56 protein-coding genes, 1 tRNA gene and 1 pseudogene (2 of these 58 only partly in view) are annotated in these 55,290 nt (G+C 71.3%); 29 read left to right on the forward strand and 29 right to left on the reverse strand.

Annotated features, from left to right (window positions below):
- Positions 1-734, forward strand: partial view of a hypothetical protein gene (locus G9272_RS19785; protein WP_171397827.1) — the 3' portion only. 112 nt of this gene lie to the left of the window's left edge; the window shows 734 of its 846 coding nt (coding positions 113-846); its start codon lies off the left edge, out of view; it ends in the stop codon at positions 732-734.
- Between the two features lie 593 nt (positions 735-1,327).
- Positions 1,328-1,403, forward strand: a tRNA-Arg gene (locus G9272_RS19790).
- A gap of 59 nt (positions 1,404-1,462) precedes the next feature.
- Here G9272_RS19790 and G9272_RS45325 read toward each other — a convergent pair.
- Positions 1,463-1,626, reverse strand: a pseudogene (locus G9272_RS45325) (site-specific integrase); the annotation flags it as partial.
- A 316-nt stretch (positions 1,627-1,942) separates the two neighbouring features.
- Entirely contained in the window at positions 1,943-2,848 is a 906-nt protein-coding gene (locus G9272_RS19795) for a LysR family transcriptional regulator (protein ID WP_171397828.1), read from the reverse strand.
- Between the two features lie 126 nt (positions 2,849-2,974).
- Here G9272_RS19795 and G9272_RS19800 point away from each other — a divergent pair, with 126 nt between their 5' ends.
- The 3 genes from G9272_RS19800 to G9272_RS45330 all read left to right on the forward strand — a co-directional run bounded on the left by G9272_RS19800 (position 2,975) and on the right by G9272_RS45330 (position 5,457).
- On the forward strand, positions 2,975-3,784 hold the full coding sequence (locus G9272_RS19800; protein WP_171397829.1) for an inositol monophosphatase family protein: 810 nt from the start codon (positions 2,975-2,977) through the stop codon (positions 3,782-3,784).
- 55 nt (positions 3,785-3,839) lie between these two features.
- The gene (locus tag G9272_RS19805; protein WP_171397830.1) at positions 3,840-4,484 is read left to right on the forward strand and encodes an NADPH-dependent F420 reductase; all 645 of its coding nucleotides are present in this window, start codon (positions 3,840-3,842) and stop codon (positions 4,482-4,484) included.
- 409 nt (positions 4,485-4,893) lie between these two features.
- The gene (locus G9272_RS45330) at positions 4,894-5,457 is read left to right on the forward strand and encodes a hypothetical protein (RefSeq protein ID WP_253267859.1); all 564 of its coding nucleotides are present in this window, start codon (positions 4,894-4,896) and stop codon (positions 5,455-5,457) included.
- A gap of 81 nt (positions 5,458-5,538) precedes the next feature.
- On the opposite strand, the gene G9272_RS19815 is transcribed toward G9272_RS45330, so the two are convergent.
- Complete coding sequence (locus G9272_RS19815) at positions 5,539-5,907, reverse strand: VOC family protein (RefSeq protein ID WP_171397831.1); 369 nt, start codon at positions 5,905-5,907, stop codon at positions 5,539-5,541.
- Positions 5,908-5,969: 62 nt separating this feature from the next.
- Between G9272_RS19815 and G9272_RS19820 the strand changes: the two genes are divergently transcribed.
- The 7 genes from G9272_RS19820 (at position 5,970) to G9272_RS19850 (ending at position 11,335) form a co-directional block, all read left to right on the forward strand.
- Positions 5,970-6,428, forward strand: coding sequence for a MarR family winged helix-turn-helix transcriptional regulator (locus G9272_RS19820; protein WP_171397832.1), 459 nt, complete (start codon positions 5,970-5,972; stop codon positions 6,426-6,428).
- 821 nt (positions 6,429-7,249) lie between these two features.
- Positions 7,250-7,597 (forward strand): hypothetical protein, encoded by a 348-nt coding sequence (locus G9272_RS19825; RefSeq protein WP_171397833.1) that lies wholly within the window; start codon positions 7,250-7,252, stop codon positions 7,595-7,597.
- 177 nt (positions 7,598-7,774) lie between these two features.
- Positions 7,775-8,293 carry a DUF5994 family protein gene (locus G9272_RS19830; protein ID WP_437184285.1) on the forward strand — a complete coding sequence of 173 codons (519 nt, stop codon included), beginning with the start codon at positions 7,775-7,777 and terminating at the stop codon, positions 8,291-8,293.
- Between the two features lie 10 nt (positions 8,294-8,303).
- Positions 8,304-8,600, forward strand: a complete 297-nt coding sequence (locus tag G9272_RS19835) for a hypothetical protein (RefSeq protein ID WP_171397834.1) — start codon at positions 8,304-8,306, stop codon at positions 8,598-8,600.
- A gap of 364 nt (positions 8,601-8,964) precedes the next feature.
- Positions 8,965-9,390 (forward strand): STAS domain-containing protein, encoded by a 426-nt coding sequence (locus tag G9272_RS19840; RefSeq protein ID WP_171397835.1) that lies wholly within the window; start codon positions 8,965-8,967, stop codon positions 9,388-9,390.
- A 381-nt stretch (positions 9,391-9,771) separates the two neighbouring features.
- A complete protein-coding gene (locus G9272_RS19845) occupies positions 9,772-10,539 on the forward strand; it encodes an ANTAR domain-containing protein (RefSeq protein ID WP_253267860.1) in 768 nt (255 codons plus the stop codon).
- A gap of 79 nt (positions 10,540-10,618) precedes the next feature.
- Positions 10,619-11,335, forward strand: a complete 717-nt coding sequence (locus G9272_RS19850; RefSeq protein ID WP_171397836.1) for a GAF and ANTAR domain-containing protein — start codon at positions 10,619-10,621, stop codon at positions 11,333-11,335.
- A 102-nt stretch (positions 11,336-11,437) separates the two neighbouring features.
- On the opposite strand, the gene G9272_RS19855 is transcribed toward G9272_RS19850, so the two are convergent.
- The 6 genes from G9272_RS19855 to G9272_RS19880 all read right to left on the reverse strand — a co-directional run bounded on the left by G9272_RS19855 (position 11,438) and on the right by G9272_RS19880 (position 14,236).
- Positions 11,438-11,608, reverse strand: a complete 171-nt coding sequence (locus G9272_RS19855; RefSeq protein ID WP_171397837.1) for a hypothetical protein — start codon at positions 11,606-11,608, stop codon at positions 11,438-11,440.
- A 191-nt stretch (positions 11,609-11,799) separates the two neighbouring features.
- Positions 11,800-12,393 carry an alkaline shock response membrane anchor protein AmaP gene (gene amaP / locus G9272_RS19860; RefSeq protein ID WP_171397838.1) on the reverse strand — a complete coding sequence of 198 codons (594 nt, stop codon included), beginning with the start codon at positions 12,391-12,393 and terminating at the stop codon, positions 11,800-11,802.
- A gap of 10 nt (positions 12,394-12,403) precedes the next feature.
- Complete coding sequence (locus G9272_RS19865; RefSeq protein WP_171397839.1) at positions 12,404-13,090, reverse strand: DUF6286 domain-containing protein; 687 nt, start codon at positions 13,088-13,090, stop codon at positions 12,404-12,406.
- A complete protein-coding gene (locus G9272_RS19870; protein ID WP_171397840.1) occupies positions 13,087-13,533 on the reverse strand; it encodes an Asp23/Gls24 family envelope stress response protein in 447 nt (148 codons plus the stop codon). Before G9272_RS19870 ends, G9272_RS19865 begins: the two co-directional genes overlap by 4 nt.
- Complete coding sequence (locus G9272_RS19875) at positions 13,530-13,757, reverse strand: hypothetical protein (RefSeq protein ID WP_171397841.1); 228 nt, start codon at positions 13,755-13,757, stop codon at positions 13,530-13,532. The genes G9272_RS19870 and G9272_RS19875 overlap by 4 nt, the downstream gene beginning before the upstream one ends.
- A 44-nt stretch (positions 13,758-13,801) precedes the next feature.
- Positions 13,802-14,236, reverse strand: coding sequence for an Asp23/Gls24 family envelope stress response protein (locus G9272_RS19880; protein ID WP_171397842.1), 435 nt, complete (start codon positions 14,234-14,236; stop codon positions 13,802-13,804).
- 202 nt (positions 14,237-14,438) lie between these two features.
- Here G9272_RS19880 and G9272_RS19885 point away from each other — a divergent pair, with 202 nt between their 5' ends.
- From G9272_RS19885 to G9272_RS19895, 3 genes are all read left to right on the forward strand, one after another.
- On the forward strand, positions 14,439-15,203 hold the full coding sequence (locus G9272_RS19885) for a hypothetical protein (protein ID WP_171397843.1): 765 nt from the start codon (positions 14,439-14,441) through the stop codon (positions 15,201-15,203).
- 330 nt (positions 15,204-15,533) lie between these two features.
- Entirely contained in the window at positions 15,534-15,860 is a 327-nt protein-coding gene (locus G9272_RS19890) for a GYD domain-containing protein (protein WP_171397844.1), read from the forward strand.
- 131 nt (positions 15,861-15,991) lie between these two features.
- The gene (locus G9272_RS19895) at positions 15,992-17,701 is read left to right on the forward strand and encodes a dolichyl-phosphate-mannose--protein mannosyltransferase (RefSeq protein ID WP_437184373.1); all 1,710 of its coding nucleotides are present in this window, start codon (positions 15,992-15,994) and stop codon (positions 17,699-17,701) included.
- A 131-nt stretch (positions 17,702-17,832) separates the two neighbouring features.
- On the opposite strand, the gene chvE is transcribed toward G9272_RS19895, so the two are convergent.
- From chvE to G9272_RS19920, 5 genes are all read right to left on the reverse strand, one after another.
- Positions 17,833-18,930, reverse strand: a complete 1,098-nt coding sequence (chvE, locus tag G9272_RS19900; RefSeq protein ID WP_171397846.1) for a multiple monosaccharide ABC transporter substrate-binding protein — start codon at positions 18,928-18,930, stop codon at positions 17,833-17,835.
- 934 nt (positions 18,931-19,864) lie between these two features.
- The gene (locus tag G9272_RS19905) at positions 19,865-20,761 is read right to left on the reverse strand and encodes an RNA polymerase sigma-70 factor (protein WP_171397847.1); all 897 of its coding nucleotides are present in this window, start codon (positions 20,759-20,761) and stop codon (positions 19,865-19,867) included.
- 106 nt (positions 20,762-20,867) lie between these two features.
- On the reverse strand, positions 20,868-22,067 hold the full coding sequence (locus G9272_RS19910; protein ID WP_171397848.1) for an NAD(P)/FAD-dependent oxidoreductase: 1,200 nt from the start codon (positions 22,065-22,067) through the stop codon (positions 20,868-20,870).
- A gap of 116 nt (positions 22,068-22,183) precedes the next feature.
- Positions 22,184-22,882, reverse strand: a complete 699-nt coding sequence (locus G9272_RS19915) for a response regulator (protein ID WP_171397849.1) — start codon at positions 22,880-22,882, stop codon at positions 22,184-22,186.
- Complete coding sequence (locus G9272_RS19920) at positions 22,879-24,258, reverse strand: sensor histidine kinase (RefSeq protein ID WP_171397850.1); 1,380 nt, start codon at positions 24,256-24,258, stop codon at positions 22,879-22,881. Before G9272_RS19920 ends, G9272_RS19915 begins: the two co-directional genes overlap by 4 nt.
- A 240-nt stretch (positions 24,259-24,498) precedes the next feature.
- Here G9272_RS19920 and G9272_RS19925 point away from each other — a divergent pair, with 240 nt between their 5' ends.
- Positions 24,499-25,185 carry an ABC transporter ATP-binding protein gene (locus G9272_RS19925; protein ID WP_253268220.1) on the forward strand — a complete coding sequence of 229 codons (687 nt, stop codon included), beginning with the start codon at positions 24,499-24,501 and terminating at the stop codon, positions 25,183-25,185.
- The gene (locus G9272_RS19930; protein WP_171397852.1) at positions 25,182-27,566 is read left to right on the forward strand and encodes an ABC transporter permease; all 2,385 of its coding nucleotides are present in this window, start codon (positions 25,182-25,184) and stop codon (positions 27,564-27,566) included. The genes G9272_RS19925 and G9272_RS19930 overlap by 4 nt, the downstream gene beginning before the upstream one ends.
- A gap of 6 nt (positions 27,567-27,572) precedes the next feature.
- Here the strand turns inward: G9272_RS19930 and G9272_RS19935 are convergent, their stop codons facing one another.
- Both G9272_RS19935 and G9272_RS19940 read right to left on the reverse strand, forming a co-directional pair.
- Entirely contained in the window at positions 27,573-28,748 is a 1,176-nt protein-coding gene (locus G9272_RS19935; protein WP_253267861.1) for an acyltransferase family protein, read from the reverse strand.
- Positions 28,749-28,957: 209 nt separating this feature from the next.
- Positions 28,958-29,461, reverse strand: coding sequence for a BlaI/MecI/CopY family transcriptional regulator (locus G9272_RS19940; protein ID WP_253267862.1), 504 nt, complete (start codon positions 29,459-29,461; stop codon positions 28,958-28,960).
- A gap of 127 nt (positions 29,462-29,588) precedes the next feature.
- On the opposite strand from G9272_RS19940, the gene G9272_RS19945 reads away from it, so the two are divergent.
- On the forward strand, positions 29,589-30,113 hold the full coding sequence (locus G9272_RS19945; RefSeq protein ID WP_171397853.1) for a DUF4396 domain-containing protein: 525 nt from the start codon (positions 29,589-29,591) through the stop codon (positions 30,111-30,113).
- 40 nt (positions 30,114-30,153) lie between these two features.
- Here the strand turns inward: G9272_RS19945 and G9272_RS19950 are convergent, their stop codons facing one another.
- On the reverse strand, positions 30,154-30,669 hold the full coding sequence (locus G9272_RS19950) for a hypothetical protein (protein WP_171397854.1): 516 nt from the start codon (positions 30,667-30,669) through the stop codon (positions 30,154-30,156).
- A 129-nt stretch (positions 30,670-30,798) separates the two neighbouring features.
- On the opposite strand from G9272_RS19950, the gene G9272_RS19955 reads away from it, so the two are divergent.
- Positions 30,799-31,233: a MarR family winged helix-turn-helix transcriptional regulator gene (locus G9272_RS19955; RefSeq protein WP_171397855.1), complete on the forward strand. Its 435-nt coding sequence runs from the start codon at positions 30,799-30,801 to the stop codon at positions 31,231-31,233.
- Between the two features lie 25 nt (positions 31,234-31,258).
- Here the strand turns inward: G9272_RS19955 and G9272_RS19960 are convergent, their stop codons facing one another.
- Entirely contained in the window at positions 31,259-32,461 is a 1,203-nt protein-coding gene (locus G9272_RS19960; protein WP_171397856.1) for an MFS transporter, read from the reverse strand.
- Positions 32,462-32,587: 126 nt separating this feature from the next.
- Here G9272_RS19960 and G9272_RS19965 point away from each other — a divergent pair, with 126 nt between their 5' ends.
- From G9272_RS19965 to G9272_RS19975, 3 genes are all read left to right on the forward strand, one after another.
- Positions 32,588-33,559 (forward strand): ArsR/SmtB family transcription factor, encoded by a 972-nt coding sequence (locus tag G9272_RS19965; RefSeq protein WP_171397857.1) that lies wholly within the window; start codon positions 32,588-32,590, stop codon positions 33,557-33,559.
- A gap of 83 nt (positions 33,560-33,642) precedes the next feature.
- Positions 33,643-34,146, forward strand: a complete 504-nt coding sequence (locus G9272_RS19970; RefSeq protein WP_253267863.1) for a glutathione peroxidase — start codon at positions 33,643-33,645, stop codon at positions 34,144-34,146.
- A 112-nt stretch (positions 34,147-34,258) separates the two neighbouring features.
- Positions 34,259-35,131: a MerR family transcriptional regulator gene (locus G9272_RS19975; RefSeq protein WP_171397858.1), complete on the forward strand. Its 873-nt coding sequence runs from the start codon at positions 34,259-34,261 to the stop codon at positions 35,129-35,131.
- A gap of 171 nt (positions 35,132-35,302) precedes the next feature.
- Here G9272_RS19975 and G9272_RS19980 read toward each other — a convergent pair whose 3' ends face one another.
- From G9272_RS19980 to G9272_RS19990, 3 genes are all read right to left on the reverse strand, one after another.
- The gene (locus G9272_RS19980) at positions 35,303-35,494 is read right to left on the reverse strand and encodes a DUF397 domain-containing protein (RefSeq protein WP_020131958.1); all 192 of its coding nucleotides are present in this window, start codon (positions 35,492-35,494) and stop codon (positions 35,303-35,305) included.
- A gap of 211 nt (positions 35,495-35,705) precedes the next feature.
- Positions 35,706-36,575 (reverse strand): helix-turn-helix domain-containing protein, encoded by an 870-nt coding sequence (locus tag G9272_RS19985; RefSeq protein WP_171397859.1) that lies wholly within the window; start codon positions 36,573-36,575, stop codon positions 35,706-35,708.
- A gap of 299 nt (positions 36,576-36,874) precedes the next feature.
- Entirely contained in the window at positions 36,875-37,630 is a 756-nt protein-coding gene (locus G9272_RS19990) for a GOLPH3/VPS74 family protein (protein WP_028807190.1), read from the reverse strand.
- Between the two features lie 410 nt (positions 37,631-38,040).
- Between G9272_RS19990 and G9272_RS19995 the strand changes: the two genes are divergently transcribed.
- Together G9272_RS19995 and G9272_RS20000 are read left to right on the forward strand one after the other, a co-directional pair.
- Positions 38,041-40,470 (forward strand): D-alanyl-D-alanine carboxypeptidase, encoded by a 2,430-nt coding sequence (locus tag G9272_RS19995; RefSeq protein ID WP_437184286.1) that lies wholly within the window; start codon positions 38,041-38,043, stop codon positions 40,468-40,470.
- Positions 40,471-40,640: 170 nt separating this feature from the next.
- Positions 40,641-42,608 (forward strand): DMT family transporter, encoded by a 1,968-nt coding sequence (locus G9272_RS20000; RefSeq protein ID WP_171397861.1) that lies wholly within the window; start codon positions 40,641-40,643, stop codon positions 42,606-42,608.
- Between the two features lie 74 nt (positions 42,609-42,682).
- On the opposite strand, the gene G9272_RS20005 is transcribed toward G9272_RS20000, so the two are convergent.
- Positions 42,683-43,555: a hypothetical protein gene (locus tag G9272_RS20005; protein WP_171397862.1), complete on the reverse strand. Its 873-nt coding sequence runs from the start codon at positions 43,553-43,555 to the stop codon at positions 42,683-42,685.
- Between the two features lie 76 nt (positions 43,556-43,631).
- Between G9272_RS20005 and G9272_RS20010 the strand changes: the two genes are divergently transcribed.
- Positions 43,632-44,417 (forward strand): SDR family oxidoreductase, encoded by a 786-nt coding sequence (locus G9272_RS20010; RefSeq protein WP_171397863.1) that lies wholly within the window; start codon positions 43,632-43,634, stop codon positions 44,415-44,417.
- Positions 44,418-44,555: 138 nt separating this feature from the next.
- The gene (locus G9272_RS20015; RefSeq protein WP_171397864.1) at positions 44,556-46,124 is read left to right on the forward strand and encodes a sodium:solute symporter family protein; all 1,569 of its coding nucleotides are present in this window, start codon (positions 44,556-44,558) and stop codon (positions 46,122-46,124) included.
- A 9-nt stretch (positions 46,125-46,133) separates the two neighbouring features.
- Here G9272_RS20015 and G9272_RS20020 read toward each other — a convergent pair whose 3' ends face one another.
- Positions 46,134-47,252 (reverse strand): ADP-ribosylglycohydrolase family protein, encoded by a 1,119-nt coding sequence (locus G9272_RS20020; RefSeq protein ID WP_171397865.1) that lies wholly within the window; start codon positions 47,250-47,252, stop codon positions 46,134-46,136.
- 127 nt (positions 47,253-47,379) lie between these two features.
- On the opposite strand from G9272_RS20020, the gene G9272_RS20025 reads away from it, so the two are divergent.
- Entirely contained in the window at positions 47,380-47,907 is a 528-nt protein-coding gene (locus G9272_RS20025) for a DUF2165 domain-containing protein (protein ID WP_171397866.1), read from the forward strand.
- Positions 47,908-47,924: 17 nt separating this feature from the next.
- On the opposite strand, the gene G9272_RS20030 is transcribed toward G9272_RS20025, so the two are convergent.
- Together G9272_RS20030 and G9272_RS20035 are read right to left on the reverse strand one after the other, a co-directional pair.
- Complete coding sequence (locus G9272_RS20030) at positions 47,925-48,512, reverse strand: hypothetical protein (protein WP_171397867.1); 588 nt, start codon at positions 48,510-48,512, stop codon at positions 47,925-47,927.
- Positions 48,513-48,630: 118 nt separating this feature from the next.
- Complete coding sequence (locus G9272_RS20035) at positions 48,631-51,234, reverse strand: bifunctional FO biosynthesis protein CofGH (protein WP_171397868.1); 2,604 nt, start codon at positions 51,232-51,234, stop codon at positions 48,631-48,633.
- Positions 51,235-51,412: 178 nt separating this feature from the next.
- Here G9272_RS20035 and G9272_RS20040 point away from each other — a divergent pair, with 178 nt between their 5' ends.
- A complete protein-coding gene (locus G9272_RS20040; RefSeq protein ID WP_171397869.1) occupies positions 51,413-52,120 on the forward strand; it encodes a hypothetical protein in 708 nt (235 codons plus the stop codon).
- A gap of 12 nt (positions 52,121-52,132) precedes the next feature.
- On the opposite strand, the gene G9272_RS20045 is transcribed toward G9272_RS20040, so the two are convergent.
- Entirely contained in the window at positions 52,133-52,978 is an 846-nt protein-coding gene (locus G9272_RS20045; protein WP_171397870.1) for an LLM class F420-dependent oxidoreductase, read from the reverse strand.
- 109 nt (positions 52,979-53,087) lie between these two features.
- The gene (locus G9272_RS20050; RefSeq protein ID WP_171397871.1) at positions 53,088-53,879 is read right to left on the reverse strand and encodes a hypothetical protein; all 792 of its coding nucleotides are present in this window, start codon (positions 53,877-53,879) and stop codon (positions 53,088-53,090) included.
- Between the two features lie 204 nt (positions 53,880-54,083).
- Here G9272_RS20050 and G9272_RS20055 point away from each other — a divergent pair, with 204 nt between their 5' ends.
- Positions 54,084-54,989 carry a DUF4344 domain-containing metallopeptidase gene (locus G9272_RS20055; RefSeq protein WP_171397872.1) on the forward strand — a complete coding sequence of 302 codons (906 nt, stop codon included), beginning with the start codon at positions 54,084-54,086 and terminating at the stop codon, positions 54,987-54,989.
- A 14-nt stretch (positions 54,990-55,003) separates the two neighbouring features.
- On the opposite strand, the gene G9272_RS20060 is transcribed toward G9272_RS20055, so the two are convergent.
- Positions 55,004-55,285, reverse strand: coding sequence for a hypothetical protein (locus G9272_RS20060; RefSeq protein ID WP_171397873.1), 282 nt, complete (start codon positions 55,283-55,285; stop codon positions 55,004-55,006).
- Positions 55,282-55,290, reverse strand: partial view of a hypothetical protein gene (locus G9272_RS20065; protein ID WP_171397874.1) — the 3' portion only. The gene runs 267 nt beyond the window's last position; only the last 9 of its 276 coding nucleotides appear in the window; its start codon lies off the right edge, out of view — the gene reads right to left on this strand; it ends in the stop codon at positions 55,282-55,284. Before G9272_RS20065 ends, G9272_RS20060 begins: the two co-directional genes overlap by 4 nt.

Here is a 55,290-nt window from a genome sequence, read left to right on the forward strand (position 1 = left end):
CGGATTTCGCGGAACTGCGCACCGGCGCACCCATACGCACGGTGGTGCGTATTCCGAGCGGAGCGCTTCTCTACCATTCCGTCGAGGCGGGATTCCATCTCTGCTGCGCCACGCCTCAAGACCAGGTCACCGAGCTGATCGCACGCATGACCGAAGGCATCGACGACCTCAGGCCGGCCGTCCGTTACAGCCTGCTCCCGCGCCGCTCGTATCTGAGCAGGTACGCCGCCGCGGCTGCCGCTTCGGTGCAGCCGCCCACCGTCGAGCATGGCTCCGAGGACGACGACATCACCGAGGGCAGCCCTTACACGATGAACTCCGCCACCGACGCGACCGCCGAACTCTCCGGCCTGATGCGCGCGGCCCTCGGCGTCGACGGCCTGCACTATGTGGCCTACTACGCCGCCGGCGTACCCACCTGCACGGTCGACATCTTCCGCCACCCCGCCCTGCGCACCCACTTCGGCGCCTTCACCACGCCGCAGCAGCGCCGGGACAAGTACAGCCTGCTGGGCCAGCTCCTGCCGGGCGTCACCCGCCGTATGAACACCTCGCTGCACGCCCTCCTGGAAGGACAGATCCACCAGATCGTCCTGAACATGGAACAGGGGGCCGTCTACTTCCAGCACCTCCAGGAACGCCACTATCTGCTCGGCATCTCCCTGGACCACTCCCGACCGGCGGAGGCGGACCGGCACATCGAGCGCCTGGGGAGCGAGTTGACGAGCGACTGACGTCTCGGGCGGGGGCAGAGAGAGCCCGCCCCGGGAAACACGGCGGGTGCCCCGCACCGCGTGCGCACGCGTACGCTCGGACAACTCGTGGGGGCCAGGGGGAGGCGGTCGCCGATCCGGCGATCTCGGCCGCGGCCGGCTCCGTGCTCGTGCCAGGTCCTCGCGGCCGGTCTTCCTGGGATGCGCTTCAGGTTCCCGCGCAGGCTTGGCTCGGACCCGCGCCGAAAGGACCCGGTCCGCGGCTGACCGCGGCCAGGCTGTGCGCCGTCCCCGGCACTCTCGAACCTGGCGACCCCTTCACGTCCGCTGCCGCCGAGCAGCGGACGGACCCGGCTGCCTCACCTTCCACCGCCTGGGAATCCCGAAGCGGCAGCCGTCCGGGCCGGCGGCGAACGGTCTCTCGCAGTGATCGCCGGACTCCGGCCGACAGCCAGACACCCCCCCCCCAGCCCCCCGGCCGAGCCTCCAGACACCAGCGCCCGCCTGAGCCCCGATCCGGTACGCTGTGGATCGAGCGTTCCTGGCGGGCGCTGCGGCGTGTCATGCGGTATACCGCGCATCTCGTCACCGCAGCGACATGATCAGGTCGCTGGGCCTTCGTAGCTCAGGGGATAGAGCACCGCTCTCCTAAAGCGGGTGTCGCAGGTTCGAATCCTGCCGGGGGCACCAGTTCAGAAGGGGTCCACCTCCGAAATTTCGGAGGTGGACCCCTTCTGACATCCAAATCTGAGGACACCACGGCGACGCTGGACCTGGTGGCGGACGTAGAGGACGACGTAGAGGACACGGTGTCCAGGTCGAGGTCTGACCAGCGAAGGCCGACGATCTCACCTCGCCGCAGCCCCATGGCGATGGAGAGCACGAAGGCCGCGTGGAGCGGGTCCTTGCGGGAGACGGCGAGGGAATCGAGCGCCCGCGCTGCCCCGAATGCAGCCAACCCCTGGAGTCCGGCGGCCTGTTGTTCTCGAGGCGGGAGGACGACAGTCGGCGGACCTGCCGGGCGCTCCGGAGGTGTGCTGAACGGCATCTGGTGGACCTGGGCAGACCGGCCAGGCCAACCGTTGGAGGGCTGCCCGGTCCCGAGCCTGTTCCGATGACATCCAGCGCTGACATCGACGAGGGCGGACCAAGGCGGCTATCGCGGTCTGCGTCGCAAGGTGGTGCCGTACGTGGGTGAAGGGCCCCGGACCGATCATGGTCTGGGGCCCTCAAGAGGGGCTGAACAGGGCCTGGAGGGTTCGGGTGGCTGTTTCGCGCAGCCAGGCGTGGGCGGGGTCGTTGTCGTGGCGCTGGTGCCAGAGCAGGTAGAGGGGTACTTCGGGCAGGTCGAGCGGCAGCGGCAGTGTGGTCAGGCCGAGTTGGTGGCGGGCGGAGCGGGTGGCCGCGTCGGGGAGGGTGACCACGAGCTCGGTTTCGCGGGCGAGTTGCAGTGCGGTGGCGGTGGTGGGGGCGGAGGCGATGACGCGGCGCTCGTGGCCGAGTGCGGTCAGGGCGTCGTCGATCCGGTCGTGGAGGCGTCCGCGCCGGGAGACGGTGAGGTGATCGGCCGCCGCGTACCTCTCGGCGGTCACGGGCTGTTCGGTGAGGGAGTGGCCCGGGCGGACCGCGAGGACGAGCCGGTCGCGGCCGATGAGGCGGTGGCGGATGTCGGGCAGGGACGGCGGGCCGGCACTGGAGGCGAGGTCGACCTCGCCGCGGCGCAGCTCGGGGGTGTCGTCGCCGGGCTCGGCGGTCAGCCGCAGCTGCACCCCGGGGGCCTGGCGGTGCACCGCGGCGATCAGGGCGGTCCCGCAGGTGGTGGCGAGGGCGTCGTGCCAGCGGACGGTGAACACCCGCTCCAGAGTCGCCAGGTCGAGTTCCGTCTGAGCGGACAGCAGGTGGTGGGCCTGCTGTACCAGGGCGTGGACCTGGGTGCGCATGGCCAGGGCGCGGGTGGTGGGAGTCATGTGGCGTCCGGTGCGGACCAGGATCTGGTCACCGGTTGCTTTGCGGATACGGCTCAGAGAGCGGCTCATCGCCGGGGAGGTGACGTGGAGGCGGGCCGCGGCCCCCTGGACGCTTCCTTCCTCCAGGAGCGCGTCCAGGGCTGTGAGCAGGTTCAGATCCAGTTGCATGGCAGTAACTGTATAAGTGAAAACCATGCACTTGTTGTTAACAGTCGCGGCTTCTACCTTCGAGATGCGGGGCGGAGAACAGCTTCCGGAAACACCCCCGCTTCTACCGAATCCAGGGAGTGCGCCATGACCACAGCCATGCCTTTCGACCTCGACGCCACATTCCTGTCCGCGGTGACCGCTGCGGTGGAGGACGCCGGAGCCACCCTGCGGGAGCGCTACACGACCCATGCCCGGGGCGTGAGCCTGGAGGAGGTCGTCGGCGAGATCTACGCGAACGACGACGCCGTCCTCGCCGTGATGCGCGAGCCGCTGCTGCGGGCGAGGCCGGGGTCGCAGTGGGCGGAGGACGAGCTGGCCGGCGGGGCGCTCCCGCCGGGCGAGTGGTGGGTCGTCGACCCGGCCGAGGGCAACATCAACCACGTACACGGCATGCCGGACTGGGGCGTCACCGCCACCCTGGTGCGCGACAACCATCCGGTCCTCACGGTCGTCCACCTCCCGCTGACCGGCGACACCTACACCGCCACCGCCGGCGGCGGCGCCCACCTCAACGGCCGTGCCCTGACCGTGTCGGCGAAGAACGACCTGGGTGCCACGCTGATCGGCACCGGCCAGGCCCGGCCCGGCGAGAGCACCGACACCTTCCGCCGCATCGGCGCGTCGGTCACCGCCATGCTCACCGCCGGTCTCGTCGTGCGCGTGTCCGTCCCGGCCACGCTTCAGCTCATCCACGTCGCCGCCGGACGCATGGACGCCTTCTGGCAGTTCTCCGACGTCCGCTCCGGCCTCGTCGCCGGCGCCCTGCTGGTCACCGAGGCCGGAGGCACCGTCACCGACCTGGACGGCAAGCCCTGGAACGCGGCCAGCCGCGACTTCCTGGCCGCGGCCCCCCACATCCACACCGCCGCGCTCGACGTCCTCGCCTCGATCTGACCCCCCGGCCCGAACCTCCCTGGCCCTCCCACCCCAGACCGCAAGGAAGCCCCCTATGACCAGCATCGGCATCCTGGGCGCCGGCCGCGTCGGCACCAACCTCGCCCGCACCCTCACCGCGGCGGGACACCACGTCACCCTCGGCCGCCGCGGATACGGCGACGAGAGGGGCGCACCGCCCGCGGACGGCACCACGATCCGCTACGCCGATCACTCCACCACCGCCCGCACCGCGGACATCGTCATCAACGCCACCCCCGGCGACACCACCCTGGACCGGCTCACCGCGCTGCGGGCCGAACTCGCCGGCAAGATCCTCATCGATGTCTCCAACGCCACCCACGACGCCGACGACGGCCTGCCCGGGGACCTGCGCCACCCGGGCAGCAGCCTCGCCGAACAGCTCCAGGCCGGCCTGCCCGACACCCACGTCGTCAAGACCCTCAACACCATGCTGTTCACGGTCATGACCGCCCCCGGGGAACTGACCGTCCCGCCCACCGCCTACCTCTCCGGAAACGACGAGCAGGCCAAGAAGACCGTCACCACCCTCCTGGGCGACCTGGGCTGGCAGACCGACTGGATCGAAGACCTCGGCGACATCACCACCGCCCGCGCGACAGAAGCCATGATCCTCGTCGTCCCCCACGTCCTGCGCCGCCACGGCTTCACCCCCTTCGCCGTCTCCCTCGCCCGCTGACCCCGCCCCGCTGGGAGAGACGTGCCCCGGGCCGCGTCCGCCCGACAGCGCCGGGCGGGCAACGGCCCAGCGGCACCGGGTGCGCCACGCAGCGCAGCGCCGCCGCGCCCCCGATCACGGGCAGCGGAAGGAGCCGGGTGCTGTGGCCGGGCGCCGTGGGCGCGCGCACAAAGGCGCGTGTGCCCGGCCGTCAGGCCCACCTCGTCGCGCCCCCTTCGAGCCGATGTACGACCGGGCCGGCTGGCTGTGGCGCGCGTAGACCGAAGTCACGGTCCGTAGCGCACCGGAGGAACAGCCCGGACGGCCTCACCGGACGGCCTCACACCGCATGTCATCCACGCAGGGCGAGCCCCGTCACAGGCTCCGACTGCTGACCCGTACCCGAGACGATCCACAGACCAGGACGGCCATGACCACGCTTTCCACAGCCCGAACCGCCTCACCGCAACGGCCCACCCGGGCCCGTTGGACCGTCCCGGCCCGGCTGCGCAAGAGCATCCTGGTCACGCATGTCGTCTCGGCGGGAGCCTGGATCGGCATCGATGTCCTCTCCGTCGTCCTGGTGGCGATCGGCTGGGTACGCGCGGGCGACGACCGCACCGCCGTGTACCGCGCACTCGCGGACTTCTTCGTCGTCCCCCTCCCGCTGTCGGCCCTCACAGCAGGGACGATCTGCCTGATCGCCGGCGTCCTGCTGGGGTTGGCGACCAAGTGGGGACTCGTACGCTTTTGGTGGGTCGCTGTGAAGCTGGTCCTCAACGTCGTCGCCTGCGCGATGATGCTCGCCTTCCTGGGCCCCATCACCGAACTCGCCACGGGCGAACAACCGTTGCAGGACATCTGGTTCGTCTCGTTCCTCGGAGCCACCGCCCTGGCGCTCCTGAGCTTTGCCACAGTGCTCTCTGTCTTCAAACCATGGGGCCGAGTCATCGAGCGCACCGCACGGGTGGCGAAAAGTGATCACCCCGGGTAAACAAACCTCGCCCGGATTCTCGAGCCTCGGGCGCAACCGTGGCCTTCGGGGACCGGTGATCGTCCGGTGGCGTCGGGCGTATCAGGCGCGGTCGTGGAGGGTGACCTGGTAGCCGTCGGGGTCGGCGAAGGTGAATGTCCGGCCGAAGGGGCCGTCGATCGGTGCGGAGACGATGGTGTGACCGTCGGCGACGAGAGCATCGTGAATGGCCTGGACGTCTGTGGCGTGGAGCCAGATCGCGGCACCGATGCCCGGCTGAGCAACGGATGCGAGATCGGTGCCGGGAACGACGTCGCGGAGTGCGAACGCGATCGGCTTCGTCTCGAAGACGACGGCGTGCGGAGGTCCGGCCTGCGAGCGGACGAGGCCGAGGTACTGCTCGTAGAACGCCTGCGAAGCGTCGAGGTCGCGCGCTTGGAGCGAGATGAAGTCGGGGCCGGTGACGGGCACGATGATGCTCCTTCATTCGTGTCAGTTTTCTGACACGGGTCAATCTATGTCAGAATGCTGACATGAGTCAAAACGGTGTCGGCGTCGACCTGGAGACGTCACTGGGCTACCTGCTGAAAGAGGCGTCGAGCGCGCTCCGTACAGCCATGGAGGCGGTGCTGCGGCCGCTCGGGATGAGCGTGACGCACTACTCCTGCCTCGAGCTGCTGGCTCAACGACCGGGCTTGTCGAACTCCGAGCTCGCGCGGGGCGCATTCGTGACACGGCAATCGATGAACGTGCTGCTCCAGAACCTGGAACGAGAGGGCTACGTGACCAGGCCCGCGGAGGCACCCGTCGGGAAGGTTCTTCCCACGCGACTCACGCCTCGCGGCCGACGGAGCCTCGAGAAGGCGACCGTGGCGGTGCGGTCCGTCGAGGTCAGAATGCTGGCCGGCCTGACCGGGACCGAGCAGTCAGGCGCGCTCCGGATCCTCCAGAGCATGATCCATTCCCTGCGTGAGGGCGACGACGGTGCATAGCTCGTTCTCCGGCGCACGTCTCGTCGCGCCCCGGCAGGAGTGCCGAGTGCGGTGGCCCGTTGAAGGCCGGCTCGATGGCACTTCGTCACCGCGAGGAGGACGACCGCCGAACCTGCCGTGTGGCCTGGGGCTGCTCCAACCAACACGTCCGGTGGAAGTGGGCCGACCGTCCAACCGCCCCGTTGGAACTCTGCCCCTACCCGGATCTGCTGGACGGCTGACATCCGCACCTGACATCGGCGACAGCGGGCTTCAGCAGACTTGAGCCACCATCGAGGCGTCCGGCCCGCGGCAGGCCGGGGTCTCGGTCATCTCCTTCAGCGAGGTGTCCTCGGCTCCTCGGGGCGCGCAGCCCGCGATCCCGGCAAAGCCGACCAGGTCACCGCCCCGTCCGTGGAGAGTTTCGTCCCCGTAGGGGTGATGGCACCGGATTCCCCGGAAGTCGTGCGCGCATCCCGCAACGATGGCCGTGTTCGGCACAGGGAGGCGTTCTGTTCGGCCTCGGCGCGGATGGCGTGGCCGGGGTCAGGGCTGCGGTCCGGATCGTGTGAACGCCGCGTTGACACGCGTCCTCGCCGGACGTTGACTGGCAGCACGGCGCAGGGCCCTGCCACTGCGGAACACGCGTGATGCATTCCGCCTCACCGCCTCGCCCAGACCTCGCGGGGACCCACCTACCGGACCACGGCGAGACGGCCATGACCGTTGCACGGCTCATCGGGCACACGGCTCAGACGATGAAGGGCAGGGTTCGCCGGAAGTCTGAAGCAGGCCGTCGAGAAGACCAAGAGCGCCTTCGGGCGGAACGGAAGCGGCACCTGATGATGTACGACCAGACACGCGCCCAGCAGCCCGCGGGACAGACCCGAAGCACCGCCGAGCGCCGTACCCCCGGCCCGGAGCCGCTGCTCCCGTCGAGCGAACGGGACAAGATCGCCCTGCGCCTCGGGCACGCCCTCAACTCCTTCACCGACACCCCGCGCGAGGCGCTGGAAGAGGCGGAGAGCGCCTACGACGAAGCCACCGCCCAGCTTGTGAACGTCCTCGCGGAACGGCGGCGTGTTCTGCGCGCCGGCTGGGAGGAGCAGGACCCCGCGACCCGGTCCGACGAACTCCGGCACGCGCTGAGGGAGTACCGGGAGATCACCCGGCGGCTGCTCCAGCTCTAGGGCGGACACGGCCCAGGGCCGCCCGGAGCGCCGTAGCCGCTCCCAGGCGGAGTGCGGGACGCGGAGTAGTGTGGACAATACCGAGGGTATTTCGCACACCGGCTTCCACGCCGGGTCGTTCTCGGCGAGAGCTGAACCCGGGCCGCCGCGGAGGCGGCCCGGAGACGGGTCCGCATCATGCCGGCGTCCTTGCACCCCGTCCCGCCGCACGTCGAGCTCGTCGCAGCCCCGGCCGCGCGTCTCGCGCTGAAGACCGACGGTCCGCCCCGTGGACTCCTGGACGGCGCCTGGTGGCCCCGCTCCCGGGATCTGCTGAGCGAACTGCCCGCCCTGACCGAGGTGTTGGACCCACTGTGGGGCCGCATCACCCGGATCGCCGTCAACTCGACGTACTGGCCGGTCGTTCCGCGTCAGGTTCCCGCGGGCGGCCACATCGTCAAGGTCGGCTGGTTCACCACGGAGATCGACCCGTACAAGCTGCTGCTGCTCTCGTACGGCACCAGCCGCTGGGATCTGCTGGTCGTTCCGCCCGAGACGGGGGCCGAGTCGGCGGCCCGGCTCATGGCGGCCGCCTCCGACCACTCGGGCCCGCCGCTGACCGCGAGCGCGCTCATGGCCGCGGACGAGGCCCGACACGGCGCCTCCGTGAGCGTCGGCAGGACCGGGCAGACCGGTCGCCTGATCGTCGGTAGGTGAGGACGCCGTCATGAACCTCTTCCTGACAACCGTCCACGTCCTGGTCCTCGTCGCGGCGACGGGATACGTGATCCACCGGCTCGGCATCCAGCACGCCGACAGAATCGCCATGCACCGGCACGGTGTCGCCCTGCCCGGTCTCCGCGGACGGGGCACGCCGCAGCCCGCGGTGGAACCCGAGCAACCCGAGCCGCCGTCCGTCGGCGCACGACGGGACCACCGTGACGGGGGTCGTGGCCGCTTCCCACCACGCCGCCGACGCAGCCGCAGCAGCGGCAGCGGCAGCCGTACGACTCGTCACGGGTGACCGGACCGTTCCGGCGGCGACTTCGCGCGCGGACACCGACAGATCGCAGCGTCCGCATCCTGGGATCGGGCGACTTCGGACCGTCCGTCACCCGGCACGAGGACTATGCTGCTGCGCAGACGTCCCAGACCCCGGCGGCATGCTGTTGCTCAACGCAGATGGCTGCGGGGTACGGACTCTTCGTCTGTCACCCGCCGCGTCCCTGGAGGGAACCGGGTGGATCCAACGTCCTGCTGTGCAGGCCGTCGGACCGGCCGTCGCTCTGCCTCCGCCGAACGTACGCCCCTGTCGGCAGCGCGCCCGGGAACCCGGGACTCCGACGTCACCGCGCCCGCTGCCGGATGGTCTTCCGAACCGAGGCGTCATGCTCCTTCCCCAGCTCACCGTGTACCGCCATGACCGAAGGAATCGGGCGCTGATCACCCTCTCCGGTGAGATCGATCTCGACTCCGCGCCGTTGCTGTGCGCTTCCCTGGAACGGTGCCTGCGCGACGGTATCCACACCATCGACGTCGACCTCACCTCCGTCCGCTTCTGCGATTGCAGTGGCCTCAACGTCTTCCTCCGCGCCGCGCAACAGACCACCGTGGCCGGCGGAGCCGTACGGCTGCACCACCCGCCGCCGGTGCTGGCCCGGCTGCTCGATCTCACCGGCTGCGGCTTCCTCCTCCTCGGCCCTCCGTCCGGCCCGCTGCCCTCTCCTCCCGGGGACGCTCCGGCCGCGCCCGCCCCGGCCGCGCCGCACGGGTCGGTCCCGTCGGCGTCTGTTCTCTCGGGCGATGTGCGATGACGGTCGGCCCTCGGCAGCAGCGGTCCGGGAAGCCCGAAGGCGGCGAGCCGTCCGCCACGGTTCCGGTGCGATTACGTCGGTCTCCGGTACGCGGCGACGGGTCCAGTCGGCTCGGCTTCGCCGGATCATCGCCAGGCAGCATCAGACAACTCACCGTGTCCGGTGGGGCCTTCGCGCTCGCCGACATCCGGATCCGGCCGCACCCGCAGGACCGCCTCCTCGCCCCTCCTGTGCTGGAACGGCTGTTGACCGACCGTCAGGCATCGCTCGACGCCACCTCGGTGGACCGGGCCGATCGTTCGGCCTCCACTGCGCTCGGAGAAGGAACCACGGCGAGGCCGAGGGGCCGCCTCGTCACGATGTCCGAAGGCGGTGGCCCTGGTGGGCCATGACAGCCGGTCGGCCCGCATCCGGTTGCTCGTGGCCGAGCAGGCCGCCCGACGTGGTGCCCGGGTCGGGGTGGTGGACGTGTGCACCGCGGCCGTGGCCGCGCTCCCGGTCGGAGGGGCCGGACTGTCGGCGATGTCCCGGACCGCGCCGAGCCACCCGCTGTGCAGCACCGACGACATCAGCCGGCAACTGGAAGAGCTCCAGCTCACCCTGGGTGAGGGGCCTTGCGTGGAGGCCTTCGCACGCGGCTCGGCCGTCCTGACACCCGATCTGCTCACCGTCGAACCGAAGGACCACTGGGCCGTGTTCGCCGATGCGGCCCTGGAAGCCGGAGCCCGCGCGATTTTCTCGCTCCCCCTCCAGATGGGCGCGATCAGCCCGGGAGTTCTGGATCTGTACGCCGACATTCCGACCGTGCTCGACATCGAGGAACTGGCCGACGCGATGGCGTTCGCCGATCTCGCGACTCTCCTCCTGCTCGATGCGAGGATCGACGAGACGGGCGCGGGCGCACCGACCGACAAAACGGTGCCGGACCGCGGCTTCGAGGACCTGGGCGCATACCGGGCGGAGATCGACCAGGCCACCGGGATGCTCACGGTCCAGCTCGGAGTCGGCATCGACGAGGCCTTCGTCCGGCTCCGCGCCCACGCCTACGCGCGGGAACGCCGGCTCGCCGACGTGGCCGCGGACGTGGTGGCCCGCCGACTTCGTTTCCCACCGGACGCGGAGCCGGATCAGACCGAGGAGGCAACCTGACGTATCGGTGCCGGCCGAGGAACGTGCCGTACTTCCCGCCCCTTCGGGCAGGGACTGGTCTCAATCGAGGGTGCCCACGATGGATCAACAGCTTCTGGCCAAAACCTTCGTCGAGCTGGCCGACAATCTGGTCGCCGACTTCGACCTCATCGACTTCCTGCGCCTGCTGACCGACCGCTGCGTCAGCATGCTCGACGCGAGCGCCGCCGGGGTGCTGCTCGCCGACCGGGACGGCAAACTCCGCGTCATGGCCGCCTCCGACGAACAGGTGCGGCTGCTGGAGCTCTTCCAGCTCCAGAACGACGAAGGCCCCTGTCTCCAGTGCTTCCACACCGGCGTACCGGTGATCATCCACGACCTGACCCGGGAGGTCGAACGCTGGCCTCGCTTCGTCACGGCGGCCCACCGCTGCGGGTTCGGGGCCGTCCAGGCCCTGCCCATGCGCCTGCGGGACGAGACCGTGGGCGCCCTGAACCTCTTCCGCGCCGCGCCCGGCCCCTTCGAACCGACCGCCACCCTCATCGCCCAGGCGCTGGCCGACGTCGCCACCATCAGCCTGCTGCAACAGCGCACCGCCCAGCGCAGCACCGTGCTCAACGAGCAGCTGCACACGGCGCTGAACAGCCGGGTGCTGATCGAACAGGCCAAGGGGAAACTCGCCGAACGCCAGGGCATCGACATGGAGCAGGCGTTCAGCGCGCTGCGCGGCTACGCCCGCGCCCACAACCGGCGCCTGGCCGATGTGGCCCGCGCCTTCGTCGACGACTCCGAACCCCTCGCCGGTCTGGGGGCCTGACCCACGCGCCGGGGCGGGGCCACTACCGCTCTGCGCCGTCCTCGACCAGACGGCGGTGCGGTTCCGTGGTCATGACGTGGATCGCTCGTGGGGCCGCTCTGTTCAGCGGGCCGGGCGCCGGGTGGAGCGCCAGATGGAGCGGGCCGCCAGGCAGAGCAGATCGGCAATGAGAAGCAGTACGCCGGCGGAAGCCAGATAGAGCGTGCCGTCGACGGCCACGCCAATGGCGACCAGAGCGATTCCGGCGATGAGCAGGGTCAGGAAGAGGACCATGACGGCATGCCTCCTGGGAAGGAATCGTGCGGTATCTGCATGGTCTCTCGGCTACGGCGGGACACGCGGCGCCTGTGCTCGATGTCGCGTCGGCCGAGGAGCGGTACGTGTCGGCCCCGGCGCACAAGGCCGCTACCGGATTCCGGGGCGTCTCGCGGCCGGTACCCCCGTGGGGTTCGGTCCAGGGGATCTCAGGCGGTCCGTCGGGCGCGGTGGTGGGCTTCCCGGAATCGGACCTTGGACGGGAGGCGGTCCAGGCCGACAGAGTCTCGTGCGTGCGCGAGTGTTTCCCGGCTCAGTCGTCCCAGAGTCCGCGCCGGATCCGCGTATGGCTCCAACATCAGCCGCACGCGTGCGGTGGGAGCAGTACGTCGGCCCGTCAGCCGGACTTGAGCCCGCGAAACCCCGCCCAGGGCTTGCGCCTCTTCCTCGATCGCGTCCTCCAGCGTGCGGCCGTCGAGCCGGACCGCCGCGCCGTCTTCGCTGTCGACGAGAACCCGGTCCAGGTGGTGTCTGCGTTGCGCAAGGAGCCACCACAGCAGCAGAGCCAGCAGCACGGCGAGCGCCGCGATGACGGTCGGCCACCACCAGCCCTCTTCCCGCCACCGGGTTCGTCCCTCGGCGCCCAGCAGCACATCGTCCGGCCCGAGGAAGGGCCACCAGCCCGGCATGCCGAAACCCCAGCGGCGCTGGAGATCCAGCCCGCCCAGCAGTACGCCGCCGCCCAGGGCGAACAGTCCAAGGCCGAGAAGCCCCAACAGCACCCGGTTCACCGTCTTGAGCATCAGGATCACCTCAGCCCTTCGGGCGCCGGACGCGCACGGTCAGCGTGGGTTGCCGGGCGAGACGCAAGGACGTCACGGCGTCCTCCAGCGTGGCGTCCAGGTCCGCGCGAACCTCCTGGAGGTCGCGGAAATGTGCCCGTGCCTGGGCCTTGACCTTCCGGCGGCCGACATCGACCCGTGCCGACCGGACACCGGACACCTGCATGGCCCGGTCGCGCAGAACCAGGGCGGCCGCGCGGCGGTCGAGCCCGGCTCGGACCTCCCCTGCCCCGGGGATTCCGGTGGGCTGCCGCATGGGCAGCAGCCTGCGCAGACCCGGCGTCACCGCCAGCAGGAAAAGCCACAGGCCGAGGGCCATCGCCACCGCGGCCCCGACGATCACCCAGATGTCGTCCAGTGGCCGGGTGGCCAGTTCCTCGGCGAGCCGCCGCCGCCAGCGCATCGCGGACCGGCCTGCCCGCACCGAGACCACGTCGTACAGGAGCAATCCAACGGCCGCGGCGGACAGCAGGGCCACCAAGGCCGCGGGAATCCGCCGCGCCGACCAGAAGCGGCGCGCCGACCGGCCTGATTCGTCGATCGCCGCCGTCGCGCCCTCGCCCGGGGTGCCGTCGGCGGACGGAGCCGCCTGTCCGGAATCGGAGGGAAGGTCGCTGTCGCTGTCACCGGTCGGCTGCCGCCAGCTGTTCGCGCTCATCTCACTCTCTCCTGGTCCGTGTGCCGCGCATGCACCGAGTGCAGCCTCTCGACCGACACCACGAGGTCGGACACGTCCATGCCGGCCCATGTCCTGAGCCGTTCGGTGACCTCCCGGCGCACTGCGGCGCACTGCGCCCCGATGTCGGACGGATAGCCGAGTTCGACGACGATGCGCAGCCGGGCCTTGCCGAGCGCCGCCTGCCGTCTCGCGGCGGACTCGGCGTCTCGTCCTGCGGTAGTGCGCTCCGGTGCCCGCCGCACGGATGTGCTCACACGTGGCGTCCTGCGGCCCGGCGGTACGCGGCCGACCGACTCGGTGAACCGGCTCAGCGCCTCGCGCGCCACATGGGAAGCGATTTTCGCGACGACCCGGTCTGCGACGTTGATCGCACCGCGCTCCTCGCGGGGAACGCCCGGAGGCCGATCTGCTTCACCGGTCACTGCCGCCAGTCCCCCCGAGTCCGTCGCCGGTCATCGCGGATCCGCTCCTGGCGGTCCCGGCGGCGGACGAAGTCGCCCGGTTCGAGATCACCTTCCGTGAACCGCCCGACCACAAGACCGACGACGCCCAGCCCCAGCACCAGCAGGAAAGCCCAGAAGTCACCGAAATACGCCGCGAAACCCAGCGCCATTCCGCTTATCAACCCCACTACGGCCCTGCTCATCACGCGCTCCTTCACTCAAGCGGGCTGCTCCGCGCGTGCCCCGGCTACCGGATCCGCTGCCGCTCCTCCCCTTCGTCCTCCTCCTCGTCCGGCAGCTTCACGTCGCTGACCATGATGTTGACTTCCACGACTTCCAGACCCGCCATCCGCTCCACCGCGGAGATCACGTTCTCCCGCACCGCATGGGCCACGTCCGTGATCGAGACGCCGTAGTCGACGACGATCTCCAGATCGATGGCCGCCTGTCGCTCTCCGACCTCGACACCGACCCCGCGCCTGGCGGATTTGCCACTGCCGGCGCCGGGCATCCGCTCCCGCATGGATCCCATCGAGCGGGCGAATCCGCTGCCCAGGGCATAGACGCCGAGCACGTCCCGTGCCGCTATTCCGGCGATCTTCTCCACCACCACATCGGCAATGGTCGTCCGGCCGCGAGAACCGGTCGCACCGCCAAGCTTTACGCCGGTGTTCTCAGTCATCGGGACATTCCTCCCTTGTGGCGCTCACACGGCACTCACCGTTGATATTATAGTCGTTTTAGTACTTTTTGACCGAGTGTGTTCCCCGAGGTGGTGTGGTCCACGTGGCCCGAGCGCCCCTGCCTGGAGCCTCCCGGGACACTCCGGGCACAGTGCGGGAGGAAGGGAACCGCGGTCATGGACGTAAGAGAGTGAGCGGCACGTGAAGACCGAGGCGTGGACGCAGGTACGGCACCAGTTCGACCTGGGCCGGCTGCTCCCGCTCGGCGGCCCCGACGACGGGACGTGGATCACCGAGCAAGCGGCCGTCCGGGCCCTCGGGCGCGCGGCCGCTGAGATTCCCGGTGTTCGGCTGGAGTCTCTGCGCATCGGGTCGGCACCGCTCGCGCCCGTGTCCGAGCCGGCCGTCCGCCCACCGGCCAGCGCCCTGCCGCCCGGCCCGCTCAGGATCGAAGCCGCCTTCACAGCGTCCCTCGGGCAGTCGCTGCCCGAGACCGCCGCGCAGTTGAGGAGCGCGCTGCTCGACGCGGCCGCGGAACGGCTCGGCCTGGCCACCGTGACAGCCGACCTGCGCGTCACGGATCTCCAGGAGGGCTCGCAGACAGTCGTCAGGTCGCGAACCTCGACGAGGGCCATGAAGCCCGCGCCGGAAGCCCCAGCCGCGCGAAGCTCGCCCCCGGTGACCGGAACAGGATCCATGCGGGGGCCGGTCGGCGAGCCGGCGGACGTCGCGACGGCTGTTCCGGGCGTCGCCCGCCTCACCTCCGTGCTGGGAAGCCGCCCGGTCAGGGTGGAGGACCATGACTATCCACCCGGCCGACACATCGAGGTCCACCTCGCGGTCGCCCCAGGACACCATCCACTGGAAGTCGCGCGCGCCGTCCGGGCCGCCGTGGCCGACGCAGCCACCACTGGCACCCCGGGCCCGATCACCGCCGCCGTCCTCATCACAGAAACCGCGGCCTAGCCGGTCAGGTGTCAACGACGGCTCGACGCATTCGGCGCGATCCGGTCCCCTTTCTCCGGGCTGATCAGCGATGGCCCGGTCGCGGTCGCTGGTCATGTGCGGACAGCTCAGCGCGCCGGCGGTCGAGGCCAGGGTGTTGCCGGTGTGGCGGAGCGTGAAAGCGGAGTTCCGACGTGACACCCGCCGCCTTCCTGGCCGACACCCGGTCCCTCATCCGCCGACCGCCGCCCTGCCGGTCATCGGTCCCGGCCGTTCGGGGGATACCTGGGCCGCCGCCTGCGTCCTTACCGCCTCGCGGGGCATCCCTTGACGGAACGAAAGGGAGACACGATGCCGCTCTATCTATCGAGGTTCAGCTACACGCCGGAGACCTGGGCGCGGCTGATCGACCGACCGGAGGACCGCGCACAGGCCGCTCGGTCGTACATCGAGTCCGTCGGCGGGAAGCTCCACGGTTTCTGGTACGCCTTCGGCACGCACGACGGCTACAACCTGTGGGAGGCCCCGGACAACGTGTCCATGGCCGCGGTTGCGCTGGCGATCGGCGGAGGCGGGGCGCTCAGCTCGTTCGAGACGACCGTTCTCCTGACCGTCGACGAAACGATGAAGGCCCTGCGCGCAGCCGGGCAAGTTCAGTACCGGCCTCCTGGCGCGTAGCAGCCGGAGCGGGTGTCGCAGGGCGGAGACGCGTAACGCCCGTCCGGCCGCCGCTGGTATCGACCCATGACGACACCTCGGGCGGTGCCGCGCAGGTCGGCGTTTAGGGTCGTGCGGTGACGAGTAGCAGTGTGCGGCGCTCCCCCGTCCCGGCCGACGGCCGTCCGGCCAAGGCACCCGACGACTGGCAGGGCCGGCTGCGCCTGTTCGGATACGGCGGGCGCCCCCGGGCCGATGTCCGGGAGCGGCTGGTTCCGCCCTTTCCGGGGCCGTCGACCCGCTGGTGGGAGCTCATACGCCTGGGTCCGGCCGGGGCGTACCGCGCCGCGAGGGTGATGGACTGGCTGGGGCCGGTCCTCGTCGCCGTGCTGGCCGGAGCGATCCGGTTCCGGCGTCTCGGGCAGCCGCGGGGACTCGTCTTCGACGAGACCTACTACGCCAAGGACGCCTGGGCGCTGCTGCGGCTCGGCTACGAGGGCACCTGGCCGGACCGTAAGATCACCGATCCGCAGATCCTCGCGGACCCATCGGTGATCCCGCTCTCCGACACCGGGGCGTTCGTCGCCCACCCGCCGACGGGCAAGTGGGTGATCGCCCTCGGTGAGTGGATGTTCGGCCTCACCCCGTTCGGCTGGCGCTTCATGACCGCGGTCCTGGGCACGCTGTCGGTGCTGATGCTGTGCCGCATCGGACGCCGGCTGTTCCGGTCGACGGCGCTGGGCTGTCTGGCCGGCACGCTGCTGGCACTGGACGGTCTGCATGTGGTGATGAGCCGGTCCGCGCTGCTGGACCTCGTCGTCATGTTCTTCGTGCTGGCGGCGTTCGGCTGTCTGCTGCTCGACCGGGACCACGCGCGGGCCCGGCTCGCGGCGGCCCTCCCGGTGGACGGGGACGGCCACGCGCGCCCGGACCGGGTCACCGGCGACCGTGCCGGGACGGGACCGCGTCCGTGGCGGCTCGCGGCCGGTGTCTTCCTGGGGCTGGCGGCCTCGACCAAGTGGAACGGCCTGTACTTCCTCGCCTTCTTCGTGGTCCTCACCCTGCTGTGGGACGTCGGCTCCCGCCGCGTGGCCGGGGCGGGGCGCCCGTACCGGGCGGTGCTGCGCAAGGATCTCGGCTGGTCGGTGCTGTCCGTCGTGCCGGTCGCCGTCGTGACCTACCTGGTGACGTGGACCGGCTGGTTCCGGTCCGACGACGGGTACGGGAGGCACTGGGCGGACGGCCGCGGCGGCACCTGGTCGTGGATACCGGCTCCGCTGCGCAGCCTGTGGCACTACGAGTACGGCGTCTACCGGTTCAATGTGGGGCTCCACACCTGGCACCGGTACGAGTCGAACCCCTGGAGCTGGCTGGTCCTCGGCCGCCCGGTGCTGTTCGACTACCGGTCACCGAAGGCCGGGCGGGACGGGTGCCACGCCACGACCGACTGCTCGCAGGCGGTCCTCGCGCTCGGCACGCCGCTGCTGTGGTGGTCGGCGTGCTGCGCACTCGGGTATCTGCTCTACCGGTGGGCGCTGCGCCGCGACTGGCGCGCGGGCGCCGTCCTGTGCGCGGTGGCGGCCGGCTATCTGCCCTGGTTCCTGTACCAGGACCGCACGATCTTCTCGTTCTACGCGGTCGCCTTCGTGCCGTACCTGTGTCTGGCCGTGGCGATGATGCTGGGCGCGCTCCTGGGTCCGCCGGGGGCCGACGACAGACGCCGGACACTGGGCGCGGTCGCCGCGGGCGGGCTCGTGCTGCTCGTCGCCTGGAACTTCATCTATTTCTGGCCCGTGTACACGGGCCAGGCGATCCCGGTCGGCGACTGGCGGTCGCGGATGTGGCTGGACACGTGGATCTAGCCCCGGGCGGACGCAGCGCGATGACCGATGCTGACCGCGATGACCGCGATGACCGACGATGACCGCGGCGAACCTGCGGTCGGCGTGGTCATCGTCGGTCATGGCCCGGCACCTGCGGGTCCGGGCCGCGGCTACTTGAGTTCGGCGTCGGTGTAGTAGCCGCCCGCGACCAGGACGTACTCGTAGTTGGTCTTGTCGACGGTCGTCGGCTGCAACAGGTAGGCGGGCACGGCCTTGACCCCGTTGTCGTAGGCCCTTCTGTTGTTCACCTTCGGCGTCTTGTCGTTGAGTATGTCGTCGGCCATCTCGGCTGCGACACCGGCGAGTTGACGGAGGTCCTTGTAGACGGTCTGCGACTGCTCACCCGCGATGATCGACTTCACCGAGGCAAGTTCGGCGTCCTGCCCGGTGACGATCGGCAGGGGTTTGCTGCCGGAGCCGTAGCCGTCCGCCTTCAGCGCGTTCAGGACGCCGATGGAGATGCCGTCGTACGGCGACAGGACCGCGTCGACCTTCCTGCTCCCGTACGACTCGGCGAGGATGCCGTCCAGGCGCTTCTTCGCGGTGGGCCCGTCCCAGCGCAGGGTGGTGACGTCCTTGAGCGCGGTCTGGCCGGACCGGACCACCAACTGCTTGGTGTCCAGGTACGGCTGGAGGAGGTGCATCGCGCCGTCGAAGAAGAACTTGGTGTTGTTGTCGTCTGGGGAGCCGGCGAACAGTTCGATGTTGAACGGGCCCGCACCGTCCTCCAGGCCGAGCTTGTCGATGATGTAGCGGGCCTGGAACCGGCCGACCTGCTCGTTGTCGAACGAGACGTAGTAGTCGACGTTCTCGGTGCCGAGGATGAGCCGGTCGTAGGAGATCACCGGGATGTCCGCGTCGGCGGCCTTCTGGAGCACGCCGTTCAGCGACTTGTTGTCGATGGCAGCGATGATCAGCGCGTCGACGCCCTGCTTGATCAGGTCCTCGATCTGTGCGACCTGCGTTTTCGGGTTGTCCTGGCCGTACACCAGCTTGGCCTGGTAGCCGTCGGCCTTCAGGTCGTCGACGACGCTCTTGCCGTCGGTGAGCCAGCGCTCGGAGGCCTGGGTGGGCATGGCGATGCCGATGGTGCCGCCCTCGGAGTCGCCCTCGGAGCTGCCCCCGATGTCGCTGCCGCAGGCGGACAGCGTGAGGGCGAGAGAGACGGCTCCGGCGGTGGCGGCGAGGGCGGCTCTTCGGTTGTGCATGGTGATCGTTCCTCGTTCTTCTCGTCGTTGAGAGGATGGGGGGTGGCAGACGGCTGTGGGGAACCGGTGGAGCGGGCCGGGCAGCCGGCGAGCGGGGAGCGGGCGATCCGGGGTGGGACGCGCCGTGTCCGCTTCCGCGCGGTCTCGGTGCGGGGTCGGGTCCCGACCCCTCAGGGAGGCGCCGTGCGGGTGGGTTTCGGGCGCCCTGTACCGACCGGACTTCCGGTGGAGCGGTACGCCCCGCGGCGCGGATCCGCTCGGCGATCTCTGGGATCCGCATGCGGCCGCGAGGCCGTCAGGGGCCTGGCGCGCCTGTTCATGGACGGTGAACAGGCGGAGGGTCACGCTGAACTGACTGACGATCGGATCGCCCGGCGCGTCGCTCGGGCCGGCGCTCGAGCGCCTCGGTGTCCGCTGGATCGTCGATCAGTGCGACGGTACGGCCCGGTAAGCAGGTCTCGCCGACCCTCGCACTCGCGTCACCGGGGCGCACCTGTACATACGCCGGGCCGCGCCGGGGCGCGCCTGCCACGTATGTACTGATTTCGGTGGCGCGCAGGGCACTTGCCTTTCAGCCGTTCGAAATATCGTCACGTGGTCGGAATGGTGGCGTGACAATAAGAGGGGGTGTGCGGGGTGTCAACGCTACGAACAGAAACGGTTCCGGAAAGTGGTGGAGATCGCTTTCTGTCCCCGGCGGGCGACCTTGTCGCGACGCCTGGGAATCCCGTAGGGCTTCCGCATTTCTCCTGGTCAACGCCTTGGCCTGACCGAGCCGGGCAATACCGGGGAGCACGGCGGGCCTTGCTGTGAATACGCCATGAAAACGGCCCGGAGCCGGCGCTGACGCCGTCTCAGGGCCGGAGTCCCGGTATGTCACCGCCGGACGGTGAGGTACCGCCATGTGCCCCATGTGCTGAGGCGTCGGTCAGTTTCAGCGCAGCGTGAGGGGGGTCTCGAATTCGACCCGGGTCAGCTTTTCGGGGTTGCGGACGTAGTAGATGCCGGTGATGCCGGCGTCCTCGACGCGGACCGCCATGACGCCGTCGTTCTCGCCGTCGAGCCGTACGAGGAGTGCCGGGCTGCCGTTGACGAGGGTGAGGTGGCCGGTGAGGACGGCCTCGTGCCTGCTCGCGGTGCTGATGATGAAGCGGGCCACCCTGTCGGCGCCGACGACGGGCCGTCGCGCGGCCTGTTTGACGCCGCCGCCGTCGTTCAGCATGACGACCTCGGGCGCGAGCACGTCGAGGAGACCCTGGAGGTCCCCGGTGGCGAGCGCGCGCCGGAACGACTCCAGCACCGCCCGGGTCTCGCGCGGGGAGACCACCTCGCGAGGACGGCGGGCGTCGACGTGCTTGCGGGCGCGGTGCGCGATCTGGCGGACGGCCGCGGGGCTCTTGTCGACCGCGGTCGCGATCTCGTCGTAGCTGACGTCGAAGGCCTCGCGCAGCACGAAGACGGCGCGCTCCGTCGGCGACAGGGTCTCGAGGACGAGCATCAGCGCCATCGACACGCTCTCGGCGAGCTCGGCGTCCTGGGCCACGTCCGAGGCGGTGAGCAGCGGTTCGGGCAGCCAGGGGCCGATGTACGCCTCCTTGCGGCGCGTCATGGTGCGCAGCCGGTTGAGCGCCTGGCGGGTCGTGATCCGGACCAGGTAGGCGCGCCGGTCGCGTACCTGTGCCAGGTCGACGTCGACCCAGCGCAGCCAGGTCTCCTGGAGGACGTCCTCGGCGTCCGCCGCCGATCCGAGCATCTCGTACGCGACCGTGAAGAGGAGGTTGCGGTGGGCGACGAACGTGTCGGTCGCCGGATCAGCGGCGTCGTCGCCCATGGCTCAACCCTCTTCTCTTCCCCGTGGTCCGCCCTGGCTGCCGACGGCCTTCGGTCGTGCGTCCACACCAAGGTCCATTGTCCCGCGCGCGAGCGCGCCGTCCTCGCTAGGCCGCCCGGTCGGCGGTGTCGGGTACCTCCCCGTGCTTCGCCCGGAGCAGTTGCCCGCGCTTGCTGTCCTTGACCCACCAGGTGCGCAGACCGGGCTTGCGCGCCTCGTACGCCAGTTGCCAGACGGTGCTCCTGCACACGAACTCCTTGACCTTCCCGCCCAGACGGCCGCCGAGGTAGAGGCTGATCGCGACGTCGTTCCTGCGGGCGAACTGGAAGACGCCGGAGCGCCGCCCGAGGCTCAGGCACTGGCCGGCGAACCCCACGTCGATGGGCGTGGGGTTCGCCCCGGCGATCCGGCTGAGCACCGTCTCGGTGGCCTGCGGGCCGAGCTGGACCGCGGACTGGCAGCCCAGCCGGAACGGCAGATCCGACGGTGCCGCGGAGTCCCCGGCCGCGACGATGCGCGGGTCGTCCACGCTGGTCAGGGTCTCGTCCGTGCGCAGGCGGCCCAGGGCGTCGGTGCTCAGTCCGCTCTGCGCGGCCAGGTCCGGCACGCCGAACCCGGCGGTCCAGATGGTCACCTCACTCGGCAGTTCGCGGCCGTCGGCGAGCCGCACGGCCTCGCGGGTCACCTCCGTCACCTGGGTGTCGGGGCCGTCGAGCACGGTCACCCCGAGCTCGGCCAGCCTCCTGGCGACCGCGCGTCGGCCCCGCGGGTGCAGATACGGGCCGAGCACACCGCCGCAGACCAGGGTGACGGTGCGGCCCGCTTCGGCGAGTTCGGCGGCGGTCTCGATGCCGGCCGGGCCGGCGCCGACGACCGACACCGCGGCCGACGCGGGCGCGGCGGCGACGACCGGCCGCAGCCGCTCGGCCTCCTCCAGGTCGGCGAGCGGGTAGGCGTGCTCCGCCGCGCCGGGCACCCGCGGGTCGGCGCTGCCGCTGCCCACCGCGTAGATCAGGTAGTCGTAGTCGACCGTGCCGCCCGACGCCAGCGTCAGCCGGCGTCCGGCCGCGTCGATCCGGGTCACGGTGTCGACCGTCAGCCGGACGCGGTCGGCCAGGATCTTCGCGTAGTCGACGACCGCGTCGTCGGACCCGCCCACCAGTTGGTGCAGGCGGATCCGCTCGACGAAGGTGCGGCGGGGGTTGATCAGCGTCACGGTCACGTCGTCGCGCTGCGTCAGACGGTTGGCCGCCATGACGCCGGCGTATCCGCCGCCGATCACTACGACTTCGGTGTTCTCAGCCATGACGTCTCCTCCATATTCGGTGGTTCGGCCTCAAGACACCGCGTCGTCGATCCCTGTGACAGCACGTGAGGCAGATCACTCCACTTGGTGGGGGGGGGGGAGGGCCTGGAGGTGGCCTAGTGGTCCCCCGTCGGGGTGCCCGCTGCCGGAGTGATCAGGCCGGTCTCGTAGGCCACGACGACGGCCTGGGCGCGGTCCCGCAGGCGGAGCTTGGCGAGGATCCGGGCCACGTGGGTCTTCACGGTGGCCTCGCTCAACCGGAAGCGCGCGGCGAGTTCGGCGTTGCTCAGGCCGGTGCCGAGCGAGCGGAGGACCTCGAGTTCGCGAGGGGTGAGCACCGTCAGGTCGCGGTGCAGGGCGGCGGAAGCCGCTGTCTCACGGGCGACGAAGCGTTCGACCAGGCGCCGGGTGATGGCCGGCGCGAGCAGCGCGTCACCGGTGCGGGCGAGACGGACGGCGGCGACCAGGTGCTCGGGGGTGACGTCCTTGAGGAGGAAGCCGCTCGCCCCGGCGGTGAGGGCCGCGTACACGTAACGGTCGAGGTCGAAGGTGGTCAGCATGATGACGCGGGGCGGCTCGGGCGGTCCGGCGCCGGAGAGGATCTGCCGGGTGGCTTCCAGGCCGTCGGTCCCGGGCATCCGGATGTCCATGAGGACCAGGTCGGGCCGGGTGCGGCGGACCGCGTCGACGGCCTGGTCCCCGTCGCAGGCCTCGGCGACGACGTCGATGCCGTCCGCCGCCAGGATCATGCCGAAGCCGGTGCGGACCAGCGCCTGATCGTCGGCGATCACCACGCGCGGCGGCTGCCCGGTCACGCGAGCTCCTCCACGGGGATGACGGCGCGGACCTCGAAACCGCCGGTGGGACGTTCGCCCGCGCGGAGGGTGGCGCCGTAGACGGCGAGGCGTTCACGCAGGCCGATCAGTCCGCGGCCGCCACCGGTACCGTCCGGCGCCGCGGACGTGCCGCCGGTGTCGGACACCTCGATGTGCACCGCGCCGGGGACGTGCTCGATGGCGACCCGCACCCGGCCGCCGACGGCATGCCTGACCGTGTTGGTCAGCGCCTCCTGCACCACGCGGTACGCGGCCAGGTCGGCGCCCGGGGCGAGCGGGGCCGGGGTGCCGGTGACGGTCAGCTCGACGGGCACGCCGGTATCGCGCACCCGGTCGGTGAGGGCGGGCACCTGGGCGAGGCCCGGCTGCGGCGCCAGATCGGCCCCGGCGGCCGGGTCGGAGGCACCCCCGGCCCCCTCCGCGTCCCCGTCCCCGCCGTTCCCGTCACCGGCCATGGTGAGCAGGCCCATGACGTGCCGCAGTTCGGCCATCGCCGTACGCCCGCCCGCCTCGACGGCCAGCAGCGCCCGGCGGGCCCGGTCGGGCGCGGTGTCCATCACCTTGCGGGCCGCGCCCGCCTGGATCACCATCACGCTCACATTGTGGGTGACGACGTCGTGCAGTTCGCGCGCGATCCGGGAACGCTCGCGGTCGACGGCCAGCCGCATGGCGGCCTCGTGCTCCTCCTCCAGAGCGGTCAGCCGCACCTTCCAGATGTGGACCGCGTTGGCTCCCAGCCCCACCCCGAGCAGCGCGAGGAACGGCACGAGACCGGGAGCGAACGACGGGAAGGTCTCGTCGCGCAGTACGGCGAGCAGGGCGGCGGCCACCAGGCCGGCGAGCGCACGCGCCCGGTACGGGCTGTACACGGCCGCGCTGTAGGCGGCGACCACACAGGACAGGAACGTGTACAGGGTCGGGTCGCCGCCGCGCAGATGCTGGTTGAACAGCAGGCTCGCGACGACCACCGCCCAGAACGCGGACAGCGGGAACCGGCGGCGCACCACCAGGGGCAGCGCGGTCAGGGCGGCCAGCGCCAGCTGCCAGGGCTCGACGGCGCCGGCGAACTGCGCCACGCCCACCCCCACGTCCGGGAACGGGCCGACCGGCGGGACGCCGGGCGCGGGCACCCGTGGCGGAACCGGCACGAGCATCGGCGGAACCGGCGCGTCGCCGGCGCCCTGCCGGTAGGTGGCGCCCACCGTGCAGGCGGCGAGGACGAAGGCGAGGATCGCGTCGGCCGTCCACATCCACCGGGACGGGCGGGGCAGCGGGCTCCTGCGCAGCAGGGCCGCGGCCCCCGTTCGCCACCGCTCCACGATCTCCGCCCGCACAGCACCGCCCGCCCCGCCCATGCTCACAGTGTGGCAACCCGCGTGCGCTCCCACATCCGTCCCGCTGCGGACGGCGGCACGGCGGGCTACATCCGCCGCGTACATCGCAGGGATGACATGCCCGGCGGGTCATCCCGGGGCGGCATCCGGTCTCACCGTCTCAGGCGACGCCCCGGACCGGGGCCCGCCCCTAGCTTCGGACCCGAACCGTCGAACGCCGACCCTGGAGGCACCGTGGCAGCGACCGCGCCCGTCATCGACATGCGGGCTGTGAGCAGGACGTACGGGGAAGGGCCGCCGGCCCTCGCCGACGTGACGCTGAGCGTGGCCGCCGGAGAGGCGCTCGCCGTTCTCGGGCCGTCCGGCAGCGGCAAGTCCACGCTGCTCAACCTGATCGCGGGACTCGACCGGCCGAGCACGGGCAGCGTCACGGTGGACGGGCTGCGGGTGGACGAGCTGAGCGAGGCCGGGTCGGCGCGGTACCGGCGCACGAAGGTCGGCATGGTCTTCCAGTTCTTCAATCTGCTGGACGACCTGACGGTCACCGACAACGTGCTGCTGCCCGCCCAGTTGGCGGGGATGCCGCGGGCCGAGGCCCGCGCACGGGCCGCCGGGCTGCTGGCGGAGCTGCGCATCGACCGGCACGCGGACGCCTACCCCGGCAGGTTGTCCGGCGGGGAGCGGCAGCGCGTCGCGGTCGCCCGGGCCCTGATGAACCGTCCGGCCCTGCTGCTGGCCGACGAGCCCACCGGCGCGCTGGACACCGCCTCCGGCGCGGACGTCCGGGAACTGCTCGCCGAACTCAACGCGTCGGGGCAGACGATCGTCCTGGTCACCCACGATCTGAGCCTCGCCGCGTCCTGCGCGACCCGGACCGTCGAGCTGGTCGACGGCCGTGTCGTACGGGACACCAGGAGCGCCCGGGGCGCGGCGGCGGTGGCCCGATGAGCGCCCTCGGCCGGGTGGTGCGCGCCGGGGTCGGGCGGCGGCGGGTGCAGACCGCCGTAATGATCATGACGACGCTCATGGCCGTCACCGCGTCGGTTCTCGCCGCCGGGCTGCTCGTCGCGTCCCAGGCACCCTTCGACCACGCCTTCGCACGGCAGCACGGCGCCCACCTGACCGCGCGGTTCGACGGCGCGAAGGTGACGGCCGCGGAACTCACGGCGACCGCCCACGCGAAGGGCGTGACCGCAGCGGCAGGACCCTTCCGGACCGTCGCGGTACGCGCGCGTACCGCCTCGTCCTCGGACATCCTCCCGGAAGGTGTCGATCTGCCGCCGGTGACCGTCGCCGGCCGGGCGGACGCCGGGGGCGGTGTCGACCGGGTCGATCTCGTCTCCGGCAGCTGGCTCACCGGCCCAGGACAGATCGTGGTGGCCAACGGCACGCTGCCCGTCGAACCGGGTGCGCGGCTGACGTTCCCCGACGCGCCGGGCAGCCCCACGCTGACCGTGGTCGGGGTCGCCCGGTCGGTGACCGGCACCGCGGACGCCTGGGTGACTCCCGCGCGGGCCGCGTCGCTGGCCGCGCCGGGGGGCACCCCCGAGTACGAGATGCTCTACCGCCTCGCTCGCGCGGGGACTGACGCCCAGGTGGCCGCCGGCCGGGCCGCGATCACCGCGGCGGTGTCGAAGGGCGCGCTGACCGGCTCGCAGTCCTATCTGACGGTCAAGCAGGAGGAGACCGCCAACGCGATGGCGTTCGTGCCGTTCCTCGCCGCCTTCGGTGTCCTCGGGCTGCTCCTGTCGGTCCTGGTCATCGGCATCGTCGTCAGCGGCGCGGTGGGTGCCGCGACCCGGCGCATCGGCATCCTCAAGTCCCTCGGCTTCACCCCGGCGCAGGTCGTACGGGCCTACGTCGGACAGGCGCTGATCCCCGCGGCCGTCGGCTGCGCCCTGGGGCTGGTGGTGGGCAATCTGCTGGCCTTCCCCGTGCTCGCCGAGGTCGGGGAGGCCTTCGACGGCCCGTCGGAGTCGATCCCGCTGTGGATCGACGTCGCCGTGCCCGCCGCGGCGCTCGCCCTGGTCGCCTGCGCCGCTCTGGTGCCCGCGCTGCGCGCCGGACGGCTGCGCACCGTGGCGGCGATCACCGCCGGACGTACGCCCGGCACCGGCCGGGGGCGCCTGGCCCGGCGGCTCGCGGGGCGGCTCGCGGTGCCACGGGCGGTCAGCCTCGGGCTGGCGGGCCCCTTCGCCCGGCCGGCGCGTTCGGCGACGATGGCCGCCGCGGTGGTCTTCGGCGCCGCCGCCGTCACCTTCGGGGTCGGGCTCGCCCTCACGCTCGGGGCCATCCAGTCGGGCCGCATGCTCAACTCGGGCGGGTCGGTCGTCGTCGGGACGGGCGGCGGGCAGGCGCCGCCCGGCGCGCAGGCGGTCCACGTGGGCGGCGGGCCCGAAGAGCCGAAGGCCGACCCGGCCGAGATCGCCGCCGCGCTCCGCGCGCAGAAGGGAACCGGCCGCTTCTACGGCACGACCCAGGCGGAGGTGAGCGCGTCCGGCATCACCGGCGCCACCACCGTGGTGGCGTACCAGGGCGACGCGTCGTGGGCCGGCCCCCCGATGGTCTCGGGCGACTGGCTGGACGGGCCGGGCCAGGCCGTGGTCACCACCCGGTTCCTGAAGGCCGCCGGAATCCGGGTCGGCGACACGGTGACCCTGACGGAGCAGGGGCGGCACATCCCGGTACGGATCGTCGGCGAGGCGTTCTTCACCGAGGGCGAGGGCATGGAACTCCTCACCCCGGCCTCGACCCTCACCGCCCTCGGACTCGACGCGACACCGGGCCGGTACGACGTGGAGACGAAACCGGGCACGGATCTGACGCGCTACCTGGCCTCGCTCAACGACACGCTCGACCCGCTCGGCGCCGTCGCCCAGGGCAACACCGCCGACACCTCCAGCGTGATCGCCGCCATGGACGCGCTGATCGGGACGCTCACCCTCATGCTCGTCGTGGTCGCCGGCCTGGGCGTGCTCAACACGGTCGTCCTCGACACCCGCGACCGTGTCCACGACCTCGGCGTCCTCAAGGCCCTGGGCATGGCCCCCCGCCAGACCCTGACCATGGTCGTCACGTCGGTCGCCGGAATCGGCCTGCCGGCCGGCGCGCTGGCGGTCCCGGTCGGCGTGGCCCTGCACCACTACGTCACGCCGCTCATGGGCGACGCCGTCGGCATGACCCTGCCCCCCTCGCACATCGCCGTCTACGACACGCCCGAGCTGGCCCTGCTCGCCCTGGGCGGGCTGGTCATCGCGGTGGCCGGTGCCCTGCTCCCGGCCGGCTGGGCGGCCAGGACGACCACGGCCACCGCCCTGCGCACCGAGTGACCGTGCCTACGCCGCCGTGCGTCCGCCCTCGCCGTTCCGCCTGAACGCCCACTCCGCCCTCGGCTCCACCACGTACCGGAAGACCCGCCGGACGGGGGAGGTGCACAGCAGGGTGACGGTCAGGGCGGCGACGAGGGTGACGGCGAGGGCACCGAGCGGCTGGTGGATCCAGGGGTGGTCGTACCAGTGGGCGGGGCCGGCGGCCTGCTTGACGAAGCCGTGCAGGAGATAGCCGTAGAGCGTGGCCGCGCCCAGGGCGGTGAACCAGGTGTGACGTCCTGGCACCCAGGCCAGGAAGCAGGCCACCAGGACGAGGGAGCAGCCGAAGCCGGCCAGGGTCATCACGGGGCCGTACCAGGCGGGCGCCCCCAGCTGTACGGCGCTGTCGTCGTGGAAGAACCAGCGGTAGGCGCCGTGCGGGGCCGCCCAGTACGCCACGGCCAGCGCGGCCGCGAAGACCGGCACCGCCAGGACGCGTACCGCGCGGCGGCGCACCAGCCGGAAGTGCTCCGGCCTCAGCAGCAGGCCCAGGACGAAGTAGGGCAGGAACTGGAGGACCCGCTGGAGGGCGAGGTCCTTGCCGATGGCGGACGAGAGGGTCGCGAGCATCGCGACTGCCAGCGCGAGCGGCAACGGCCGGCGTACGAGGCGCCAGACCGGCGCGGTCAGCCGCCAGATGAACAGGGCGGCCAGGAACCAGGTCAGGTAGAGGGGGTCCAGCAGGCTGATGTCGCGTTCCGGGGCGTCGTCGGTCCACCTCGTGACGAGGGTGTACGCCACCTCGAAGACCACGTACGGCACGGCCACGCCGGTGATCAGGCGCTTGACGCGCTGCGGGCTGCCGTCGAAGCCGCGGGAGAAGTGGCCGGAGATGATGATGAACGCCGGCATGTGGAAGGCATACACGAGCGTGTAGAGCGCGGTGACCGTGCGGCTGCCGTCGCGCAGGGGTTCCCAGGCATGGCCCACGGCGACCAGCAGGATCGCCAGGTACTTGGCGTTGTCGAAGAAGGCGTCCCGCTTCTTCGCGGGCGCGGCGTGTGTCGGCCCGGCCTGTGTCCGCTCGGCCTGTGTCGGCTGGGCCTGTGGGGGCTCGGCCTGTGTCGGCTCCGTGCTGCTCGAGGGCAGTGTGGCCTGCCCGATGCCCTCCTGGCGCAACCCGGACAGACCAGAACACCTCATACGACCCGTGCTCCCGGCCCCGGACTCGCCGGCGGGGAAGCTCCGACACCATTACCCGGGCCCTGCTTACCGCCTTTCGGCCGGATAAACCTCCCGACGCGGTCAAGGGTCAGAGACGCGTCGCGGCACGCAGGAGGAAAAGCATCGTGACGGGCCGCCCTCCCGGTCGCCCGGGCCACCGGCAGAAAGACGAAGACCCCCATGAGACGTCAGCCTTGCCGAGCACCTGTGTCCGGGTCCGGGTCTGTGTCCGGGTCTGTGTCTGCTGCTGTCTCTGCCGCTTCGTCTTCGCCGTCGTCTGCGTCTTCGTCGTCTGCGTCTTCGTCGTCTGCGTCTTCGTCGCGGGGCTGTCCCAGGAGTTCGCGCAGCAGCCGTTCGTCATCGGGGCCGAGACCGGTGACGAAGCTGGCCAGCACGGCCTCGCGGTCCCGCTCGGCGTCCAGCACCCTGCGCATGCGGTGGGCGGCGAGACCCGCCTCGTCCGACGCGGGCAGCCACGCGAACGACCGCCCGCCGCGCTCGCGGGTGACCGCGCCCTTGGCGAGCAGCCGGGTGAGGATCGTGATCACCGTCGTATAGGCGAGATCGCCGCCCAGGCGTTCCTGCACCCACCCGGCGGTGGCCGGACCGTCCGCCTCGCGCAGCGCCGACAGGACCAACGCCTCCAGCTCGCCCTGTCCCCGCCGCCGGGGACGCTGCCGGTGATCCGTCACGCCCCGTCTCCTCTCCGCCGCCGTCCGTTTCCCGGTCGGACATCGTATAGACGCCGCCCGCCGCACCCACCCTTCACCGCCCGGCCGCCCCCTTGCCCACCATACCCCTAGGGGGTATACAGAACTCATGGACCACGACCAGCACCACCCTCCGCACGGCGACCGGCACCATGACGGGCACCACGATCACGCCTCCCCCGCGGCGGGGCACGGGGACGTCTCCTGGGCGATGGCGATGAAGGCGACACTGCACTGCCTCACCGGGTGCGCCATCGGCGAGATCCTCGGGATGGTCATCGGTACCGCCCTCGGCTGGGGCAATGTGCCGACCATGGTCGTCGCGATCGTTCTCGCGTTCCTGTTCGGCTACTCCTTCACCCTGTTCGCGGTGCGCCGGGCCGGCCTGGGTCTCAAGGCCGCGGTCAAGGTGGCGCTGGCCGCCGACACGGTCTCGATCGCCGTGATGGAACTGGTCGACAACGCCGTCGTCGCCCTCACCCCGGGCGCGATGGAGGCCCAGTTGTCGGACGGGCTGTTCTGGGCGGCCCTCCTGGGCGGCTTCGCGATCGCCTTCCTGATCACCACACCTGTGAACAAGTGGATGATCGGCCGCGGCAAGGGCCACGCCGTGGCCCACGCCCAGCACGCCTGAGGCCCCTCGCCCCCTCCCCTCGCCTCTCCCCCGGCTTCGCTCACAGCCTGCCGAACGCCACCCCGCGCCAGATCCAACCCGCCGCCAGCACCGCCTCCCGCAGCGGATCCTTCATCTCCGCCGGGTCGAAGCGGTACGTCTCCCGGAGGCGCCGACGCCCGTCGGGACCGCGCTCGACCACCCACTGGCGGGAGACCATGGTCACCTGGCCGCGGCCGAACTCCCGCGCCACGGCCAGCCGGGGCGGGTCACCCACCCACGTGACCTCACGCCACTCGTCGACGCTGCGCACCTCGTGGGTCCCCGGCAGCAGACGCATCCGCGTCTTGAGCGTCTGCTGCATCCGCACCCGCACGAAGTACGAGTGCCAGGAGGGCTCCCGGACCCGCCACTCGGCCACCAGATCGGCACGCTCCCCGGGCAGCGCGTTGCGTACGCGGTACGGAACCTCCGGGCCGTTGACCGCGAACAGCGCGGCCCGGACCTCCTCGGCGGAGCGCGGCACGAGACCGCTCTCGGGGTATCTGGTTCCGGTCAACTTGTCGAAAAAACCCATCCGATCAACCTATGGCAAGGGCGGGTACGACCACCCGGGCCGTCCGGACACCTCGTCCTGCCGGGGGTCGAGCCGTCCCCACGCCCGCCGCTAGTCTTTCCCCTCATGGGGAAAACCGCAGGTGGGCAAATGGCGGTCGTGGCCGCGTTGGTGCGGTCGGCGTTCCTCGTGAACGCCGTGTACGCCGAGTCGAGCCGCGCCCACGGCATCACTCCGCAACAGGGCCAACTGCTGTGCGTGCTCATGCCGCAGCCGTACGGCATGAGCGAACTCGGCGAGATGCTCGGGCTCGCCAAGTCGAGCCTGACGGGGCTGGTGGACCGGACGGTTCAGCGCGGACTGGTCCGACGCGAGCCGGATCCGCGGGACGGGCGGGCCGTCCGCGTCGGACTCACCGAGGAAGGCGACCGGCTCGCGCACGGCTTCTACGACGAGACGTGCCGCCGCCTCGAGAACCTGCCCTCGGGACTGAACACCAGCGAACGCGACCGGCTCGCCGCGCTGCTCGCCCGCGTCGTCGTCGACAACAAGGTGCCCGAGGTCTTCACCGACCCCGCCTCCTGACCCGGCCACCCCTGCCATCTCCCCCTCACCCCCTCACCCCACCGAAGTCGTTCGCTTCGCGCTCCGCGTCGGCTCGTCCGGCGACCTTCAGGGTCAGGGTCACCGCGATCGACGCCAGCGCCATCACCGTCATCGCCGTTGCGGGTGAGGTGAGTTGGGCCAACGCCCCGGCCAACGCCGCGCTCACGCCCTGCATCGTGAGCATTCCGGCCGAGTGCAACCCCAGCGCATGGCCGCTGAGTTCGGGTGGGGTGAGGGCCATCAGCCGCTCCTGCTGGACCAAACTCGCGCCGAAGCCGACGGAGGCGAGAGCCGCGCAGGCCGCGGCGAGCGGGAGGGCGGGGCGCAGCGCGAAGAAGGCGTAGGGAGTGGCCAGGAGCAGGAGGAGGGGAGTGGCCAGGCGGGTGCGCAGGGCCGGCGGGACGAGGCGGCCCACGGTCACGTCACCGACCAGCATGCCCAGCGCACCGCAGGCGAACAACGTGCCCGCCGCGTCGGGGTCGTAGGACACGAAGAGCGCCTCGCAGCCGACGACCAGCCCGTTGGGGAGCCACAGGCCCAGATAGGTCAGGCGGCGGGGGCGGGAGGACCACAGGGCGGCGTTGGTGCGCCGGGTCGCCGCGACCGAGGGCCTGCCGGAGGCCCGCGGCGGGCGGACGGTCAGGCCGAGGCGGGTGACCACGGCGGCGGTCGTGTGGAGCAGGGCGGCGAGCAGCAGGACCGGGCGCGGGGAGAACACGCTCACGAGGGCGCCACCGGTGGCGAATCCGATGATCTGCATCAGCCCGCTCAGCATGTTGAAGAGCGAACGCCCCGGCAGATAGCCGTCCTTGGTGAGGATCTCGTTCAGCAGCCCCCAGCGGACGCCCCCGCCGAGCGAGGCGACCAGCCCCTGGAGGAGCACGACCGCGAAGACACCCCACACCGGCAGTCCGGGCAGCGCGAGGACGGCCGTCGCGGCGGCGAAGGCGAGGGAGAGGCCGGTCAGCGCCGACCTCGGGGACAGCCGGTCGGCGCCCGAGAGGAAGAAGGTCGCGCCCAGCACCTGTGCGAGCGACGGGCCGAACATGCTCACCGCCGACAGCAGCGGGGAGTCGGTGGCCCGGTAGACGAGCGTGCCGAGGGCGAGCCCGCTCACCGTCCCGGCGGCGGTCTGGGCGGCGGCGGAGAGGAAGAGGGGCGTGAACTCGGGGGTGCGGAAGAGCCGTCGGTATGTGTGGCCGGTCATGGGCGGAGTCTGCGACGGGCCGGAGAGGGGTGGTTATTGTTTCGCGGGACCGCGAAACGTCGCACGTCGCACGTCGCACGTCGTACGTCGTACGTCGTACGGGCACGGGGTGAGGGGCGCAGGGGCATGGGCTGGTGGCAGGTGAACGCGGACACCCTGGCGCGCAGCCGGTTCGTGCTCTCGCCGCTCGCCGAGACCTTCGCGAGTCTGAAGCTGCTGCACGCGGGCGTGGGGACGCATCCCGGCGAGCGCGACTGGCTGCGCGACCGTCTCCCCGGCTACCGCGCCGTACTGGCGGCCGACCCGGTGACCGCGCTGCTGGTGCGGGCCGGGCTCGGGCGGAGCTGGGTCGCCGACTTCCTCACGCCCCCGCCGAGGGACGGCGAGAGCTTCGAGGAGGGCGTGGCCCGGATACGGGCGGCCGACCCGGCGGAGGCCCGCGCGCATCTGCGGATGTCCCTGGCCGGCCCGCTCCCCGCCGCCCTGGACCGGGACGACCTGCCGGACCGGGCGGCCGGGCTGCTGGAGTACGTGTGGGAGGCGGGCGTACGACCGTACTGGGAGCGGCGACGGCGCGTCCTGGAGGCCGATGTCGTCGCACGGACCGCGCAGGTCAGCCGGGGCGGCTGGGCCGCCGTACTGGACTCGCTGCGGCCGGGGACGCGGTGGCTCGGCGAGAGTCGGTTTCAGGTCAACCTGCACGAGTATCCGCCCCGCGAGATCTCCGGCGCCGAGCTGGTGTTCGTGCCGGTCACCCCGAAGACGGGGTGGGTGTCGTGGGACGAACGGGAGCGGTACGCCGTCGTCTATCCCTGCACGGGGGCGCTCGCCGAGGACCACCGGGACCGGGCCCGTGCCGTACCGGCCGCGCTGGGCGCCCTGCTGGGGCCCGGCCGGGCCGCGGTGCTCGTCCTCCTCGCCGGCCCCCTGAGCACCACCCAGCTGGTCGCCCTGACCGGCCAGGGCCTCGGCTCGGTCGGCCGCCATCTGCGGGTGCTGCTGGACGCGGGGCTGGTGGAGCGACGACGCTCGGGGCGGTCGGTGCTGTACTCGCGGACCGCGGCGGGCGAGGTCCTGGCCAGGGCCGCCGCCGGGTAGGTCCCGGGTGTCCCGGCCGGAACCGGAAGCGGGGGATGGCCCCGGAAGGGGTGGGTTCACCGCCCGGGGCTAGCATCCGGAGCATGACTACTGATGCAGGTGCCTCTCCCCTCGACGTCCGGATCGACGCCCTCAAGGGCGGTTCCGCGGAGCTCTCCCAGTACGCGGGCAAGGCCGTGCTCGTGGTGAACGTGGCCTCCAAGTGCGGCCTGACCCCGCAGTACACCGGCCTGGAGAAGCTCCAGGAGCGGTACGCCGCCCAGGGCTTCACCGTGCTCGGCGTGCCCTGCAACCAGTTCCTCGGGCAGGAGCCCGGCACCGCCGAGGAGATCGCCGAGTTCTGCTCGGCCACCTACGGCGTGTCCTTCCCGCTGACCGAGAAGGTCGAGGTCAACGGCGCGGAGCGGCACCCGCTGTACGAGCGGCTCGTCGGGTTCGCGGACGGCGAGGGCCACGACGGCGACATCCGCTGGAACTTCGAGAAGTTCCTGATCGGACGGGACGGATCCGTCGTCGCCCGCTTCTCCCCGCAGACCGAGCCCGAGGCCGCCGAGGTCGTCGCGGCCATCGAGAGCCAGCTGGGCTAGGCGGGCCGGTCGGGCGGATCGTCCGGCTTGACCTTGCCCCTGGGGCAGGGCGGAGCCTCCTCGTCGCCGGGCGCGAAGGCCGCCCGGCGACGGAGGACGACGGGGGTGCGGGGTGGACATCGGGGATGACGGCGCGCTGCTCACGATCGGCGCGTTCGCCGCGCGGGCCCGGCTCTCGGCCAAGGCGCTGCGGCTGTACGACCGGCTCGGACTGCTCGCCCCGGCGCACATCGACGAGGCCAGCGGTTACCGCTACTACCGGGCCGGCCAGGTGGAACGCGCCCGGCTGGTGGCCATGCTGCGTCAGCTGGACATGCCGCTCGCGCGGATCGCCGAGGTGGTGGAGACCACTGACGGACCCGAGTCCGGAGAGCTGCTCGCCGCCTACTGGGGCGATGTCGAGGCCCGGTTCGCCGCCCAGCGCACCCTCGCCGCCTACCTCCGTGCACGGTTGTCGGGGAGGAGCTCCGAGATGTACGAGAAGTTCGAGGTCCGGTTGGTCGACGTGCCCGAGCAGGTGATCGTCACCGAGACACGGCACACGCTCGCGGACGAGTTGCCCACATGGATCCCCGCCTCGCTGGGGCGGCTGGAGGAGGCGGCCGGGGAGTGCGGGGGCGTCGTCGGGGCGCCGTACGTCGTCTACTACTCCGCGGTGTCCATGGAGAGCGACGGGCCGGTCGAGTCCTGTGTGCCGGTCGCCGACGAGGCCGGGGCCCGGGGCTGGGCGGCCGCCGCGCAGGGCCGCGGCCGGCAGTTCCAGACGCGAGTGGAGCCGGCCCGGCGGCTCGCGTACACGAGGATCACCAAGGCGCAGGTGGCACACCCGCAGATCCTCGCCCCGTACGAGGCGGTGGAGGCGTGGATGAAGCGGGAGGGCTGGGACTACGACGGGCCCTGCCGGGAGATCTACTTCGCCGACTGGGACGCTGCGGGAGCCGAAGACCCGGTGTGTGACGTGGCGTTCCCGGTGAAGCGGGGCTAGCGAGGGCGGCGGGGCCTGTCGGCGGGCCCGCGCCGGGAATGTGCCGAGCCCCCTCGGCAAGGACGGCGATCTGGTCGAGGGGGCTCTTGGGTCGTGCTGGTGATGCCGGTCGTGCTGGTGAAGCTGGTCGTACTGGTGCAGCTGGTGGGGCTGTCTCAGGGGATCGTCCCCTTATGCCTTGACCGATGCCACGAAGGTGTTCCACGCGTCGGCGGGGAAGGCCAGGGTCGGGCCCTCGGTGACCTTGGAGTCACGGACGGCCATGGCCGCACGGAGGGGGGACTTGATCTCGACGCATGCGCCGTTGCCCTGGGAGTAGGAGGACTTGACCCACTCGTTCGCGGCGCCCTGCTGGATTGCCATGTTCGCTCCGGTAGTCAGTTGCTGAGTTGCTGTCACCACGCCGTGCGCAGATCTCCGTCTGCACGGCATGGTTTGCGCCACCGTTGTTGCTTGATGGCGTGATCGACGCTACTCGCCAACATCGTGATACGGAGCGACTATTCACCCGTCCGGATGGCATATTCCATAGGGACTTCCCTCCGGCCCGGCCGAAGGTGTACGTTGCCGCGCCTCATGAAGCGACCTCTCTGGCGTAGTCCTTCGCCACCTTCGCGATGAACTCCCGGGTCTGGTCGGCGTTGAGGGCCTGGGCCCGCAGATGCTCGTACATCACGCTGTACTTCTGGACGTCCTGCGGCTTCTCCAGGTACAGGTCGCTGGTGACCCCCTCGATGTAGACCACGCTGGAGTCGGCGGCGTCCGGGAACTCGAGGATCGCGTACTGGCCGCTCACCCCCGGATGCGCGCCCATGGTGAACGGGATCAACTGCACGGTCACGTGCGGCAGCTGGGACATCTCCAGCAGGTAGTCCAGCTGCTCGATCATCACCTGCCGGTTGCCGACCTCGCGGCGCAGCGCCGCCTCGTCCAGAACCGCCCACAGACGCAACGGGTTGTCGGCTGTGGAAATACGTTCCTGTCGGCGAAGCCGCACCTGGATCCGCTTCTCGATGTCCGCCGGCGGGGCCTCCGGCAGCGCGCCCGAGATCAGCGCCTCCGCGTACTGACGGGTCTGGAGCAGCCCGGGCACGACCTGCGGGTCGTACACGCGCAGGCTCGCCGCGTCCGTCTCCAGACCGATGTAGACGCTGTACGGAACATCGCCGAAGGCATGCCACCAGCCCTGCTGGCGGGAGTCCTTGGCCATCTCCATCAGCGAGTCGACCATCCGCTGGTCCTCGACCTCGTACACCCCGCACAGGTCACGGACGTCACGCTGACTGATGCTGCGCCGGCCGTTCTCCAGCCGACTGATCTTCGACTGCGACACCAGCAGGCGCTCGGCCACCTCTTCGGCCGTCATGCCCTTGAGCTCACGGAGCCGACGCAGCTCCTGGCCCAGCCGGCGTCGCCTGACAGTGGGATTGACATTGGACGCCACGGGACGTGCACCTCCGGCTGCGTGTCTGTAACTGACACTTTGCGTATCTGCTGTTGAGCAGACTGCCACCAAGGCGCTTTCTACCGCTGGAAAACGGTGGATATGCGGCGGGTACACGCCAGTTCGGGTCCGCCCCCCGACATGCGTCCGCGCGGGGCGGCGGGTCGAAACGTCCCACCACCCCGCGCGGCCGCTGCGGCTCCCGGACGGGTCCTGGGTCCGACGGGTCCAACTGGCCCTGCGGGTCTTACGTCTTACGGTTCCCCGGCCCTGCCGGCGCGGTGTCGTGGGACTGCGGCTCAGTGAGCCACGACACGCGCCATGGGACCGCGGTGCGGCTGCGCCGGAACGCCACGGGCGGGTTCCGGTGCGGGCCTGGCACCGGGTCCGGCCTGCCGGCCGGGTGGCGCCTGGTTGCGACGCGGCTGTGCCACCGCGCCGTTCTGGACGTCCATCACGGCGTGCGCCACGAGGCCGCCCATCGGGTCGTGCCTGATCAGATCCCGCAGCCGGGAGCGGGACGAACGTCCCTCGTTGCCCGGGTACAGGTGCTTGCCGAGGCCGACCGCGTGCGCCAGTGCGGCGAGCGCCGCGGTCCGCGGGTCCGGCGGTACGCCGGTGCGGATCGCGGAGTCCAGCCGGGCCTTGATCTCCCGGCTGATGTCGGTGTCCGTCGCCTGGTAGCGAGTCGTCGGCAGCACTCCGCACATCTGTCCCGCCACGGCATGAACCATGCCGCACCGCTCCAGATGCGAGAGGTAGGTCTGGCGTAGCCCGAGACGCGGCCCGCCGATCCAGTGGACGGCACGTACAGGAGCGCCACGCCTTCGCAGCAACTCCAACGCGCAGTCCAGCGTTGGGTCTCCAGTCGGCCGTGGGGACACCACGGCGATACGATCCCCGTCAGGGGCTATCCGTCCGGCCAGCGCCAGCTCCACTAGCTGTGCTCCGGCCAGACCGAGGTCGAGCGACTGCGGCTGTGCGGTGGTACCCGTGGTCGGGTCCAGCGCCAGCAACAAAAGCTCTTCCGGAATTGTTCTGCGGCTCCTGCCCATCCATGCCTCCCCGCGTGGATGAATGACAGGGTGACCCCTCTCACATTGGTCTGTCGAGGGTGCGTGACCTGTTTGTAGTGGAACCAGTAGGTATGTCGTTCTCGTCTACCGCAGGAGCCAAGCCCTCTACACAGGACACTGGTACATGGTTCGGACATGCTGTGAGGCGTGTTTCGGGCGGGCGGTTCACGGTTCGGCACGAGCGCGCGGTGGGCGTGCGGCACATGGAGGAGGCATCGGTGGCGGGCGAGTCCCCCGACAGGTCGAAGCAGCGCGAGTCGTCGGCAGAACCGACGTCGGGGAGCGCGAGCACGGTTCCCGAGGCACGTGAGCCTCGCGATTCCCGCGAAGTCCGCGATCCGCGGGTGGCCGTGGCGCGGGAGGCCGAGCCGTCAGCGTCACGGGGCGGCGTGGACACGGCGACGCGAGTGTTCTCGGTACGGGACCTGAAGACCGCGGAGTCCGAACAGCCCGAGGCCGTCGAGGAGGGCGAGGAGCCCCCGGGGGCCGAGGACGGCGGCGAGGCCACGGCGAGCGAGCCCGACGACGACGCCACGGAGGCCGAGGCCGCCGAGAAGACCGAGGCCGACGCCGACGCCGAGACCGAGGCGGACGCCGAGACCGAGGCGGACGCCGAGGAGGCCGCGGGGGCCGAAAACAGCGGCACGGGCACGAAGACCGAGTCCGCCGAGCCCGAGGACGCCGAGAGCGGCTCCGAGGGCGCCCAGGACGGCCCTGAGGGCGCCGAGGCGGCCGAGAGCGCCTCCGAGACCACCGAGGGGGCTTCCGGGGGCAGTGACGAGCGCCTGCGGGAGGCTGTGGCCCAGTGGGTGGCCTCTGCGGACGACAAGAGCTCCGCGGAAGAGCCCGCGACGGACTCGGCGACGGACTCGGCGGCGGGCGGGAAGTCCTCGGACCGGGACACCTCGGACGAGAACCCCTCGGACCGGGACACCGGCGCCGAGGCGGAGGAACGTTCCGCGAGCGACGCCGAAGCCGACGAAACCGGCGAGGCCGACGAGCCCGCCGACGTGAAGCCGGAGGCCGAGGCCGAGGCCGAGCCCGCCGCCAAGCCCGCGTCCAAGCCCGCGCCGAAGTGGGCGTCGGACGCCGACGAGGAAGCCGCCCCGGACGCCAAGGCCGGTCAGGCCGGTCAGGCCGGTCAGGCCGGTCAGGCCGGTCAGGCCGAGGACGCCGAAGCCGACGCCGACGCCGACGCCGACAAGCCCGACGACTCCCCCGTCGACCAGCCCACCGCCATCTTCAAGGCCCCCCGACCCAAGCCCGCCGTCGACCAGCCGACCACCATGCTGAAGCTGGGCGGCGCCACGAGGCCCAAGCCGGACGAGGCCGAGGCCGGCCCGAAGGCCGGCCCGAAGGCCGACGAGAAGACCGACGGGAAGGCCGGCGAGAAGGCCGAGCCCGAGGCCCCCGCCGAGCGGACCAGCAAGTTCGTCGCGCTCAAGCCGCTCGACGAGCCCCGCCCGCCGAAGGCGGCCGACGTCACCGCACTCGTCCCGCAGGTCGGTCCCGAGCGCACCACCCAGCAGCCGCTGCCGCCGAGGCCGCCGCTGGACCTGCTGGCGGAGCTGACGAACACCCCGCCGCCCCCGCCGACTCCGCTGCGCACGCTCGGACGGCGGCTCAAGATCTGGACGCCGCTGGTCATCCTGCTGCTGGTCGTGTTTGCGATCGCGCAGGCCGTACGACCGCTGCCGGAGACCGCTCTCACGCTCACCGCGAAGGACTCGTACACCTTCGAGGGCGGCAAGACGCAGCTGCCCTGGCCGGGTGAGGGACAGGGCTGGATCGACGCCGACGGTGTCGGCACGATGGGCAGCTTCGGCAAGCAGACGCCCGTGGCCATCGGATCGGTCGCCAAGACCATGACGGCGTACATCATCCTCAAGGACCACCCGATGAAGGCCGGGGAGGAAGGTCCGGAGATCGACGTCGACGCGACGGCGGAGAAGGAGGGCGGCTACGACGTCTCCGGCGACGAGTCGACGCTCAACACCGTCAAGGCCGGCGACAAGCTCACCGAGAAGCAGGCCCTGTCGGCCGTCCTGATCCCCTCCGCCAACAACATCGCGCGGCTGCTCGCGCGCTGGGACGCGGGCACGGAGGCGGCGTTCGTGGAGAAGATGAACGCCACCGCCAAGGAACTGGGGATGACGAACACGACGTACACCGACCCGTCGGGCCTGAAGGAGACCACCGTCTCCACGGCCGAGGACCAGGTGAAGCTCGGCCGCGCGTTCGTGAAGGTCCCGGCCCTGGTCTCCATCTCCAGCGCGGCCAGCTGGGACGACCCGTCCGGCAAGAACTGGCCCAACTACAACGTGCTGCCGTACAAGATGGGCGCGATCGGCATCAAGACCGGCAGCACCACCGCGGCCGGCGGCAACCTGCTCTTCGCCTCCCGCAAGGAGGTCGACGGGCAGACGGTGACCCTGGTCGGCGCGATCCTCGGCCAGCACAAGCCGAGGATCCTCGAGACGGTCAACGCGGTCAGCCAGACGGCGCTGCTCGCCGCCGAGGACGCGGTCACCTCGGCGAAGATCCTGAAGAAGGGCGACGTCGTCGGGTATGTGGACGACAAGCTGGGCGGCCACACGCCCGTCGTCATCACCAAGGACGTCCCGGCGGTCGGCTGGGCGGGCATGACGGTGAAGCTGTCCTTCACCGCCGACGACGTTCCGCACACGGCGAAGGCCGGCACCCAGGTGGGCACGCTCACCGTCGGGGACGGCTCCAGCAGTGCCGTGAAGGTGCCGGTCGCCCTTCAGACGGACCTGGTCGAGCCGGGCTTCTCGGACAAGCTGACGCGCATCGGCTGACCTGCGACCCCGCTCGTACGACTGCATCACCCCGTCGGGCAGCCGCCCGGCGGGGTGCGTGCTAGCGTCACGAAACGGGACAGGTCGCCGGTCGCAAGGACGCAGCCGTGAAGCGGACGCGAACGGCATGCGGCCGAGAGCAGAAGACGGGACACGGGGAGTGCCTTCAGGTGGCCACTGCGGAGCCGACACGCGCCGACGACACCGGTCCGGATCCGGACGCCGGCCCGCGACCGAGGGTGCCCGCCCCGCAGTCGGGCGACCACGACCGTGACGACCATGACGGCCGTGACGCGGTGGTAGAGCTCGAGCGGGACCACGTCCCGGACCCTGCGGCGGCGGACGGCCGTACGGACGACCACGCGGACGGCCGTACGGACGGTGCGGACCCCGCGCGTGAACCGTCCCGTACGAGATCCGCGGTCGACCGGCTGGGCGGGTGGCTGCGACGCCACCCGGTGCTGTCCATGACGGCACTGTCCGGCGTCCTGCATCTCGTCTGGTTCTTCACGTTCGCGAACAGTGGCGGCGACCTCGCGGCGCAGGACGCCTGGGCCGAGTTCGTCGGCCGGCACCCGGACTCCGCGTACAACCTCGCCTGGTACGGCGGCATGCACCCGGTGTCGTACAGCATGGTGTCGCCGTATCTGATGTCCCTGCTCGGCGTCCGGACGACGATGATGATCGCCGGGACGATCTCGGCGGGGCTGCTCACCCTGATCCTGCTGCGCTGCCGGCCCGTGAAGAACCCGTTGTGGCCGGCGCTGGCCGGGGTCTTCGCCCTGCTGTGCAACGCGGCTTCCGGGCGGGTGACGTTCGGGCTCGGCAACACGTTCGCGCTGGGCGCGGTCGCCGTGGTGTTCTGCTGGCCGCACCGCTGGCGCTACAAACGGTGGGCGAAGGCGCTGTGCGCCGCCCCGCTCGCCGCGCTCGCCACGATGGGCTCACCGGTGGCGGGGCTCTTCGTGGGGCTCGTCGCCGCCGCGCTGTTCCTCCAGAAGCGGCGGCCGGGCGCGTGGGCGCTGGGGCTCGCGCCGACTGCCGTGGTCGCCCTGTCCGCCTGGCTGTTCCCGTTCTCCGGCACCCAGCCGATGTCCTTCGGCTCGGCGTCCCTGCCGCTGCTGTCCGCGGTGGCCGTCTTCGCGGTCGTCCCGCGCGACTGGAAGACGGTACGGATCACCTCGGCGGTGTACGGGCTCGGGGTCCTGCTGGTGTGGCTGATCAGCTCGCAGATCGGGTCCAACATCACGCGTCTCGCGATGCTGTTCACGGGCGTGGTGCTGATGGCGGCGCTGCCGTTCGCCGTGCCGCGCAGCCGCAAGTGGTACGTGATCGTGGTGGCGTTCCTCGGGTTCGTGGGCTGGATCGGCTTCAAGTCGGTCGACGACGTGCTGCGGACGACCCCGGCGGCCTCCTGGGCGCGTGAGCTGGCGCCGCTCGTCAACGAACTCCAGGAGATCGGCGCGGAGAAGGGGCGGGTGGAGGTCGTACCGGCCCGCTCGCACCGCGAGGCGTCCGCGCTCGCGCCGTACGTCAACCTCGCCCGGGGCTGGAACCGCCAGGCCGACATGGAGCGCAACCCGCTCTTCTACGACGACACCCTCAACTCGGCGAACTATCACGAGTGGCTCCAGCGGTGGGCCGTGCACTTCGTCGTCGTCCCGAAGGAGGCGCTGGACGGGGACGGCGGCGAACGGGAGCGGGAGCTGGTGCAGCGGGGGCTGCCGTATCTGGTGCAGATCTGGGGCGACGCCAACTGGCAGCTGTTCAAGGTCACCGACCCCGCCTCGCTCGCCGAGCCGAACGCGGTGGTGCAGCGGGCCAAGCAGGACGAGATGACGATCGACGTGAAGAAGGCGGGGCGGATCCTGATCCGGATCCCGTACTCGCCGTGGCTGAGCGTCGTCGACGCGGAGGGCAAGAGCCTGAAGCCGCCGCAGGAGACGGACGCGTCCAAGGACCGGGCCGAGGGGGAGCCGAAGACGTACGACAACGTCGACGGGTGTCTGTTCGAGACGGAGGAGGACGCGGAGGGGGACAAGTGGACGATGCTTGTCGCTCCGCGGGCGGGGGTGTACCGGCTGGCCGCGCCCTATCAGCTGCCGCGGGGTACTCCGTGTCCGGACGAGTTGAAGTGAGCGTGGCTTGACGCCGGCGTCCCTGGGGGCTGCCGCCCCCAGGCCCCCGCTTCGGCCCTGAACGGGCCTCGTCCTCAATTGCCGGACAGGCTGGTGGTGCGGAGGTTCGCCACATGGGTGTCCGTGCCCGGCACCGTCGGGATGAACGGTGCGACCAGTTCCACCCTTCCCAGGCCCGACTCCGTCACCGCCTCCTCCAGGCCGGTGAAGTGCGGGTCCCAGCAGTCCCTCGGGTCGGTTTCCAGGAACCACAGGAGGGTCAGGCGGGTGTCGACGCCCTCGACCTGCTTGACGTAGGTCATGCGGTCGCCGGGGAGGGGGGTGGGGCGGAAGACGGTGACCATGGCCGTCGGGGAGCCGGCCACCCGCTTGGGGAGGTGGCGGGCGCGCAGCCACTCCAGGAGTTCGGCGCGCTGCTGCGCCGAGTCGGTGTCGATCACCTCGAGCACCAGACCCGCGTACGGGTGGTCCAGGGCGTGGAAGTCGCGGGGACCGGCGGCGCCGTCCCGGTACACGGTCGTCTCGTGGTCCTGGAACGCCGTGAAGACGTGGGTGCGGTCCTGGTAGACGCGGGCGTCCCGGTTGAGGCGCTTGTTGATGGCGACCGTCCACTTCATGTGGTCGTCGTAACGGCCGTCGGTGATCCAGTAGGTGGAGAGGTAGCAGCCGGCGGTGACCGGCTGGGCGATCGCCGACTTCTCGGGCCGGCGCAGGAGCTGGAGGTCGCGGGTCGCCACCCACCTGCGGCCCGCGTACATCCAGGGCATCGCCATCGCGCCGGCGTAGTAGTGGTCGTCCTCGTACCAGCGGTTGTAGGCGTACTCGTGGCCGGGGTGCGGTTCGACCATGGTGATCAGGGCATGGCCGGGGCGCACCCCGTAGGGGCCGACGGCGGCCAGTTCGGCGTACGTCTCGCTGTGCGTGTCGCGGTGCGTCTCCTCGCTCATGCTCTTCCCCATCCTCGGCGACTGGCCCATACTCTGACGCTCCGTCAGATAATTCGCCAGAGGCAAGGGGGCTCCGATGTCACTGCTCACCGACAAGACCGTCGTCGTCTCGGGAGTCGGCGCCGGGCTCGGTCACCAGGTCGCCGCCGCGGTCGTCCGGGACGGCGGGAACGCCGTGCTGGGGGCGCGGACCGAGGCGAATCTCGCGAAGAGCGCGGCCGTGATCGATCCCGAGGGGGCGCGTACGGCGTACCGGGTCACCGACATCACCGACGAGGGGCAGTGCGAGGCGCTCGCGGAGCTGGCGCGGGAGCGGTTCGGGGGGATCGACGCCGTGGTGAACGTGGCCGCCTGGGACTCCTACTTCGGCGGGGTCGAGGACGCCGACTTCACGACCTGGCAGTCGGTGATCGACGTGAACCTGCTGGGGTCGCTGCGGATGGCGCGGGCGTGTCTGGCCGGGCTGCGGGTGCGGGGCGGGTCGGTGGTGTTCATCGGGACGCAGTCCGCCGTGGCGGCCCCCTCGCAGGTGCGGCAGGCGGCGTACGCGGCCTCCAAGGGCGCGCTGACCAGCGCCATGTACTCGCTCGCGCGGGAGTGGGGTCCGCACCGGATCCGGGTCAACACCGTGCTGCCGGGGTGGATGTGGGGGCCGCCGGTACAGGCCTACGTCCAGTTCACCGCGCAGACGGAGGGGGTCGCGGAGGAGGAGGTGCTGGGGCGGCTCACCGAGCGGATGGCGTTGCCCGGGCTGGCGACGGACGGGGATGTGGCGGACGCGGCGGTGTTCCTGGCGTCGGACCGGGCGCGGGCGATCACGGGACAGTCGTTGCTGGTCAACGCCGGGGAGCTGATGCGTTGAGTTCATGTAGGTGAACGCGAACCACCATACCGAATACCTTTACCTCCCTTTGACCTTACGCTTACTTGTCGTGTTCACGCGGCAGCGCCCACGATGAGCGCCGGGCTGAACGCCGGTCTGAACCCTGGGAGGGCGCACATGAACGGTCTCGACTGGGCCGTGCTCATCGGCTATTTCGGCGTGATGGTCGCGATCGGCGTCTGGTCGCACAAGCGCGTCGACAACGTGAGCGACTTCTTCACCGCCGGCGGCAGGATGCCCTGGTGGCTGTCCGGCATCTCGCACCACATGTCGGGCTACAGCGCGGTGATGTTCACCGGGTACGCGGGCATCGCCTACACCTACGGCGTCACCTCCTTCGTCACCTGGTCCTTCCCCATCGCGCTCGGCATCGCCATCGGCTCGAAGCTGTTCGCGCCGCGCATCAACCGGCTGCGGTCACGGCTCCATGTGGCTTCCCCGCTGGAGTATCTGAAGAACCGCTACGACCTCAAGACCCAGCAGGCGCTGGCCTGGTCGGGGATGCTGCTGAAGATCGTGGACGTCGGCGCGAAGTGGGCCGCCATCGCGACCCTGCTGTCCGTCTTCACCGGGATCTCCCTCAACCAGGGCATCCTCATCACCGGCGCGATCACCGCCGTCTACTGCACGATCGGCGGTCTGTGGGCGGACGCGCTGACCGAACTCGGCCAGTTCGTCATCCAGTTGCTGGCCGGCGTCGCGATGTTCGTCGCCGTCGTGCTGAAGCTGAACGACAAGGGCATCGGGTTCCTGGACGCCTGGGACCAGCCGGCGCTCCAGGGCCACGACAAGCCCCTGGTCGCCCAGTACGGCACGGTGTTTCTGCTCGCGTTCCTGTTCATCAAGCTCTTCGAGTACAACGGCGGCATGCTCAACCAGGCCCAGCGGTACATGGCCACGGCCACCCCGAAGGAGGCCGAGCGGTCGGCGCGGCTGTCGGCGGTGCTGTGGCTGGTCTGGCCCCTGGTGCTGTTCTTCCCGATGTGGATGTCGCCGCTGCTGGTGACGTCGAACAAGCCGGACGGCTCCGACTCCTACGCCCTGATGACCGAACAGCTGCTGCCGCACGGCCTGCTGGGGCTCGTCATCGTCGGCTTCTTCTCCCACACGATGGCCATGTGCTCGTCCGACGCCAACGCCATCGCCGCCGTCTTCACCCGGGACTGCGCGCCGGTGATCTGGGCCAGGGCGCGGGAGTGGAACCAGCGGTCGGGGCTGATCGCGGCGCGGGTGGCGACCGTCGTCTTCCTCGGTCTCTCCATGGCGGCGGCCACGCAGGTCAACTCCCCCGCCTTCAAGGACATCATCACGGTCGTCATCAAGTGGGTGGCCGGACTGATGGGCCCGATGGCCATCCCGATGATGCTGGGCCTGCTGCGCCCGTTCCGCCGCTCCGGTCCGACGGCCGCGCTGACCAGCTGGTCGATGGGTCTGCTGGCCTTCTGGCTGGTCAACTACCCGATCAACTGGAACGTCGACGGCGGAGTGCCGCTCCAGTACCAGGTGTCGATCCCGCTGGCCGTGTCGCTGCTCCTCTACATCCTCATCGGCTTCATCAAGCCCGAGGACACCCCGGAACGCCTCGCGATCATCGAACAGATCAACACGGACGGGGACGGCGGCGCTTCGGCCGCCGCGCAGGTGCCGCGGCCCAAGGACGAGGTCCCCACGGCGGTGACGGACTAGGGGCTGCCCCTAACTCCCCCTGGGATACCGGGCCAGCCATCCCGGCGACGCCCCCGCGGGGTTGTGCAGGGCCGGGCCCTGGGTCATCTCCATGGCGAAGTCGTCGGCCAGTTCCAGGATCGTGGGGCGGCCCTCCAGCTCGGCCAGCCAGGCCGGCGGGAGGGCCGTCTCGCCGTGCAGGGCGCCGAGCAGGCCGCCGGTGAGGGCGGCGGTCGGCCCCGAGGGCGCGCCGTGGTTCACCGCGAGCCGCAGCCCGTGCCGGACGTCCTCCGCGACGAGCGCGCAGTAGACGGCACCCGACAGCACGGCCTCCGCGGTCCCCGCTCCCGCGAGCTCCTCCACTCTCGCGGGCCCCGGCAGCCCCTGCCGTACGGCGCCCAGCGCGTGCTGCAACGCCTGCGCCACCGCCTCGTGCCCCGGCCGCGCGGCCAGCAGGGCGAGCGCCCGCTGCACCGCGCCGTCGAGACTCTCCCCGCAGGCCAGCGCGTGCACGGTGACGGCGTACGCGGCGGCCGCGAGGTATGCCGTGGGGTGACCGTGGGTCTGGGCGGCGCACTCGACGGCGAGTTGGACGACGAGTTGCGGCTCCCAGCCGACGAGCAGCCCGAAGGGCACCGAACGGGGAACCACCTCGGGCCCGGCCGCGCCGGGGCTCTTGGGCGCCTCCAGGGTGCCCATGACCTCGTCGCCGAGCCCGAGCAGCAGCGTCCGGGTCGGATCGCGCCGGGCGTACAGCCACTCCTCGCGGGCCAGCCAGCCGTCGTCCTTGCGGCGCAGGTCGGGCCCCCAGTCGCGCTGGGTGGCCGCCCATCTCAGATACGCCCGGTGCAGATCGGTCGGCGGATGCCAGGCGCCGGTGTCCCGCCGTACCTGGGCGCGGATCAGCCCGTCCACGGTGAACAGGGTCAGCTGGGTGAGATGCGTGACCGCGCCGCGCCGCCCGTGGGCGGGGGCCAGGTCCACGACTCCCTCGGGCCCGTGGACCTGCCGGATCTCCTCGATCCCGAGCCCGTCGACGGGCGCCCCGAGGGCGTCCCCGACGGCCGCGCCCAGCAGCGTGCCACGCACCCGGCTGCGGAAGTCCTGCTGTTCGGCACGGCCCCAGACTGGCCCGGCAGTCGCACCCACCCAGTCCTCCCGCACCGTGCGTACATACGACGTCCGTCACTGTAATCGAACAGCGCTCCGTTCCGGCCCTGTGCACGGGCTGTCCGGTGGAGGGGTGATGAAGACCTGGTGGGGTAAGGACACCGGCATGACCACCCCCACCACACGTATCTCACACGCGTCACGCGTGCTTCCGCTCACCGCCACCCTCCTCACCGGGACGGTCGCGCTCTACATGCTGCTCGTCGCCTTCGGGAACATCACCGACTTCGGCACGAACCAGCAGTTCGTGCGTCATGTGCTGGCGATGGACACGACGTTCAAGGACGACGACGTGATGTGGCGGGCGGTGACGAGCAAGGGGCTTCAGGACGCCGCCTATGTCGCGATCATCGCGTGGGAGACGGTCGCGGGGGTGGTGCTGGCCGCCGGGACGTGGTTCTGGACGCGGCGGGACCACATACGCGGTCGGGCGCTGTCGACGTACGGGCTGGTCATGGTGATGCTGCTGTTCGGCGCCGGGTTCATCGCGATCGGCGGGGAGTGGTTCTCGATGTGGCAGTCGGACACCTGGAACGGGCTGGACGCGGCGACCCGGGCCTTCCTGTTCGCCGGGGTCGTGCTGATCGTCAACCAGCTGCCGGCCGGGCAGGCGCGGGACGACTCCCGGGCCTGACGCCGGACTTCCGGGACCTACTCGACGACTCTGACCCTCGTCCCCGTCTCGCCGAACGCCCACAGCGCCGTCCCGTCCGCCTTGGCCATCCGGATGCCGCCGGTCTGCGTACCGGCGGCGGCCGGAGGCGGGGAGGAGCCGTCGACGGCGTTGGAGAAGGCGATGTTGACGCCCGACGTGGCGGAGAAGTAGACGATGTGCTCGATCGCCACGCCGTCGGAGCCCGTGGTGGCGTCCTTGCGGAGCGAGACCGTGAAGCTGCCGACGGCCGGGGCCACCGTGCCGGGCCAGACCGTGAAGGTACGGCGGGCCGTGTCGTCGGCGTCGACCAGCCAGACCCGGTGCTGCCCCAGCGAGTAGACGATCCGCCGGCCGGTGCCCGAACTGCCGGGCACCTCGGCCGCCTTGGGGGTGGCCGACGGTTTCGGCGAGGCCGAGGGCTGCGCGCCCGTCGACGCCGAGGCGCTCGGTCGGTTCGCCGCCGACGCCGTCGGGTGCGGGCCCTGCTCGGCCTGCGCCGTCAGGAAGACGACCGCGGCGATCGCGCCGGTCGTCAGGCCGGTGACCCAAACCCAGGAGGGAAGCCGTCGGGCAGGCACGGGCACGCATCTCCTCAGCTACGGGACCCCTCCGGTCGGGGCCCGATCATCGTACTGCGAGGGGCCCGCTCCCCGGTCCCTCAGTGGTCCCCGAGTGACCCCTGAATGATCCCTGAGTGGTCCCTCAGTCCAGCACCGGCAGCAGGTCCGGCAGATGCCCGTCCGATGCCGAAGCCGCCCGCTGCCGCTCCTGAGGTACCTCGCCGTACAGCGTCGTACGCGGCCTGGCCGGCCGGCCCGCCGCATCCGCGACCGCGATCAGGTCCTTCACCGACTTGTAGGAGCCGTACGACGAGCCCGCCATCCGCGAGATCGTCTCCTCCATCAGCGTGCCGCCCAGGTCGTTCGCTCCCGAGCGGAGCATCTCCGCGGCCCCCTCCGAGCCCAGTTTCACCCAGCTGGTCTGGATGTTGGGGATGTGCGGGTGCAGGAGCAACCGGGCCATCGCCGTCACCGCCCGGTTGTCCCGCATGGTCGGACCGGGGCGGGAGATGCCCGCCAGGTACACCGGCGCGTTCGTGTGGATGAACGGGAGGGTGACGAACTCCGTGAAGCCGCCGGTCCGCTGCTGGATCCCGGCCAGGGTCCGCAGGTGGCCCAGCCAGTGCCGGGGCTGGTCGACATGGCCGTACATCATCGTCGAGGACGACCGGATCCCGACCTCGTGCGCCGTCGTGACGACCTCGATCCAGGTCGCCGTCGGCAGCTTGCCCTTGGTCAGCACCCAGCGGACCTCGTCGTCGAGGATCTCGGCCGCCGTGCCGGGGATGGAGTCGAGCCCCGCCTCCTTCGCCGCCGTCAGCCACTCGCGGATCGACAGGCCGGTGCGGGTCGCGCCGTTGACCACCTCCATCGGCGAGAAGGCGTGCACATGCATGCCGGGGACCCGCTCCTTCACCGCCTTCGCGATGTCGAAGTAGGCCGTGCCGGGCAGGTCCGGGTGGATGCCGCCCTGCATGCAGACCTCCACCGCGCCCAGTTCCCACGCCTGTTGGGCGCGGTCGGCGACCTGGTCGAGGGAGAGCGTGTACGCGTCGGCGTCGGTGCGGCGCTGCGCGAAGGCGCAGAAACGGCAGCCCGTGTAGCAGACGTTGGTGAAGTTGATGTTCCGCGTGACGATGTACGTGACGTCGTCGCCGACGGTCGAGCGGCGCACGTCGTCCGCGATGCGGGTGAGGGCGTCCAGGGCCGGGCCGTCCGCGTGGAGCAGGGCGAGGGCCTCGTCGTCGGTGAGCTTCGTCGGGTCGTCGGCGGCCGTCGCGAGGGCCTGGCGTACGTCCGTGTCGATGCGCTCCGGGACCATGCCGGGGGCGGCCGCCTCACGCAGGGCGCCCCAGTCGCCGTACACCTCGTCGAAGTCGTCGCGGCGGTCGGAGGTCCGGCCGTCGGTGTCGATGGTGCGGTGCAGGTCGGTACGGCCGGACGGCACGAACACCTCCTCCGGCTCCTGCCAGGGACGGCCCTCGACGACGGCGTCCGACACGGCCAGTCCCGTCTCCGGGTCGGCCAGCGCGCGGACGTGCGGCAGCAGCCGCGGGTCGAGCCACGGCTCACCGCGCCGGACGAACTCCGGGTAGACGCAGAGACGTTCCCGCAGCTCGAAACCGACCGCGGCGGACTTCTCGGCGAGCTCGTCGATCTGCGGCCAGGGGCGCTCGGGGTTGACGTGGTCGATGGTCAGCGGGGACACCCCGCCCCAGTCGTCGATGCCGGCCCCGATCAGCCGCTCGTACTCGCTGTCGACGAGGTTGGGCGGGGCCTGGAGGTTGGCGGCGGGGCCCATGATGTGGCGGGCCACGGCCACGGTGGCGACCAGCTCGTCGAGTTCCGCGTCCGGCATGCCGCGCATCGCGGTGTCCGGCTTGGCGCGGAAGTTCTGGATGATCAGCTCCTGGATGCCGTGGTAGGCGCGGGAGATCTTGCGGAGCGCGAACAGCGACTCGGCGCGCTCCTCGAACGTCTCGCCGATGCCGATCAGGATCCCGGAGGTGAACGGGACGGAGGAGCGGCCGGCGTCCTCCAGGACGCGGAGCCGGACGGCGGGCTCCTTGTCCGGGGAGCCGTGGTGGGGGCCGCCGGGCTCGGACCACAGCCGGGTGGCGGTGGTCTCCAGCATCATGCCCATGCTGGGCGCGACGGGCTTCAGCCGCTGGAAGTCGGTCCAGCTCATGACCCCGGGGTTGAGGTGCGGCAGCAGCCCCGTCTCCTCGAGGATGCGGATGGAGATGGCACGGACGTAGGCGATGGTGTCGTCGTAGCCGTGCGCGTCGAGCCATTCCCTGGCCTCGGGCCACCGCTCCTCCGGCTTGTCGCCGAGGGTGATGAGGGCTTCCTTGCAGCCGAGGGCGGCACCGCGCCGGGCGATGTCGAGCACCTCGTCGGGCGACATGAACATCCCGTGTCCGGCCCGGCGCAGCTTGCCGGGGACGGTGACGAAGGTGCAGTAGTGGCACTTGTCACGGCACAGCCGGGTGAGCGGGATGAAGACGCTCTTCGAGTACGTGATGACACCGGGCCGGCCGGCCGCCTCCAGGCCGGCGTCCCGCACCCGGGCGGCGGAGGCGGCCAGGTCCTCCAGCGCCTCGCCGCGCGCCTGGAGCAGCACGGCCGCCTCGCCGGCGTCCAGGGCGACGCCGTCACGAGCCCGTTTGAGAGCGCGACGCATGGAGTTCTCGGTGGGGCCGGGGGTCGGGCCGGGGCCGGTTCCGGAGGTCGCGGAAGTCGTCATCCTTCGAGCATACGATCACGTTTTCCAAGCTTGGGGCGGGATCGGCTCGGGGCGGGACCGGCAGCGGAGCCGGGGTCCCGGCCCGGACCCGGTTCCGCGCACTCTGAGTACGCGTACCCATCCCCCGTACGCAGCCGTACCGATGCCCCGCGCACCCCGGCCGACCTACCGTCGCCGCATGCCCGAGGAGATCACCACCGCCACCGCCACCGCCCCCGCCACACCCGCACCGGCACCCGTCCCGACCGGCCGCACCGCCGCACAGGCCTTCGGCATCGGCTGCGCGGTGCTCGTCGCCGTGCCGCTGATCCTCGTCCTCGGCTTCGTCGGCTGGCTCGCCGTGGTGACGAAGGACGCGTCGGACTTCCCGCGCGTCGCGCCCGAGGAGATGGTGAGCCGCACCGTCGACCGCTCCCGGGAGGCGTACGACGTTCTCGGGTTCACCCGCACCATCAGGCCCGGTGTCGAGAAGATCGGGGTCTCCACCGAGAACACGATCGGCTCGAACTACTGCTACCGGGGCGGCCTGACCGACGAGACCGTCGACGGCGCCTACAGCGTCAGTCACAGCTGGGCACTCGACCACGTCACCGCCGAGCAGGCGATCCCCGGTCTGCGCCGGCTGCGCGACCACCTCGAGGACACCGGCTGGGACATCACCTCCTACCGGGAGAACGTCTCAGGGGACTACTGGGATCTGTACGCCTCGCGCTCGGACGGCGACGAGCGCGTGTCCTTCCAGTGGTTCGCGGACCGCGACTACTTCGCCGGCGGCGCGTCCACGCCCTGCGCCGTGGACCCGGGTTGGCAGCCGGGCGACGACGAGCCCGCCGGGGACGAGCTGTGGCCGCCCGACTTCGGACCGTCGGCGAAGAACGGGTCCTAGGAAGAACGGGTCCTAGAGGTACGGCGCGAACCCGTCCAGCGCGCGCAGCGCCTCCGCCTCGCCCACCGGCGGCAGCTGCACCACGGCCTCCTCGATGCCCAGCTCGGCGTAGTACGCGAGCTTGCCGGGGGACGGGTGGACGGCGTACGGCACGACCTGGAGGGCGTCCGGCTCGCGGCCCGCGTCCGCCCACGCCGAGCGCAGCACGGGGAGCGCCTCGGAGAGGCCGCGGCCGCCGATCGGCAGCCAGCCGTCGGCGTACTCGCTGATGTGCGAGAACAGCTTCGGTCCCGCGGCACCGCCGACGAGGGTGCGGGGTCCGACGACCGGCCCGCGCGGCTTCTGCACGGGCTTGGGGTACGCCGTGCTGGCGCGGACGCTGCCGTACTCGCCCTCGTACGCCGTCGGTTCCTCCGCCCACAGGGCCTGCATCAGCCGCATCCGGTCCCGGACCAGCTCGCGGCGGGTACGCCACTCGACGCCGTGGTCGGCGGCCTCCTCCACGTTCCAGCCGTAGCCGAGGCCGAGGGTGAGGCGGCCGCCCGACAGGTGGTCGACGGTGGCGATCTGCTTGGCGAGGTCGATCGGGTCGTGCTGGGCGACGAGCGTGATGCCGGTGCCGAGGCCCAGCGTCTCCGTCACCGCCGCCGCCTGGCCGAGGGCGACGAAGGGGTCGAGGGTGCGGCCGTACTCGCGGGGCAGGTCGCCGCCGGCCGGGTAGGGGCTGGTGCGCTCGACGGGGATGTGCGTGTGCTCGGGCAGATAGAGCCCCGCGAACCCGCGCTGCTCCAGCTCACGGGCGAGGCGGGTGGGGGTGATCGTCTCGTCGGTGAGGAAGATCGTGACGGCGATGCGCATGGGGGGCCTTTCGCTGCGTACGGCTCTGTCGACGGCGTCGTCGCGAGTGACGATCCCATCTCTACCGGCGGAACGATCCACTGTCCATACCGACTGGTCGGCATCGGCCTCAGAACGCGCCGGGGGTGTCGAGCGGCCACGGGTCCGGCTCCGACGGAGGGCTGTAGTCCATGGCCCGGGCGAGTTGTTCGCGCTGCCCGGGGTCGAGGGCGGCCTCGGCCGGGTGCGGGGGAAGGGTTCGGCAGTACTCCGCGAACCGGTCCCGGCGCTCCGGCCACACGACCATCACCACCACGTGCAGCACCAGCGCGAACACCGCCCAGGTCAGCAGGCCCAGAAAGGCGCCCACCGCGATCTCGGCCGCGTTCGGAGCGAACGCGTCGCTCACGTACAGCAGTTGGGCGGCGAGCCAGCCCGCGAGCAGCGGGGCGACCAGGATCGCGGCGATCTGGAGGCGGTCCTCGGCGTGCCCCGGCCAACGCGGCCACCTGGCGTCCTCGGCCCGCAGGAAGGGGTCGCGCCGTCGGCAGTGCTCGGCATCCACATACAGCCAGATCAGCGGATGCGGCCTGGTATGACCGCGCAAGGTGACCAGCACGGCGGCCGGGACCGGATGCTCCGGCATCCGATCGGTTTCCGCGCCCCTGCCGGTGACGGCCACCCGTCCGTCCTCCTCGATCCGGATCAGGCCGGCCAGCAGCAGCTCGGCGGCGGCGGCCCGGTCCGCGCCCTGGTCGCCGTCGATCGTGGCCACCGCGTGGTACGGGTCGACCTGCGCCCCGTCCACCCGCGCGACGACGGCCCGGTCGGCCCGGTCCTGGAGCCACCACAACACACCGAGCACGGTGTACACCACGCAGAAGACCGTCAATACAGCGATGAGCAAATCCACTTGGCTCACGGTGGGCTTCCTCTCGAACGGGAACGCCATCCGCACCCGGCGGATCGGCTCACGTGCCGGAGTTTCCCGTACGCCGAGGAACCCATGTACGGACCACGTCCGTTCGTACGAACCCGTGACAACGCGACGGCATACTCGGCAACGCTGCAACTGAGCTGCCGAGCCGTTGACTTGGTTCAACTTCGGTGAAAAGGAGGGATACCGATGCGTACGAGCGGGAACGGGAGCGCCCGCGGGCAGGGTTGGGGCCGCACCGCCCTGCGATCCGCGACGCTGCCGCTGGCCCTCGTCCTCACCACCGCCTGCCAGACGAACGCGGCCGACGACCGGAGTACCGCTGAAGCGAGCTTCACCGTCCGCTACGACCGGCCGTCCGGCCCGGACGCGGACGCCGCGGCGTTCGTCCGGGAACGGCGGCTGCCGGAGGAGGCCGTGCGGCAGGTCACCGCTCTGGTGCGGCTGAAGCCGCCGGTCGTGATGAGCGTCCGGTCCTGCGACGGTGAAGGGCCCTCCTACGACCCCCGGACCCGTGAAGTCGAGATCTGCTACGACGAGATCTCCGAGACGCGGGGGCTCTATCAGGACGCGGGCCAGAGCCTCTCCGACGACGCCCTGTCCGCCGTCCTGCTGGAGTCGCTGTTCCACGAGAGCGCACACGCTGTGATCGACGTCCTCGACCTCGCGACGAGGGGTGGAGAGGAGGACTTCGCCGACCAGTTCGCCGCCCTCATGCTGCTCCGCCAGGGAGCGGAGGGAGAAGAGCGGCTGCTCGACGTCGCCGAGACATGGCGCCTCTCCTCGATCACGTACGACGACGAGGACGACGGTCAGGCGGACGAACACTCCACGGACCGTCAACGCGCCGTCTCCTACCTCTGCTACCTCTACGGGGCAGCCCCGGCGCACCACGCGGACGTGATCGGCACGGACACACTTCCCGCAGGCCGGGCGCGCGGCTGCGCACGGGAGTGGAAGAGCGCGCAGGCCGCATGGATGAACGCGATCGAGCGTGCCACGGACCCGGCCGCCCTCGAGAACGCGCTGGACGCGTGGACCGACCGGACCGGGCAAGTGGCGTGGCGGTTCGGAAACGGTGAGGTCGCCCAGTAGCGGCCGAGGACGGCTCAGTCGACCACCTGTGGATCACGGAAGTAGTAGACAACCGTCACACCCATGCCAGGAGTGTGCGTGTAGACGACCGTGATCGCCTCGGCCGAGTCGCGGGCGAGTGGTGTCGTGTACGTGTACTCCACGGAGGGTGGCCGCCAGCCAGGGATCACACGGCCCGCTGCCGGGTCGCGGGCGATCGCCGCGAGCGCCTCCCGGACGACGTCCCGCTCCCCCTCCGTCAAATCGCCGAACGCCTTCCTGGCGGGCTCGGCCTCTTCCAGCGGGACTTCACTCACTCTCG

Origin of the sequence: Streptomyces asoensis, assembly GCF_013085465.1 — a bacterium.
Lineage (GTDB): Bacteria > Actinomycetota > Actinomycetes > Streptomycetales > Streptomycetaceae > Streptomyces > Streptomyces cacaoi_A.

Bases quoted from the DNA above. Each gene is read 5' to 3' on its own strand.
- G9272_RS19955 (WP_171397855.1), top strand. From the start codon at position 30,799: ATGGCGGTCGTGGCCGCGTTGGTGCGGTCGGCGTTCCTCGTGAACGCC.
- G9272_RS19925 (WP_253268220.1), top strand. From the start codon at position 24,499: ATGCGGGCTGTGAGCAGGACGTACGGGGAAGGGCCGCCGGCCCTCGCC.
- G9272_RS19960 (WP_171397856.1), bottom strand. From the start codon at position 32,461: ATGACCGGCCACACATACCGACGGCTCTTCCGCACCCCCGAGTTCACG.
- G9272_RS19850 (WP_171397836.1), top strand. From the start codon at position 10,619: ATGGATCAACAGCTTCTGGCCAAAACCTTCGTCGAGCTGGCCGACAAT.
- chvE (WP_171397846.1), bottom strand. From the start codon at position 18,930: ATGCACAACCGAAGAGCCGCCCTCGCCGCCACCGCCGGAGCCGTCTCT.
- G9272_RS19795 (WP_171397828.1), bottom strand. From the start codon at position 2,848: ATGCAACTGGATCTGAACCTGCTCACAGCCCTGGACGCGCTCCTGGAG.
- G9272_RS19890 (WP_171397844.1), top strand. From the start codon at position 15,534: ATGCCGCTCTATCTATCGAGGTTCAGCTACACGCCGGAGACCTGGGCG.
- G9272_RS19945 (WP_171397853.1), top strand. From the start codon at position 29,589: ATGGACCACGACCAGCACCACCCTCCGCACGGCGACCGGCACCATGAC.
- G9272_RS19865 (WP_171397839.1), bottom strand. From the start codon at position 13,090: ATGAGCGCGAACAGCTGGCGGCAGCCGACCGGTGACAGCGACAGCGAC.
- G9272_RS19825 (WP_171397833.1), top strand. From the start codon at position 7,250: ATGATGTACGACCAGACACGCGCCCAGCAGCCCGCGGGACAGACCCGA.
- G9272_RS20045 (WP_171397870.1), bottom strand. From the start codon at position 52,978: ATGCGCATCGCCGTCACGATCTTCCTCACCGACGAGACGATCACCCCC.
- G9272_RS19820 (WP_171397832.1), top strand. From the start codon at position 5,970: ATGAGTCAAAACGGTGTCGGCGTCGACCTGGAGACGTCACTGGGCTAC.
- G9272_RS19980 (WP_020131958.1), bottom strand. From the start codon at position 35,494: ATGGCAATCCAGCAGGGCGCCGCGAACGAGTGGGTCAAGTCCTCCTAC.
- G9272_RS19840 (WP_171397835.1), top strand. From the start codon at position 8,965: ATGCTCCTTCCCCAGCTCACCGTGTACCGCCATGACCGAAGGAATCGG.
- G9272_RS19990 (WP_028807190.1), bottom strand. From the start codon at position 37,630: ATGGGCAGGAGCCGCAGAACAATTCCGGAAGAGCTTTTGTTGCTGGCG.
- G9272_RS20010 (WP_171397863.1), top strand. From the start codon at position 43,632: ATGTCACTGCTCACCGACAAGACCGTCGTCGTCTCGGGAGTCGGCGCC.
- G9272_RS19930 (WP_171397852.1), top strand. From the start codon at position 25,182: ATGAGCGCCCTCGGCCGGGTGGTGCGCGCCGGGGTCGGGCGGCGGCGG.
- G9272_RS19910 (WP_171397848.1), bottom strand. From the start codon at position 22,067: ATGGCTGAGAACACCGAAGTCGTAGTGATCGGCGGCGGATACGCCGGC.
- amaP (WP_171397838.1), bottom strand. From the start codon at position 12,393: ATGCTCAAGACGGTGAACCGGGTGCTGTTGGGGCTTCTCGGCCTTGGA.
- G9272_RS20055 (WP_171397872.1), top strand. From the start codon at position 54,084: ATGCGTACGAGCGGGAACGGGAGCGCCCGCGGGCAGGGTTGGGGCCGC.
- G9272_RS19965 (WP_171397857.1), top strand. From the start codon at position 32,588: ATGGGCTGGTGGCAGGTGAACGCGGACACCCTGGCGCGCAGCCGGTTC.
- G9272_RS20005 (WP_171397862.1), bottom strand. From the start codon at position 43,555: ATGAGCGAGGAGACGCACCGCGACACGCACAGCGAGACGTACGCCGAA.
- G9272_RS20035 (WP_171397868.1), bottom strand. From the start codon at position 51,234: ATGACGACTTCCGCGACCTCCGGAACCGGCCCCGGCCCGACCCCCGGC.
- G9272_RS19805 (WP_171397830.1), top strand. From the start codon at position 3,840: ATGACCAGCATCGGCATCCTGGGCGCCGGCCGCGTCGGCACCAACCTC.
- G9272_RS19920 (WP_171397850.1), bottom strand. From the start codon at position 24,258: ATGGGCGGGGCGGGCGGTGCTGTGCGGGCGGAGATCGTGGAGCGGTGG.
- G9272_RS20040 (WP_171397869.1), top strand. From the start codon at position 51,413: ATGCCCGAGGAGATCACCACCGCCACCGCCACCGCCCCCGCCACACCC.
- G9272_RS19800 (WP_171397829.1), top strand. From the start codon at position 2,975: ATGACCACAGCCATGCCTTTCGACCTCGACGCCACATTCCTGTCCGCG.
- G9272_RS45330 (WP_253267859.1), top strand. From the start codon at position 4,894: ATGACCACGCTTTCCACAGCCCGAACCGCCTCACCGCAACGGCCCACC.
- G9272_RS19835 (WP_171397834.1), top strand. From the start codon at position 8,304: ATGAACCTCTTCCTGACAACCGTCCACGTCCTGGTCCTCGTCGCGGCG.
- G9272_RS19880 (WP_171397842.1), bottom strand. From the start codon at position 14,236: ATGACTGAGAACACCGGCGTAAAGCTTGGCGGTGCGACCGGTTCTCGC.
- G9272_RS19905 (WP_171397847.1), bottom strand. From the start codon at position 20,761: ATGGGCGACGACGCCGCTGATCCGGCGACCGACACGTTCGTCGCCCAC.
- G9272_RS19855 (WP_171397837.1), bottom strand. From the start codon at position 11,608: ATGGTCCTCTTCCTGACCCTGCTCATCGCCGGAATCGCTCTGGTCGCC.
- G9272_RS20025 (WP_171397866.1), top strand. From the start codon at position 47,380: ATGACCACCCCCACCACACGTATCTCACACGCGTCACGCGTGCTTCCG.
- G9272_RS19875 (WP_171397841.1), bottom strand. From the start codon at position 13,757: ATGAGCAGGGCCGTAGTGGGGTTGATAAGCGGAATGGCGCTGGGTTTC.
- G9272_RS19970 (WP_253267863.1), top strand. From the start codon at position 33,643: ATGACTACTGATGCAGGTGCCTCTCCCCTCGACGTCCGGATCGACGCC.
- G9272_RS19830 (WP_437184285.1), top strand. From the start codon at position 7,775: ATGCCGGCGTCCTTGCACCCCGTCCCGCCGCACGTCGAGCTCGTCGCA.
- G9272_RS19935 (WP_253267861.1), bottom strand. From the start codon at position 28,748: ATGAGGTGTTCTGGTCTGTCCGGGTTGCGCCAGGAGGGCATCGGGCAG.
- G9272_RS20015 (WP_171397864.1), top strand. From the start codon at position 44,556: ATGAACGGTCTCGACTGGGCCGTGCTCATCGGCTATTTCGGCGTGATG.
- G9272_RS19950 (WP_171397854.1), bottom strand. From the start codon at position 30,669: ATGGGTTTTTTCGACAAGTTGACCGGAACCAGATACCCCGAGAGCGGT.